The following is a 57,671-nucleotide window of genomic DNA, read 5'->3' as shown; positions in this document are numbered from 1 at the left end:
GCAAGCGGATGCGGCACTGGACCACCCATCAGGCCACCGCCGAGTTCAACCGCCCGGTCGAAGGGCAACTCGACGGCGACGCCGTGGGCGAGGTGCGGCGGATGCGCACCGACATCGACCCCGGGTCGCTGGTCGTCCGGGTCGCCAAGAACGACTGAGTCCGGCGTCCGGCTGCCCTTGCACCGCGGCGCTGCGGCCCGGTTCACGGCCTTCCTGCGCACCAAATCGAGTTTGAGCACCAACGTTGGTGCGGGACCTCGATCTTGGTGCGGGGGAAGCGCCGCGCCACTATCTGAATGAGCAGTCAGTTCGGGCATCTGGGCGCCACAATGAGCAGGTGACCCACCCCGCCTCCACCCCCGAGGCCGAGTCACCCCCGGTGCCGAAGGGTGTCATCGCCTCAATCATCCTGTTCGGAGCCGTGGGGCCGCTGGCCACCGACATGTACCTGCCGGCCTTCCCGATGGTGGTGCGCGACCTCGACACCACCCCTGGCCTGCTCAACCTCACCCTGACCACCTTCTTCGTGGGCATGGCCCTCGGCCAGTTGGTGGGTGGCCGGTTCTCCGACCAGGTGGGGCGCAAGCGTCCGCTCGTGGCCGGGACGATCGCCCTGATGGCCGCCTCGGCGCTGTGTGCGATGGCACCCACCATCGAGGTGATGATCATCGCGCGACTGCTGCAGGGCTTCAGCGGTGGTTGGACGATGGTGATCGGACGCGCGGTGCTGGTCGACCTGGCCCGTGGTGCGCAGCTGGTGCGGGTGATGAACACGGTGATGGCGGTCGGCGCGATCACCCCCCTGGTGGCCCCGCTGCTGGGAGCGGCGATCCTGCGGCTGGGCACCTGGCACCACTCGTTCTGGGCAATCGCCCTGGTCGCCGCGGTGCAGTTGCTGGCGGCGCTGTTCGTCGTCCCCGAGTCGCTGCCGCCCGAACGCCGCCACGCGGGTGGGTTGGTCGAGTTTGGACGAGCCGCCGGCCACATCCTGCGCAAGCGTGCCTACGTCGGCTTCATGATGATCAACGCCCTGCAGGGCATCGGCATCTTCGCCTACGTGTCGAGTTCGCCCTACCTGTTCCAGACCCTCAACGGACTGAGCCCCACCCAGTACTCGCTGGTGTTCGCCTTCAACTCCGGCGCGATCATGATCTCGTCCACGCTGTCGGCCCGCCTGGCCGGACGCGTGCCCACCCACCAGGTGTTGATGAGCGGGCTGCTGCTGGCCCTGGCCGGCGGCCTGTGGATGATGCTCGGGGTGGCGGCCTTCGACGCCCCACTGTGGTCGGTGTGGCCGGCGTGCTTCGCGCTGACCTTCTCGATCGGGCTGGTCGGTGGCAACTCAGGCGCGCTCGCCTCGGCCGAGGTGCCCGACCACGCCGGCACCGGTTCGGCATTGCTCGGCCTGGCCGGTTCGACCGCAGCCGCCATATCACCGGTGTTGATCACGCTGATGGGGGCAGCCTCGGCCTGGCCGCCGGCGATCCTTCTGACACTGGCACCGATCGGCGGGCTGGCGATGCTGGTGTTGGTGGCGATGCCCGCGCAGCGGGCCAAGGCCGCGACCGCCTGAGCGACTGGCCGTCAGCCGAGCTCGTCCCTCGTCGGGGAGTAGGCGCCCACGTGGCTGACGGTGATCGCCGAGGTCTTGATCGCCCGAGCCAGCGCCTCACGCACCTGGTCGACGCGTGCTCGTTCCAGCCGCTCGACCGCCTCACGCGAACCCAGCAACCCCTGGTCGAGCAGTGACGACACCATGCCGGCCATGAACGAGTCGCCGGCACCGACGGTGTCACCGACGTCGACCACGTTGGGCGCGAGGTCGACCAACTCGGGCCGGCCGGCCATCCGCGCGGACGCACCGTCGGCACCGCGAGTGACCACCACCAGCTTCGGACCGAGCGCGATCCACCCATCGAGGACCGCCTCGGCGCTGCGATCGGGGTAGAGCCAGGCCAGGTCTTCGTCCGAGGCCTTCACCAGGTCGCTGGCGGCGACGATCTGTTCGATCCGCTCACGCACCAAGTCGGCCGTGCCCATCAGCGCTGGGCGGGCATTGGGGTCGTAGCTGACCGAGGCCGTGCGACCCATCGTCCGCACCGCCTCGAGCACATCCGAACCTCCAGGTTCCAGCGTCGCGGCAAACGAGCCGGTGTGCAGGTGGCCCACCTCGCCGACCCCGTCGAGCGCAGGCACCCGCCACTCCAGGTCGAAGTCGTAGGTGGCCTTGCCCTCGGCGTCGATGTGGGCGTTGGCGACCGGGGTGTGGGCGGCGCCGTCGCTGCCCTCGACCAGGCGGACACCGGCGACCGTCGCCGTCTCGGCGATCCTGACGCCGCGTTCGTCATGGCCGATCCAGGTGGCCAGCCGGGTGTCGTGGTCGAGGCGGGCCAAACCACTGGCCACGTTGAGGATGCTGCCTCCGACATGCTCGGAAGGGGCATTTCCAGTGCGGTGCACGACGTCGATCAGGGCCTCGCCCAGGCAGAGCACGCTCGTCATGGCCACACGCTAGCGCGCAGGCCCCGCCACTCAGCGTCCGGGCAGCGCCAACTGGCCGCGAACCACGCGACCCAGGTGCACCGCGCCAGAGGTCTCGGCGGTGAACACCCGAGGCACTCCGGTGCGCTCGTGGTGCAGTTCGGCCCTGGCCGCCTCGAGCCGGGACGACAACTCATTCACCTCGTCGCGCAGCCGATCGTTCTCGGTCTCCATGGCCAGGATGCGGCGGATGCCGTTGAGGTTGATGCCCTCGACCTGCGACAGGTGCTGGACGAGCCGCAGCCGGGCCACGTCGTGCATCGAGTAGCGCCGGCCTCGTCCGCGTGCCCGCTTCGGCTCGACCAGACCCATCCGGTCGTAGCCGCGCAGGGTCTGCGGGTGCATGCCGGCCAGGTTGGCCGCGACCGAGATCGTGAAGATCGGTGCGTCGCGGTCGAGTACCTGCGGCAGGTGGGCGCTCATGTCAGCTCCCCAAACCCCTCTCAGTTCCCGTAGAGGGCCTGGCGCGGGTTGGGGGCGCCGGCCAGCCGCACGTACTCCTCGAGCGCGTGCTTGGCGTCGTCGGTCAGGTCTTCGGGCACCTGCACGTCGACGGTGACCAGCAGGTCGCCGTGGGTGCCGTTGGCTCGTCCGACACCCTTGCCGCGCACCCGGAAGGTGCGACCGTTCGGGGTGCCGGCGGGCAACTTGAGTTTCACTCGCGGACCGGTCAGCGTGGGCACCTCGATGGTGGCGCCCAAGGAGGCCTCGGCGAAGGTCACAGGCACGTCGAGGGTGAGGTTGTCGTCCTTGCGGCCGAACAGCTTGTGGGGACGCACGTGGACGACCACGTAGAGGTCGCCGGCCGCCCCGCCGTTCTCGCCGGCCGAGCCCTTGCCCTTGATCCTGATCCGCTGGCCGTCGGACACCCCGGCAGGCACACGAACCTGCATCGAGTGGGTCGAACGCCCGCGCCCGGAGCCGTGGCAGACCTGGCAGGGGTCGTCCACGACCAGCCCGCGACCCTTGCAGTCGCGGCAGGGTTCGGTGACCTGGAAGACGCCACCGGCGGTGGAGGCCTGCATGCCCGAGCCCTGGCAGGTGGTGCACACCTTGGGCACGGTGCCCGCCTTCGCGCCGGTGCCCCGGCAGGCCGAACACGCCGCGTCGGAGACCATCTGCACGGGCACGGTCACGCCCTCGACGGCGTCGGTGAAGTTGATCGTCACCTCGCCCTCGACATCGCTGCCGCGGCGCGGTCCGCCTCGTCCACCGGCACTGGGACGACGCCCCGCCGCTTGGCCGAACAGGTCACCGAACAGGTCGGAGAACCCACCGCCGGCCTGGCTGGCGTTGCGGAACAGGTCGTTGACGTTCGGGCCCGCCCCGCCGGCACCGCCGGTCGGGAACCGGAAGCCGCCACCGCCGAACAGCCGGCGCGCCTCGTCGTACTCCTTGCGCTTGGCCGGGTCACTGAGGATGGTGTTGGCCTCGGAGATCTCCTTGAACCGGTTCTCGGCAGCCTTGTCTCCGGGGTGCTGGTCAGGGTGGTTGTCACGCGCCAGCTTGCGGAAGGCCTTCTTGATCTCTTCGGGCTTGGCGTCCTTGGAGACGCCCAGCACCTTGTAGTAGTCCTTCTCGATCCAGTCCTTGGTGCTCATCGGGGCCTCCTCTCGACGTCAGGTGAGTTGGTCAGGGTCACTGCGGGTCGGCAACGGCCACACGGGCCGGACGAAGCACCTTGCCGTGCAGGGTGTAGCCGCGCTGCATGACCTCAGAACAGGTGGTCACCGAGACCGGCTCGGGCAGCGGCATGTGCATCAGCGCCTCGTGGAACTGCGGGTCGAACTCGTCGCCCTTGGCGCCGTAACCGACCAGACCGTACTTGCCCGCGAGCTTCTCGAGCTCACCGGCGACCATGGCGAAGCCTTCCTTGACCTCGTCGTGGGCGCGGGCGGCATCGATGCTGTCGAGCACCGGCAGCAGGTCGAGCACGACCTTCTCGACGCCGGACTGCTTGGCCAGCTCACGGTCGCGGTCGACGCGGCGCTTGTAGTTGGCGTACTCGGCGCCCAGACGCTGCAGGTCAGCGGTGCGCTCGGCGACCAGCGCCTCGAGTTCGGCGATCCGTGCGGCCTGGGGGTCACCCTCGGCCTGCTCGGCCTCGCCGCTGAGCTCCGGCTCGGTGGTCGCCCCGGCCTCGGGCCCCACGGTCGTCGGGTCGGCCACGATCGGCGCCTCGACGCCCTCGCCCACGGCTTCGCCCTCAGGCACGTACTGCCCTCCCGCGTACTGCTCTGACACGCTGCTCTCCTCGGTTGTCACGGTGCTTGCTTCGATTCTGCCCTGCTGGTGGTCGGCCCGGTTGGTTGGTCGGATCGGGACGGTCCCGACGAGGGGCGGTCGGGGGCGAGGCTGGACGCACCGACCCCGACCCCCGACCAGCGGGACTCACTCGTCCTTCTTGTCCTCGTCGACGATCTCGGCGTCGACCACGTCGTCGTCACCAGAGGTTGACGAGTCGGTGCCGGCATCGGTCGTGGTCTCGCCCTCGTCCGAGCTGGTGGCCTGGTTGGCCTGCTGCTCGGCCTGCGCGGCGGCGTAGACCGCCTGACCCATGGCCGAGGCCTTGGTGTTCAGGTCGTCCATCGCAGCCTTGACCTCGTCGTCGTTGTCGGTGCCCTTCAGGGCCTCCTTCAACTTCTCCAGCGACTCCTGCACCGGGGTCTTGACGTCCTCGGGCAGCTTGTCGGCGTGCTCGTCCAGCAACTTCTCGGTGCGGAACGCCAGGGCGTCGGCCTCGTTGCGCTGCTCGACGGCCTCGCGACGCTTGCGGTCGTCCTCGGCGTGGGCCTCGGCGTCCTTGACCATGCGGTCGATGTCGTCCTTGCCCAGGGCCGAGCCGCCGGTGACAGTCATCGACTGCTCCTTGCCGGTGGCCAGGTCCTTGGCGTGCACGTGGACGATGCCGTTGGCGTCGATGTCGAAGGTGACCTCGATCTGCGGCAGGCCACGCGGGGCCGGCATCAGGCCGGTGAGCTCGAAGTTGCCCAGCGACTTGTTGTCGCGGGCGAAGTCACGCTCACCCTGGTAGACCTGAATCATCACCGACGGCTGGTTGTCCTCGGCGGTGGTGAACACCTCGGAACGCTTGGTCGGGATGGTGGTGTTGCGCTCGATGATGCGGGTCATCACGCCGCCCTTGGTCTCGATGCCCAGGCTCAGCGGGGTGACGTCGAGCAGCAGCACGTCCTTGACCTCACCCTTGAGCACGCCGGCCTGCAGGCTGGCGCCCAGGGCGACGACCTCATCGGGGTTGACGCCCTTGTGGGCATCCTTGCCGGCCAGTTCCTTGACCAGGTCGACGACGGCGGGCATGCGGGTCGAGCCACCGACCAGGATCACCTGGTCGACCTTGTCGACGCTGGTCTTGGCGTCCGAGAGCACCGCGTTGAACGGCGCGCGGACGCGGTCGAGCAGGTCCTGGGTGAGGCGCTGGAACTCCGCACGGGTCAGCTTCTCGTCCAGGTGCAGCGGGCCCTCGGCACCGGCGGTGATGTAGGGCAGGTTGATCGAGGTGTCAGCAGCGCTGGAGAGCTCGATCTTGGCGCGCTCGGCAGCCTCCTGCAGACGCTGGCGGGCCATCTTGTCCTTGGACAGGTCGACGCCGTTCTTGTTCTTGAACTGGGTCACCAGCCAGTCGACGACACGCTGGTCCCAGTCGTCGCCGCCGAGGCGGTTGTCGCCCTTGGTGGCCTTCACCTCGAAGACGCCATCGGAGATCTCCAGCAGCGAGACGTCGAAGGTGCCGCCGCCGAGGTCGAAGACCAGGATGGTCTGCTCGGTGTCGCCCTTGTCGAGGCCGTAGGCCAGCGCAGCCGCGGTCGGCTCGTTGATGATCCGGTCGACGGTCAGGCCAGCGATCTCACCGGCCTCCTTGGTGGCCTGGCGCTCGGCGTCGGAGAAGTAGGCGGGAACCGTGATCACCGCGTTGGTGACCGGCTCACCGAGGTAGGCCTCGGCGTCGCGCTTCAGCTTCTGCAGCACGCGGGCGCTGATCTCCTGCGGGGTGTACTTCTTGCCGTCGATGTCGACGGACCAGTCCGTACCCATGTGGCGCTTGACCGAACGGATCGTCCGGTCGACGTTGGTGACGGCCTGACGCTTGGCGACCTCGCCGACCAGGACTTCGCCACCCTTGGCAAAGGCGACGACCGACGGAGTCGTGCGGGCGCCCTCAGCATTGGGAATGACGGTGGGTTCGCCGCCCTCGAGAACGGCGACGACGGAGTTGGTGGTGCCGAGGTCGATACCGACTGCACGAGCCATGTGTGTGATCCTCCACTGTGTGGGTTGAGTCTTACGGGCTCAACTCTAGCGATCGTGAGTTCGAGCGCAAGTCGAAGTTGAGTGCATCAGGCTCAACCATGGAAAGGTCAGGGTTGTTCCCGATTCGCCGTGGGTGATCGGTGCCACGCCCACCTGCCTTCCCCCGCTCTAGGGTCAGGTGACATGAGGTGGGCGGCATGAAGCGGCGGACGATCGCGGCGCTGACATTTGCGGTGGCGCTGTCGACGGTGGCCTCGTGCGCGAGCCCCACGACCGCTCCCCCACAGGGAACCGCATCGGGCACCGCAGCCACGTCCGCGGCACCGCGGACGAGCCTGCCGACCACCGCCACGCAGACCTCGCGCCCTGCCGCCACCTCGGCCCGTCCGACCTCGACGCCCACCCCGACCGCGTCCCTGCCCGAGGGCACCATCACCCTGGCCTTCGCCGGCGACGCCAACGCCTTCGAACTGGCCCGCGACTCCACCGAGCTCGGCCTGGGTGAAGCTGGGCAACTGCTGGCCAGTGCCGACTTCGCCATGGTCAACCTCGAGACCGCGCTGGCCGACGACGCCACCGGCCTGACCAAGCAGCCCAAGCTCTACACCTTCCTCACCGACTCCGAGTTCCCCCGCATGCTCCAGGCCGAGGGCGTCGACCTGGTCAGCCTGGCCAACAACCACGCCATGGACTTCGGCGTCACCGGCATGCAACGCACCCTGGCGATCCGTGAGGCCTCGAGCCTGCCGATGATCGGGGTGGGTGCCACCGAGGACGAGGCCTTCGCCCCCTTCACCACCGAGCTCAAGGGCCGCCGGCTCAGCGTCTTCGTCGGCAACGACATCCTCGAGTCGAACATGGACTGGCGCCCGCGAGGCGGCCGCCCCGGCGTCGCCATGATCAAGACCGACGCCGGACTCGACCGGCTGGTCACGGGGGTGGCCGACGCCCGCCGCGCCGATCCCGACCAGGTGATCGTGGTCTACGTGCACTGGGGCATCGACTACCAGGTCTGCACCTCGCCCAGGCAGCAGATGATCGCCAAGAGGCTGGCCGAGGCCGGCGCCACGATCGTGGTCGGCACCCACGCGCACCGCGTGCAGCGCACCACCAAGGTCGGCGACACGCTCGTCGCCTACGGCCTGGGCAACTTCAACTTCCACTCCACCCGGGTGCAGACCCGCGAGACCGGCGTGCTCACCGTCACCATCGACCCCAGTGGCGCCACCGACCACTCGTGGGCACCGGGAAGGATCGTCGACGGCCGCCCGCAGTTGCTGACCGGCGACGCCAAGGCAGCTGCGCTCGGCCGCTACCAGGGGTTGAGCTGCTGACCTGATGGGTTCGTGCCACGCGATTGGCCAAGGGGCCCACTTTCGCCCCCCGTGCGTACTTTCCGTGGCACGAAACCATCACCACCTCCGGAGCACGGGCGCGACTACGGTGGGGTGATGAGCAGCCACAGTCTCGTCCTGGTCGCCGCAGCCGGCGACTCCGCGATTGCCGCCTTCCGCCTCGAGGGTGAGCAGGCCACCCCACTGGCCACCACGACCGGGCTGCCCGGCACCGGGTGCTTCGCGGTCGACGCCGCCCGTGACCTCGTCCACGCCGGGGTCAAGGCGGACGACGAGGCCGGCACCGGCGCTGCCGTGGTCACCCTGCGACTCGACCGGGCGACCGGGGCACTGGAAGAACTCTCTCGCCGCGAGGTCGACGACTCGTTCGCCTACCTGCACCTGACCGCCGACGGCCGCTTCCTGCTGGGCGCCTCCTACGGCGGCAACACCGGTCTGGTCTGGCCGGTCGCCGATGACGGCAGCCTGGGCGAGGCGACCTCACGCATCGAGTACACCCACCTGCACTGCGTGGTCACCCATGGCGACTCGGCCTACTTCGTCGCCCTCGGCGATGACCTGGTCACCCAGTACCGGCTGGACGACGACGGCGTGCTCAGCCCGCTCGACCCGCCCACCGTCAGCGCGCCCCGGGGCTCTGGTCCACGGCACCTCGTCGTCGATCCCGATGGCGCCAACGCCTACCTGATGACCGAGTTCTCCGGCGAGGCGATCCGGTTCGACCGCGACCCGAGCACCGGCGTCCTCACCACTGCTGAGGCCCTGCCCGCCTACGACACCAGCAGGGGACTCGGCCACAGCGAGCTCGGCGCCGACCCACTGGCCAACCACTACATCTGGGGAGCCGACCTACACCTGGCAGGCGACCTGCTGATCTGCTCCGAACGCACCGAGTCGACCTTGACCACGATTCGTCTCGACCGCGAGGGGCACCTGGTCGAAGTGCTCGCCCACACCCCCACCGAGCAGCAGCCGCGAGGCTTCTTGGTCACCGGTGACCCGGCGCTCGTCCTCGCGGTTGGCGAGAAGTCCACCGACCTGGCCGTGCACCGGGTCGAGCCCGACGGCAGCCTGCCGGTGGTCGACCGCGTACCGACAGGAAAGGGCGCCAACTGGGTCCGCGTGGTCTGAGCACACGCCGACCCCCGGCAGTGCCATTCTCGCAGTCATGAGCAGGCACCATCTCCGCGCCCTCACCACGCTGGTCGCCCTGGCCTGCATGGTGTCGGGCTGCACCCTGCTACAGGGCCGAACGCAGCCGACCATCACGGTCACCACGACATCAACCGTGACCGCAACGCCTGCTCCCAAGCCCATGACACCCGTCCCCACCACGACCACCTCACCGACACCGACACCGTCGGTGCGCACTGCCACAGTCGAGATCGGCATCGGCGACCAGATCCTGGTCGAGGTCGGTGAGGCCAACGCCAGCACCGGCTACGGCTGGACGATCACCGGCCCACCCGACGAGCAGATCGCCACCGCCGTGCTCAAGGGCCGCCTGCGCGACCGCAACTGCCCACCCGGTGGCTGCTTCGAGGATGTCTCGGTGCAGATCACCGGAGCCCGCAGCGGCACCACGACGATGACCATCAGCTACACCAGCCGGTTCGAGCCCAAGCCGACCGACCCGCCTCCACTGGTGCTGACGATCACGGTGAACCCATGAGAATCGCCACCTGGGGCGCGGTCAACCTGGTGCCCGACTACCTCGACCAACTGGCCGCCCTGGCTGACGGCCGCCGACTCGACTCCAACGATCCCGAGGTCGTGCTGGTCTCGACGCTCGACCCGATGACCGGTGACGACATCGCCCAGTGGCCCTCGCTTCGCCATGTCGTGGTCTGCGGAACCTCGAAGGGACGACTCGACCTGGCCACGTTGGCCGAACGCGGCATCGAGGTGCACAACGTCACCCACTACGGCGACCACCCAGCCGCCGAGGTGGTGATGATGCAGTTGGTCGCCCTGGCTCGCGGTCTGGGTCAGTACCAGTGGCGTGAGCACCCCCACGAGTTGGCCGGCAAGCGCTGCACCATCGTCGGTCTGGGCGACCTGGGACGATCAGTGGCCGACCTCGCGCTGGCCTTTGGCATGCACGTCAGCCACATCAGCCGCCAGCCCCGCCCCGACCTCGAGGCGCGTGGGGTCGAGCACGGTGACCGAGACCGCCTGCTGCCGCTGGCCGAGGTGGTGGTGCTGACCGGACCCACCGATGTCGAGGTGCTCTCGGCAGCTGACTTCGAGGTGATCCCCGACGGCGCGGTCCTGGTGCAGGCCAGCGGTGGAGACGCCTTCGACCACCAGGGGTTCCTGAGCTGGATCGCCCGGCCGGGCAACCACGCCATCTTCGACCTGGGCACCGGCGAGCAGGTGTACGAACGCTACGCCCGCCTGCCGCGAGTCATCTTTCCCCGGGTCGTGGCTGGGCTCTCACGAGAGACCCTCGAGCGGTTGGGTCGAGCCGTGGTGGACATCGTCCTATCGCTCGGCTGAGCGAGGACTGGCGAGTTCAGCGAACAGCGCGGCGCGGCTGGTGGTGCGGCTTGCCGTGTCGGGCCCACCAGCGGCGACGCTTCGGCACCACGTCGTCCGGGTGGCGGCGCGCCGGGGTGGCAGGCGACTCGGGCTCACCGAGCACCTCGCGCGTCTCGACCGGCGACGCCATGCCCTTGGCCTGCGCCTCGAGGTCGGTGAGCGCGTCGGCGACCTCGCTGGTGCTCGGGCGGTCGTCGGGGTCCTTTGCGAGCATCCGGTCGATCAACTCGTCCAGTTCGGCGGGGAACTCGGGACGACGGTCGCGCAGTCGCGGCGGCACGTCCGAGGTGTGAGCGCGGGCGGTCTCGATCGGGTCGGGGTCGACGAACGGGGGCTTGCCGGTGGCCATGGTCATCAGCAGGCAGCCCAGCGAGTAGACGTCGCTGGGCGGGCCAACGTCGAGGCCACGAGCCTGCTCGGGCGACATGTAGGCGGCAGTGCCGACCGTGGTCGATGCGACGGTGAGGGTCTGCCAGACCGCCTCACCGAGCCGGGCGATGCCGAAGTCGACGATCTTGGTGATCGAGTCGTGCTTGACCACGTTGCCGGGCTTGATGTCTCGGTGGGTCAGGCCGATGGCGTGCGCGGCGCTGAGTCCGCGCGCGACCTGGGCCCCGATCCGGACGACGCGCTGCAGGTCGAACTGTCCGTACTGCTTGAGCAGGTCGGCGACCGACGGGCCGCTGAGAAGTTCCATGACCAGGTGGTGACGCTCGCCCTCGCTGCCGGCGTCGTACACGCTGACGATGTTGGGGTGGGCCAGCCCGGCGGTGGCGATGGCTTCACGACGGAAGCGCTCGACGATGGTGGGGTCGCCGATACGGGTGCCGTCGACGACCTTGACGGCGACCTCTCGTTCGAGCACCAGGTCGGTCGCTCGAAACACTTTGCCGCTGGCCCCGAGGCCAACCTCATGATCGAGCCGGTACCGGCCCTCGATCAGCGAGTCATTCACGTGTTCAATCATCTCAGACCATGATGAGACGAACATAAACGTCACCCCCCGACGGGGGAGCCGGCCAGGGACTCAACCTTTCGCGGGCCTCTGAGCGTCTTGGAGGTGTCGGGCGCAGGGGAGGAGGGCGCGATGGCATCGACGCACAGCCGCGACCGCGAGTTCACCGCCTTCGTGGAGCGCAGTGCGGGGGCGTTGCGGCGCTACTGCCTGTTGCTGACCGGGTCGCTGCCCGCTGCCGATGACCTGCTGCAGGACGCCCTGCTCCAGGTCTACCTGGCCCTGCCGCGGGTCGACGACCTCGACCTGCTCGAGCCCTACGCCCGGCGCACCATCACCCGCACCCACATCTCGCGCTGGCGACAGTGGGGACGACGCGAGTTCCCGACCGAGGTGGTGCGCGAGCCCGAACCGGTCGACGACACCACCGTCGAGGACCGGGACGAGATCTGGCGGCTGCTCCAGGCGCTCCCCCCTCGCCAGCGCACCGCGATCGTCCTGCGCTTCTACGAAGACCTGACCGAGTCCGACATCGCCGAGACCATGGGTTGCTCGATCGGCACGGTGAAGTCCCACCTGTCGCGCGGTCTGGCCCGGTTGCGCAGCGACCTGACCGCCGACGACTCCCACTCCCCTTCCCATCCACTCCCGGAAGGACAGCTGCGATGAATCGCGATCCGTTGACCGACCTGCTGCGAACCACGCTGAGCACGCACGCCGATCAGGTGCCCGCACCCGACACCGACGACGTCGTCGACGGTGTGCTCCCTCGAGGGCACCGAGTGCTCCACCGCCGCCGCGCGGCCGCGGGCGTGGGCGTCGGTGGCGTGGCGGTGGCGCTGGCCACCGCAGGATGGCTCACCACCCGGGGCGACGGCACTGGCCCGACACCGACCATCGCGCAGTCGCCCAGCACCTCTGCCACGTCGACGCCGACCGTCACGGAGCGGTCGCAGGCGCCCGCCCTGACCGAGCTCGAGCGCTGGGAGCTGGCCCAGAAGCTGCCGGTCGGCCGTCCGATCCACAGCGCGTGGCGCGCCGAACGCACCGCCGACTGGCGGGTGCGCGTGGTCCTGCCTTACTGGGACGACCCCGCGGGGTCGAGCGAGACTCCCACGCGCGATGCCGCAGGCAACATCTTGGTCACCCTGCCCAAGGGCACCGGGATGGTCACCCAGATCATTCCGACTGCCGCCGGCTACCTGGTCGCCTCCCAGTCGGACTCGTTCACCGGCGGTGACATGGACCCCGGAGCCACGCTCTACCTGGTCACCCGCACCAAGGCGATCCCACTGCTCACTGGCATCCACGGGCCGGTAGCGGTCAACCCGACGGGTGAACGTGTCGCTGCGGTGGTGATCGTGGACGAGCGCGCTCGCACCTTCGGCCTGGTGGAGCGCCAACTCGTCCCGCTGCAGACCCACGGGCCGGCGCCCACCCCGCAGGACGACGTCAGCCTGCTGCTGTGGAGCGACGAGGGTCAGTGGACCAACTCTGGCGACAATTGGACCTTCGTGCGGGGCCCGAATGGCGGCGAGACGATCGGCCGGAAGGTGATGAAGGCGGTGCAGGTGGCACCATCGATGGTCTACAGCGTGGACCGGCAGCCCGACGGGCGTCAGTGCATCGTGGTGCAGTCGGGGCCACACGATGCGACCACGCTCGGCTGTGGGCAGTACGTCAGCTTGCTCGCGCTCTCGAACGCTCAGGCCGTGGTCACCGTCACCGACGACTCCGATGTCGTCTCGACATACCTGGCCGACGGCTACTCGGCACTCGAATCGCTGACGGTGCCGGACGCCATCGACCCGGTCAGCCTGATCGAGGCCGTCGAAGAGATCGAGGTCAACGGGGCCGGCGACACGTACCACGTACTGGTTCCGATCCGGCACCCCGACGATCCCAGCCGCCAGGTCTTCGTACGCTGGGACCCCGTCGCAGGCACGGCCGAGCAGGCGCCACTGCCCGACGGAGTCGAGCAGATCGTGGGTTGAGGCCGCTCAGCGCGAACTGGCGTCGAGCCCAAGCGTCGACACCAACGTGTTGACGTTCGACTCGATGCCATCACGGATCAGTCGCAGCCGGTTCAGCCCTTCGATGCCCCGGTGCGAGGGTTCGTCCAGCGGCCAGCGCTCGACATCACAGCGTCGTCCTGGTGGAGCGTCGAAGCAGGTGGACGAGCCCAGCACCACGATGTGGGACGACGTGCGCACCACGTCGTCGGTCAGTCTGACCAAGTCGCAGCGCCCCAGGTCCATGCCCAACTCGGCCATCACCGCTCTCTCGCCCGCGCTGGGAGCCGGCAGGTCGGCACCCTCGGCGACCCCAGCGGTCGTCGCGCAGGAGCGCGCCAGCGGCCCGACCTTGAGGTCGAAGAAGGTCGCGGCGATCGCTGAGCTGAGCAGTCCGGGAGCGCCGATGAACATCACCGTCTCACCCGTGGCCGGCCAAGGGATCACCTTGCCGCTCACAGACTGCGTCCGCGCACCATCACCCTGACGGGTGGAGTGGGGACGCGACCGGTTCATCACCCCAGTGTGGAACGTGGGGCCTTCGAATGTGGCAGCGAGGCACAACCTTCAGGGAAGACGCCCTCGCCCGACCGGCTCGTCACTGCCCACCACGCGAGCGCGGCTGGCTACTGTGGGGGCACCCGCCACCGGAAGGCCCTCACCATGACGTCATTCGTCCGCGTTCTCCAGGACATCGGTCTGATGCTCGCCCGGATCGCCACCGGCACCATCCTGATGCTGCATGGCTGGCGGCGTTGGCAGGACGGCATCCCCCACCAGGTCACCGTGCTCAACGGCCATGGGGTGCCCTACCCCGAGATCTTCGGCTGGGGAACGGTGATCTTCGAGCTGCTCGGCGGCGCACTGCTCGTGTTCGGGCTCGCGACACCGGTGATCGGCCTGGTGCTGCTGGTGCAGCAAGTGATGTTGATGGTCTACTCCACCTGGCGCCACGGGTTCTACCTGACCGGTGGGGGCTACGAGTACAACCTGGCGCTCGCCTCGCTGGGCACGCTGTTCATGGTGCTCGGCTCGGGACGCGCCGGCGTCGACAGCTTGTTCCGCCGCAGTGAGCACGACCCCGAGCGTCGGGTGATCAGGGACGCCGACCCGGCCTGAGCGACGCCGGACTCCACACACAGCGTCCGCACAGGAAACACACAGTCACCGCTGCGGTTGGCGTGCCAGTGTGAGCACCATGAACTCCCCGCACGAGCAGTTGCGTCGTCCCGACGGGTCGCCGATCACGGTGCTGACCGTCGACGACGAACCCAGCCTGACCGAACTGCTGGGGCTGGCCATGCGCTACGAGGGCTGGGAGGTGGTCAGCGCCGGCAGCGGGCTGGCCGCGGTCAAGGCCGCCCGCGAACACCGTCCGGACGCGATCGTGCTCGACATGATGCTGCCCGACTTCGACGGCCTCGAGGTGATGCGCCGAATCCGCGCCGACCAACCCGAGGTGCCGGTGATCTTCCTCACCGCGAAGGACGCTGTGAGTGAGCGGATCGCAGGCCTGACCGCCGGCGGCGACGACTATGTCACCAAGCCGTTCAGCCTCGAGGAACTGATCGCCAGGTTGCGCGGTCTGCTGCGGCGCAGCGGTGCCACCCAGCCCCGCAGCGATTCCATGCTGGTGGTCGGTGACCTGGTGCTCGACGAGGACTCCCACGAGGTCACCCGCGCCGGTGAGCCGATCACGCTGACCGCCACCGAGTTCGAGTTGCTGCGCTACCTGATGCGCAACCCGCGGCGGGTGCTGTCGAAGGCACAGATCCTCGACCGGGTCTGGAACTACGACTTCGGCGGCCAGGCCAATGTCGTCGAGCTCTACATCTCCTACCTGCGCAAGAAGGTCGACCACGGCCGCGAGCCGATGATCCACACCATGCGCGGAGCCGGGTACGTCCTCAAGCCGGTGGCATGAGCACCCCAGTGGTCTCGCCGTTGGCCCGAGGCACCCTGGGACGACGCCTGGTGGTGCGGGTGGTGGCGATCATCGCGGCGGTCTGCCTGGTGATCGGGCTCGCCACCCTGGTCGCCACCAACCAGGTGTTGGTCAGCCAGCTCGACGCGCAGCTCGACATCGTCCAGGTCCGCGAGCCACGCAGCGACCCCGGACGCGACCGTGAGGGGCGACCACCCGGCCAGGACGAGGTCGGCAACCCGATCGGCACGCTCAAGCTCGAGGTGCGCAACGGCCGTCCAGTGGCCACGCTGCTGACCGAGGACGGGCTGACGACTCCACCGTCGTCGGTGGTGGACGACCTGCTCGCCGTGCCCCGCGACGGCAAGCCCCACTCCATCGTCCTGGACGGGCTGGGGCCCTACCGAGCCGTGGTGACCCAGCGGGGGCCGACGCTGCAGGTGACCGGGCTCCCGTTGGGGTCGGTCACCCACGTGCTGGGCCGGCTGGCCCTGGCCGAGCTCGCCCTGGTCGCTGCCGCCCTGCTCACAGCGGTGCTGGTCACCCGACGAGTCGTGGCCAGCAGCCTTCGTCCGCTCAACCGTGTGGCCGCGACCGCCCACGCCGTCTCGCGGCAGGATCTGGGTCGCGGCGAGGTGACCGTCGGAGCCAGGGTCGCTGACGAGGACGCCGACCCCACCACCGAGGTCGGCCAGGTTGGTCAAGCTCTCAACCACCTGATCGACAACGTCGAGCACGCACTCGCTGCCCGACAACGATCTGAGACCCGGGTACGCCAGTTCGTCGCCGACGCCTCGCACGAACTGCGCAACCCGCTCGCCTCGATCCGCGGCTACGCCGAACTGACCCAGCGCCAACGCGACCAATTGCCCACCCAGGCCGGTGTCGCGATCGACCGGATCGAGGCGGAGTCGGTGCGCATGAGCGACCTGGTCGACGACCTGTTGCTGCTGGCCCGGTTGGACGACGACCAGGGGGTGGCGGCCGAACCCGTCGACGTCGTCGAGTCGGTGCTGCAGGCAGTGCAGGACGCCCGCGTGGCAGGGCCCGGCCACCGCTGGCTGGTGCAGGTGCCCGACGAGCCGGCGATCGCCATGGCCGATCCGCGGCGACTGCCGCAGGTGGTGGGCAACCTGCTCTCCAACGCCCGCAAGCACACCCCCGAGGGCACGCGGGTGACCACCAGCGTGGGACGAGAAGCTGGCTACGTCGTGGTTGAGGTGGCCGACGACGGCCCCGGCATCCCCGACAAGGTCAGCGGGCAGGTCTTCGAGCGGTTCGCCCGCGCCGACAGTGCCCGAGCCCACAGCACCGAGTCATCGACCGGGCTCGGGCTGGCCATCGTCCACGCCGTGATGGAGGCCCACGGCGGTTGGGCACGCGTCGACTCCGCACCCGGGCGCACCCGCTTCACCGTGGGCTTCCCGGCCGTGGACGAACCCTGAGGCTCACGAACCGTCAGCAGCCGGCCGGTCAGCAGCTGGCGTTCATGTCCTGCCAGCACGAGGTGCGCCAGTAGATGGCGCTGCGGTACTTCGTGCCCGAGCGGACCGAGGGGAAGTAGTCGAAGACGTAGCCGTCGGGGTCGTAGCCGTTGGCTCCGTAGTCGGCGTTGGCCGACTTGATGTAGGCGTTGACCCTGGACGCGAAGCCGTCGGGCAGCTTGCCGTAGACATTGGTGATCTCGGCGGTCAGCGCTGCGGTGACCGAAGCCTTGGTGGCGCCCTCGACCGAGACGCTCATCAGGGCCAGCCCGTCCGCGTCTCCGCTGAACCGGGCCTTGCTGGTGATGCCGGCGGTGGTCTTCTCGCACTCGGTGATGGTGCGGCTTGTGCTGGTGCAGGTGTAGCCCGCAGCCTTCAGGGTGCTGGTCTGGGTCGCGGCGGGCACCTCGATCACCTTGGGGGTGCCGCTGGCGGCGAAGGTCGGCGCGAACATCACGATCGAACCGTCGCTGCGCCCGCGGTACTCGAAGCCTGCGACGCGTCCGTGCTCGTACTCACCGCCGGTGCCCTTGGCCATGGTCGCCTTGATCGTCGCGACGCTGCCCGGGTCGGCGAACTGCTTGATGATGAAGTCCGACAACGCCTTCGAGACCTCAGGCTTCGAGGTCGACTGCACGTGCAGCGACAGCCGTCCGAGGCTGCCGTCGGAGTTCGAACCGATGTAGACCATCATCGACGGGGCCTGGCCGAAGCGGGTGCACAGCTGGGAGTTGAAGTCCTGACCGGGCTCCTTGGTGCAGGTGAAACCCTGCTTTGACAGTTCGGCCATCACGGTCGCCTCGGTACCCGGGCCGGGGCCCCGGTCACCCGAGGTGGGGGCGCTGGTCTGGGTGGTCGGGCTCTCGGTGGTCGGGGCCGGACTGGTGGTCGTCTCGGTCGGATCCTGACTGGTCTCGGTGCCGCTCGATTGGGTGACCGGAGGGCTGGTCGGCGCCGGCGCCGTGGTGGTCGGCGCCTGCGTCGTCTGGGTGGTCGAGGGGTTGTTCCGGTTGTTGAGCGCCAGGAAGGCGACCGTGGCCACCAGTGCGAGGCCGACGACGCCGGCGATGATCGGCATCAGCCGGTTCTTGTTCTGCTGGGGTGCCTGCTGGCCGAACTGCTGCTGCCCGTACGGCTGCTGAGCTCCGTACTGCTGTCCTGGCTGCGGCTGGCCCGGCTGCGGCTGACCCGGTTGCTGGGGCTGGGCGTACTGCTGCTGACCGTACGGCTGCTGGCCCCCGTACTGCTGCTGACCCGGCTGGCCGTACCCCTGCTGGGGCTGGTCCTGAGCGTGCCGCGGCTGGTTGGGGTAGGGCGGGGTGGGCTGGGGCTGTGCCGACTGGCCCGGGCGGGCGTAGGGGTCCCAGCCACCCTGCTGGCCCTGATGACCCGGTTGATTGGGCTGACCGGGCTGACCGGGCTGGCCCTGCTGTCCGTTCCAGGGCTGCTGACCGCCCCCGTACTGGTCGTTGCTCATTGAACGAGGCTACCCCGCGGGCGGCGCAACTCAGCGCCCTGAGCCTTGCGGACCAACCTCAAGGAGGGGTTGAGCATCGGCTTTCGCTGGTCAACATGCGTGGCCCACACTGGTCCGGTGGCCCGCACCCCCCGTCTGCTCCCGCTGCTGTTCGCTCTCGTCCTCGCACTCGGACTGACCGGCCAGGCGCGACGCGCCTCAGCACAGACCGCGCAGGAGATCTTCATCCAGACGGTCGCCGCCGGTGCCCAGAAGGGGTGGGACGACTACCGCGTGCCCGCCTCGGTGACCATCGCCCAGGCCATCCTCGAGACCGGGTGGGGCAGCTCGGAGTTGTCGAGCAAGTACCACAACTACTTCGGCATCAAGTGCGGCACCGTGAAGTCGCCCTACCAGTCGGGCTGCGTCGACATGCTGACCACCGAGTACCGGTCTGACGGCACCAAGTACACCGTCGTCGACAGCTTTCGCACCTACGCCAACCCCGACATGTCGATGATCGACCACGGCCACTTCCTGACCGCCAATTCGCGCTACGCACCGGCGTTCGAGTTCGCCAGCGAACCGGTCAAGTTCGCCGACGCCATGCACCGGGCCGGCTACGCCACCGATCCGAACTACGCCCACTACCTGTACCGGTTGATGAGCAGCTACAACCTGTTCCGGTTCGACTTCGGCAAGACCCTGGGGTCGCCGACGGTTCCGTCCACCGTGGTCGCCACGGGCGACATCGTCCACCCCCAGCGGGTGTCGGTCACCGGGGTCAACGACACCAGCGATGCAGCGACCGTGGACGAGGCTCCCGCCGGGACCGCCTCGACGCCAGAGCCCTCCGGCGACGACGCACCGCCGGACGAGCCCAGTGCCGAGCCATCGGTGAACGAGTGGGACGAGCCCCCAGCCAGCACACCTGCCTCCAGCGAGAGTGCCACCAGCGAACCAACGAGCACCGCGCCGTCGCCGAGCGGCACCCTGCCCAGCACCGGCGCCTGAGTCAGCGGTGCTGGCTGTCGTCCAGCAGCCACGCAGCCTCGCGACGCATCAGGTCGCGCCGGCTCTCGGACTGGTACGACCGGGCGTCGTGCCCCAGGCCGTCATAGACCACGCGCCCCCGCACCCAGACGCACGGATGGAAGATCTCGAGGGTCTCGTGGTGCACCAGCGGGGTGGAGTCCTCGACGAGGTCCATGTTCGAGTAGCGCTCGTCGTAGACGATGACCAGACCCAGGTCGTCGACGATCGGATGGTGCTCGTGCTCGGGCACGGCCTCGAACACCGCGACGCTGCGCTCGGGGTGGCTCGACACCCCGCGCTCCCACCGCCCGCCGAGGATCTCGCGCCAGCGCGGCCAGTCGGTGAAGGTGGCAGCCGCCGAGTGCACGCCGAGCACCGGGCGCCCCGCGTCGACCCACTCCCCCAGCCGGGCGTAGGCCTCGTCCCACTCACCGGGGACGTCCACCGGGTTGCGCGGGTCTGCCCCGACGCCGGTGTTGACCACCACCAGGTCGACGTCGTCGAAGCGGAAGGTGTCTGGCGAGGTGGTCTCACGCACCTCGACGTCGTGACCGGCTTCGAGCAGTGTGTCGGCGATGCCTGCGGAGGTCTGTGGGAGGGGATGCCACGGGTCGGTGAAGCGCCCGGTTCCTGACAGGACGAGGATGCGAGCCATGCCTCACCCTAACCACTAGCCTGTGGGGCATGCTGCTCTCCGACCGAGACATTCGCGCCCAGGTGCACGCGGGACGGGTCGTGCTCGATCCGTGGGATCCCGCCATGGTGCAGCCCTCGAGCGTCGACGTGCGACTCGACCGGTTCTTCCGGATCTTCGAGAACCACCGCTACTCGGTGATCGATCCCTCGATCGACCAGCCGGAGTTGACCCGCCTGGTCGAACCCGAGGGGGACGAGCCGTTCGTGCTGCACCCCGGTGAGTTCGTGCTCGGGGCGACCCTCGAGAAGGTGAGCCTGCCCGACGACGTCGCCGCCAGGCTCGAGGGTAAGTCGTCGCTGGGGCGCCTCGGGCTGCTGACCCACTCCACGGCCGGATTCATCGACCCCGGCTTCATCGGCCACGTCACCCTCGAACTGTCGAACATGGCGACGCTGCCGATCCTGCTGTACCCCGGCATGAAGATCGGCCAGCTCTGCTTCTTCACCCTCAGCTCACCGGCCGAGCACCCGTACGGCTCGCAGGAGAACCTGTCGCGCTACCAGGGCCAGCGTGGCCCGACCGCCAGCCGTTCGTACCTGAACTTCCACCGCACCACGATCTGAGCAGGAGGCACCGATGACCGAACGCCCCACCCGCGAACAGTTGGCCCGCATGGTCGACCACACCCTGCTCAAGACCGACGCCACCCCTGCCCAGGTCGACGACCTGGTCACCGAGGCCCGAGAGCTCGGCACGTGGTCGGTGTGCGTCTCACCGACCATGCTCCCCATCCGGGCCGAGCGCGGATCGGTGCTGGTGGCGACGGTCTGCGGCTTCCCCTCGGGCAAGCACACCGCCGCGGTCAAGGCGGCTGAGGCTGCCGAGTCGGTGGCCAAGGGCGTCCACGAGGTCGACATGGTGATCGACATCGGCCTGCTCAAGGCTGGTCGTCCCGAGGCGGTGCGCGACGAGATCACCGCGGTCAGGAAGGCGGTCCCCGCGCCGACCGTGCTCAAGGTGATCATCGAGTCGGCCGCCCTGACCGACGACGAGATCGTCCAGGCCTGCGAAGCGGCCGAGGCCGCCGGCGCCGACTTCGTGAAGACCTCGACTGGGTTCCACCCGGCCGGTGGTGCCTCGGTGCATGCCGTGGAACTGATGGCCCGCACCGTTGGTGGACGACTCGGCGTCAAGGCCTCTGGCGGCATCCGCGACACCGAGACAGCGCTGGCGATGGTGGCCGCCGGGGCCACTCGGCTCGGACTGTCAGGCACGCGCGCGGTGCTCGAGGGCACCACCTCGTCCAACGGCTACTGAGGTGACCGGGTCGAACGCGCCGGGGTCGCCACTGGTCAGCGTGGTGGTGCCCTGCCACAACATTCGCGGTGAGTGGTTGCACGAGACCATTGCCAGCATCCGCGCCCAGACCCACCCCGCCATCGAGATCATCGTCGTGGACGACGCCTCGACCCGACCCGACACGCTCGAGGCACTCACTGCGCTCGAAGCGAGCTGCACGGTCATCCGCAGGGACCGCAACGGCGGTGTCGGGGCAGCGATCAACACCGGCGTGGCAGCAGCCAAGGGTGTGTACTTCACCACCCTGGGCGATGACCTGATCGACCCGCCCTACCTGGCAGAGGCAGCAGCAGTGCTGACCAACGACCCCACGATCGGGATGGTCCACTGCCGTGGTGACCTCTTCGGCACCCAGTCAGGACCGTGGAACCTGCCCGACTTCACCATCGAACGGCAACTCTTCGAGAACTGTGTCTTCGCGCCCTCGCTCTACCGCCGTGAGGACTGGGTCACCGTCGGTGGTCTGGACGAGCAGATCAAGGGCTTGGTCGACTACGACTTCATCATGAAGCTGCTGTCACTGGGTCGTGGGGTGCACCGACTCGACCACACCTGGTTCCACTACCGTCGCCCCGGCGACTCGACGATCGACTGGCTGCAGGAGGATCGGTCGAGGGAGGTTGCCTCGAGAGCCCGCATCTTCCGCAACAGCATCGACCTCTATGCCGACAACGCCGAACCATTCTGGGAACAGATCCTCGACATGATGCACGAACTCAGGCGTGTACGTGGCGAGCGCAACGACCTCTACCACCGCTACCGCCCACTGGAGCGTGTGCGCCAGTCGCGGGTGGGCGCCAGGGCATGGACCCGTGCACGGGTGCTGCGACGTTCACTGCGACGAGCTGGTCAGCTCGTGCGTCGCTGATCGATCGCCCTCGAGCGCGCGGCCGACTCAGCCTCCGGCGGGACGACGCAGCACGGTGAAGCTGCGGTCTCCGAACGAGACCACCTGTCCCTCGCGGCAGCGAGCCTGGATGCCTGGCAGACAGGGCTCGAGCTCACCCTTGGAGTTCACCAGGGCGGTGCCGTTGGTCGAACCACGGTCTGTGACGTGCACTCCGCGCTGGTCGACCCCGATGGCCAGGTGGGTCTTCGAGACCGCGTGGCCGTCCTCACCGATGTTGACCACGACGATCGCCGGGTTGGCCTGCTCGCCGGGGTTGCGTCCGACCAGCACGGTCGCCTCGACCGGCACCATCCGGCCGTCGTCGAAGCGGACGAACCATCCCTCGGTTCCCGGGCGGGCCTGGGTCTGGGCGGTGTTGGCCACCATCCGGGTGCCGCCATACTCGTCGTCGTCGGCCATCGACGGGCGAGGGCGAACGCTGGTCTCCTCGCTGACCGCAGCCGCCGGGGGCGGTGCCCAGCGGGCAGGGATCTCAGTGGCCGAGGACTGCGCGGCCGGCGGCTGCTGCGGCTGCACCGACGGGGTCTGGACGGGCGGCTGCGACGGGGCACCCCACTGACCGGGCCGCGGGTACTCCTGCGGGGACGTGNCGGCTGCGACGGGGCACCCCACTGACCGGGCCGCGGGTACTCCTGCGGGGACGTGTGGCGCTGGGGTGGCTGCTGCGGGGCTGGCTGGCGCTGGGGTGGCTGCTGCGGGGCTGGCTGGCGCTGGGGTGGCTGCTGCGGGGATCCCTGCTGCGCGGATGGGGGCTGTCCCCCTGGGACAGTCGGCGGACGCCACCCGGACTCCTGCGCCGGCGCCTGACCGCCATAGGTGCTCGCCTGCCAGGCCTGCTGGATCGCGTCGGGCTGGGTGGTCTCGGCGCTTCGTCCCCGATCGTCGAACGCAGCGGCGATCAGGTGCGGGGGCAGCGCGACCGTGGTCGACGGCGCCTTGCCGCGCAGCTGCGCGGCGCCCGGGGTGCGGCGGGTGACAGCGGCTCGAGAGCGAGCCCTGATCACCACCGACTTGGCGGCCAGGTCGTGCCACCCCTGTCGGCGTTCGTGGATCACCAGGAAGATCAGCAGCGCGATGCCGCCGACCACGGTGGCCATCACCGCACCGAAGACGAGTTGGCGCAGGAAGTAGCGCCACCACCCGATCGACTTGCCGTCGTGCAGGCCGACCAGTTGCAGCCCGGCCACCCGGAAGCCGACCCCTGCACCGCGGCTGGCGTACCCCCACCACAGCAGCAGCCCCCAGGCCAGCAGCAGCAGTGCGACCACCAGTTGGGCGACCAGCAACTGGGTGGCCTCCAAAGCACCGGTGAGCCAGTAGCTGGCCCCACCGAGCAGGGCCGGCACCGAGGCGTCGACCAACCAGCCGAGCAGACGTCGTCCCAGCGGGGCCACCTCGACCCCGGCCGGCATGTTGCGCGCCATCACACACCCTCCCCGGCCGGCGTTGCTACCGCCGCTGGCCGCACACTCAGTTGCCCAGTCTGCCTCATCGATACGTTCGGAACGACCGGGTCGACAGCCGTCCCTTGACCCACGTCCAGGGCGAGACCGACTTGCGCAGGCCCCGCTCGGCGGCATGGATCGTCGCCCAATAGTTGTCGGCGTGCTCCTCGCTGATCGACTCCGGGGCGAACACCACGTGGTCGGCGCGCTTGGCCAGACCGATCGGGTCGGCCTCCTCGATCATGCTCGGGAAGGCCAGCACCAGCGCCTCGGCCTGCTCAGACCGGGTGGCCGTCGGCGGTGAGGCGTGCTTGAGGTCACGAGCCTTGTCGACCAACTCAGACCACGCTCCGGCCACGCGGTTCGGAATCACCGGATCGTGGCGTCGTCCCTTCCGGCGACGTGCCTTGAGGCCGAGGATCAACACGATCGGGCCGAACAGGGCGATCGCCGGGATTCCGGTGAGCGCGGCGTAGGTGCCGATCTTCTTCCAGTCGATCGGCGGGTCCTCCGCCGGCTTCTCGCCCTCGTCGACCGGCAGGTTGGTGTCGGGCGGCGGCTGCACCGGCTTCTTGGGCAGCGGGGGCGGGTTGTCGACGTGCGGACGAGGCTTGGGCGGGTTCTCCTGCGAGGGCTTGACCAGCTCGTGGTCCTGGGGCGGCGTCGGGTTGAACATCACCCACCCCAGCTCGTCGAGGTACAACTCGGTCCAGGCGCCGACATCTCGTCCGCGCACCTCACCGGAGCCACCCTCGGGCACCCGGTAGCCGTAGACGACCCGGGCGGGGATGCCGATGTGGCGAGCCATCACGGCCATGGTGACCGCGTACTGCTCCTCGTCGCCGACCATCTCGGCGGGGTTCGCGACCAACCTGAGGATCCGGTCATAGGAGTGACCGGACAACGACTGCGTCTGCTGAGGGAGGCCGTGGCTGAAGTAGCCCAGCTGCAGCTGCTTCTCGATCTCGAGCGCGGCAGCGCCCCGGGTGGGGCTGCTGGACGACCAGCGCACCGCGAGTTCCTTGACAGTGTCGGGCACCGGCCCAAGCTGCGGCTGGGCGAACTGGCCGGCGCCGGCACGCGAGATCACCGAGTCATCGGGGCGCACCGGGACGATGGCCTCAATGGTGTAGCGGTCACCTGCGCTCAGCCCCGCCGTGGTCACCCCGGTACCGGTCACCCGGTTGTAGTAGAACGTGTCGGCCAGGCCCACCTCACCGGGGCCGTGGAAGCGGATCCTCTCGGTCTGCCCCAGCGTCGGCACCCAGACCGTCGACAGAGCTGCGATCTCGACCTCGACCTTCGCGTGGGTGCCCTGCACCGTGGTGGGGATGCGGGCGCCCACCCGACGGAACTGGCCCATCTGGGCGTCGGCGTCGGAGGCGTTGGTGACGTTGTAGGTGAGACCGTCGTAACTGTCCATGGTGGCCAGCCGCACGATCGAGTCGCTGGGCGCACCCGAGACCGAGAACATCACGTTGTTCTCGTTCATGGTCAGCACCCCGCGCATCGACTGCAGCGGAGACCCGTAACGGTGCACCTCCAGCGGCTGGGCAACCCGGTGGCGCAGCACGTGTCGGGGTTGGGTGCCCTCCAGCGCCGGCGCAGCCAGCCAGGTCGCTCCGCCGACCGCGGCCACGACGACCGCACCGATCGCAGCCTGCACCAGCCCGCTGCGACGACGCTGCTGGACGAGGGTCTCACGCAGGTGGCGCCGGCGGTGGGCCGTCCAGACCAGCACCAGTGCCACGGTGGCGATCGCCACGGGCACCGGCTGCACAGTCTCGGAGGTGCCCAGCAACCAGGCCAGGCCGATCGCCACCACCCCCGGGAGCCAGGCCAGCACCGGGCGCTTGCTGCGCAGCGAGATGGAGATGCCGGCCATCGCCGAGACCAGGGCGACGCCCATCGGCACCGTGAGCAGGTTCCAGGTCTCGCCGATCGGTGGGTCGAGGGTGAGCATCGCCTTGGGCGCGGTCACCGGTCCGGTGGCCAGTCCACGCAGGGTGCGCATGGTCGGCACCACCCCTGCGGTCAGCGAACTGGGCATGGCCAGCAGCCCACCGAAGGCGAACCAGGCGACCACCCCGGCACCGGCCAGGGCCGCGGTGTTGAGTCGTCGCCACCAGCCCAGCACCCCCAGGGCCAACCCGAGCACCGTGGCGCCCATGACGGTGATGATCGGCCACCCCGCACCGTAGGTGGGCAGGAAGGCGACGGTGAGCAGCCCGGCCAGGGCGAGCAGCGCTGTCAGATCGACCAGCAGCCAGCGCAGTCGGCCCATCCCCTGGCTGCGGCTGAACGGCACGCCACCCCGCCGTGGCGGTGAGGTCAGGCTGATCCGGCGCGGGGCCGGTGCGTCAGAGGTGGCAGCGCGGCGGGGACGGGTCTGGGTGGCGGTGTCGGCGCTCACTGCATCGCCCTCCGCATCGCACGCGGCAGGTCGTCCAACGTGGGCAGCCGCAGCAACGAGACGTTGGCGACGGTGCGCACCGACAGCGTCGCGTCGGCGTCGGCGATCATCGCGATCACCCGGGTGTCGACGTCGAAGCTCGAGACCGCGCGGCGCACCCGGTCGATGCCGGCGGCAGAGCCGGTGGCGAGCATGACGATCGAGGCGCCGGGCTCGCGGTGGATCACCGCCTGCACCAACTCGAAGACGCCGCCGCGCACGCCCAGCTCGACCCGGGACAGTTCGTCCAGGGTGCGCAGCGGGCTGACCGCGGGCAGCACCTCATCCAGGGTCATCAGTGCGAGCGGGTTCTCCTCACGCAGGCACTGCAGGGCGGCGGAGCCCAGGGCGCTGACCGCCAGTTCGAACTCGTCCCCGTCGAGGTAGGACGAGGTGGCGGTGTCGAGCGCGACCACCACCCTCGACTGTCGGGTCTCCTCGAACTGGCGCACCATCAACTGCCCGGTGCGGGCGCTGGAGCGCCAGTGGATGTGGCGCCGGTCGTCGCCGGGAGCGTACTCGCGCAGGGCGTGGAAACTCATGTCAGAGGCGGTCAGCTGGTTGCTGGCGTGCCCCTCGAGATCATGGACGAAGCCGGTCTGGCGCCCGGGCAGGTTGACCGTGCGCGGGTGGACGAACAGTTCGGTGACCTCGGTCCAGCGCGCTGACCGCCCCGCCAGCGCGAACGGGTCACCCTGCACCGACTGTGCCGGACCCAACGCGATGACGCCGCGCCGCTCGGTGGGGATGACGAACGACTCGGCGTGCGCCGCGTGACCGGCCAGCGACGGAATCGAGAAGCTGGCGGCCTGCGGCCCCACCGGCAGGTCGAGCCGCGACGGCAGGGTGCGGCGGGTGGCGGCATTGCGGACGAACAGCTGCCCCTCGGCTCGTTCGCCGGCGACCACGCGCGCCGAGGCCAGCCGCAGCAGCACCTCGAGCCTGGGTCGTCCGATGGTGAACAGCAGCGCCGCACCCACCAGCAGCAGGGCCATCACCGCGACGACCTTGAGCTCGAGCCAGCCCGCCCAGAACCCGACGGCGGCAGCGAGTGCCGCCACCAGCAGGGCGGTCCAGCCCGCGGGCGTCAGGCCGAGCACCTCACTGAGGCGTGAGAAGCCCTGCCTGAACTCGCGGGCGCTGGGGGGCGCCACCGGCGCAGGAGCGACCCAGCGCTCCTCGCGCTCCGGCGGTGCCGGCGCGATCAGGTCGGTCATGCAGACGCGCGCTCCGTGGGCGGGGCGACCTCACCGATCACCCTGGCCATCACGTCGACCTGGGTGGTGCCGTTGAACTCGCTCTCGGCGTCCAGGATGATCCGATGGCTCAGGCAGGGCACGGCGAGCATCTTCACGTCGTCGGGCACCACGAAGTGGCGTCCCTGGCTGGCCGCCCACACCCTGGAGGTGCGCACCAGCGCCAGCGCTCCACGGATCGACACACCCAGGCGCACGTCGTCGGTGGTGCGGGTCGCCTCGACGATCCGGGCGATGTAGTCCAGCACCGAAGGCTCGATGTGCACCGAGGCGGCCAACTGGCTCATCTCGGCCACGGCCTGGCCGGTGATCACCGCCGGCAGCGCCGCCGACCGCGGGCGGGTGCCACCGGAGTTGAGGATGCGCAGCGTGCCCTCACGGTCGGGATAGCCCAAGGTGGTCTTCATCAGGAAGCGGTCGAGCTGGGCCTCGGGCAGCCGGTAGGTGCCGGCCTGCTCGATCGGGTTCTGGGTGGCGATCACCATGAACGGGTTGCCCACGGTGTAGGTCTTGCCGTCGACGGTGACCCGGTTCTCCTCCATCACCTCGAGCAGCGCCGACTGGGTCTTGGGCGAGGCCCGGTTGATCTCGTCGGCGAGCACGACCGAGGCGAAGATCGGACCCTGGTGGAACTCGAACTGGCCGCTCTTCTGGTCGTAGATGGTCACGCCGGTGACGTCAGAGGGCAGCAGGTCGGGGGTGAACTGGATGCGGCTGGAGGTGCCCTCGACACTCTGGGCCAAAGCCCTGGCCAGCGTGGTCTTGCCGGTGCCGGGGTAGTCCTCGAGCAGCAGGTGGCCCTCGGCGACCATGCAGGTCACCGCCAGCCGGATCGCCTCGGTCTTGCCGATGATGACCCGCTCGACGTTGCGGACGACATTGGCGAAGGTGTCGGAGAACCAGTGCACCTGGTCAGGAGTGATGGCCATTTAGAGGTCCTTCTCGTACGTGCGAACAGAGATGGGTGCGGTCACGGAAGACTCCCGGACTGCTGCATGGTGGTCTGGCCGGCTGAGCACGAGATCGCCCAGCCGGTACCCGGAGTGCCCTTGGGATCGTCTGCAGGGGGCGCCTGGAGAGTCACTCGCTGCGTGCCCTGGGCTCCGCTGACAGAAACCCACTTGTTCTGCAGCAACTCGGCATATCCTCCGCTCACTTCGCAGGAGACATTGCTTCTGGGCCAGTACTGCAAGGTCAGTACGAGGTCTCGCCCCGAGTACTCCACCCACATCGGCGAGTAGAGCGTGCTGGTGCTGCTGGCCGTGACCCCAGCGCTGGTGGTCGACGTCAGGGTGACTGGGATCGGACCGCCTGGGGTGGCGATCTGAATCAGGTCACCATGGTCGGCCGTTCCGGACTGACCGCCGCCGCTCCAGCTCAGGGAGATGTCGGACAGTGGGTTGCCGTTGTTGTACTCCACGCCCGCATAGCTGTAGTCGGACTGGTGCATGATCGTGAACTGCGACACCGGCACGTCATTGCTCCCCGAAGTGCCCAGACGCTGGCTCCAGACGGGAGCATAGGGGTCGCCCTTGGGTCGCACCTTCGACGTGGCTCCCTCATCGGATGCCTTGTCGTCGGTGTAGAGAGTGATCCACGCGTGGTAGGCGTGCCCATTCGACAAGCCCGGGTAGATGTCTCCCACGTCCATGACCCTCGTCGGGAAGGTCTTGCCGGTGTCGGTGTCCTCGACGCGCACCTCGATCTTGGTGATGTCGCCACCGCCGGCGCCGGAGTCCGGGATGCTGACCAGACGGACGCCACCGTCAACCGGCTCGATCCGGGCCCCGACGGGCCTGTCCGGGCGGCCGTAGGCGACCACCTCGTCGCTGGCGGCGCTCGTGGGGCTCGCCTTGGGCCCACGGTTTCGCGCCACGACCGTGAACACGTAGCCCTTGCCGTTGACTGCGTCACCCCAGTCGAGCGTCTGGCGTTCCTTGCCGGGTGCCGCCTTGTTGTCGCTCATCACCAGCTTGCCGTTGGCATAGAGATCGAAGGTGAGGATCGGGTCGACCGAGAGCACGGGCAGGTCGACGTTGACCCTGATCCATCCGCCACTGGCGTCGCCTCGATCGACTCCGGTCACGGCAGTCGCGGTGGGCGGCGCTCCGGTCGGGTGTTCCGGCGCCGATTGACCCGAGATCGTCGACCAACCGGCCTTGTTGCGGGCCTCGATCTGGAACTGGTAAGTCGTGCCGTTGGTCAGGCCAGTCCAGACCAGACTGGTGGCTGTCTCGCTGCGCTTCTCACCGGTGACGGTGTTGGTGATCCGGTACTCGGTGATCGCCGAACCACGAGTCGTGGCGGCGGTCCACTTCAGGGTGAGTTGGGCGTCACCGAACTCAACGCTCGGCGCCTGCATCCTCTCGGGAACGACGTCGGGCACCATCACCGCCGAGGTACCCGACGTGGCCTCGCCGATCTCGTTGGTCTGGGTGACCGTGAAGGTGTAGTTGCGGTCGTTGGTCAGCCCGGTGATGGTGCAGGTGTTGGTGGCGCACTCCTGGGTCACCGAGGCGCCGTTGGGGGCCGACCCGCGGACGATCCGCTTGAGAACCGGCAGGCCGTTGGCGGCACCGTCGGTCCAGTGGATCTTCACGAAACCGTCGCCCACTTCGTCCTCGATCGGGACGCCGGGCTTGCCGGGTTCGGCGCGCACGGTGAGCCGGATGAAGCCGTCGGTGTGGCGCAAAGGGTCGCGAGTGGCATCGACCACGGTGTAGCGCACCGACATCTCACCCACGTAGCCCGGCGGCGGGGTGACCACCACCTGGTCACCATTGACCTGGGCGCTACCAGCCCCGACCGGGGCGGCCGAGACCAGGTGCAGGGAGGTGTCGGAGAGCAGGTTGGACTTGTCGTTGGCCAGCACCGACACGGTCCGTGGCTCGCCGGCATTGGCATCGTCGATCACGTCGTTGACGACGGTGACCTTGGGCCTGGTCGAGCCGACCACGTTGATGGTGAGTTCGGCAACGGCGGTGTTGTTGGCCGCATCGATCACGGTGCCGACCAGCTTGATCGAGGTGCCGGCCTTGGCGGTCTCGGCCGCGGAGGCGCTGATCATGGAACGTCCGTCGGCGACCCGCCAAGTGACACCGTCGGCCGACCCGGTCTGCTTCCAATTGTCGAAGCGGATGTCCTGGCCATTGGGGTCGCGGTAGTACTGGGCGAGGTCGATCCGCTTCTCCTCACCGGCACCGACCACGAGCACCGGGGGATCGCCGATCAGTTCCGGTGGCAGCTCGAGGGTCTGCGACTTCTTGCGCTGCTCCGGGCTGATGTTGGGGGCGGGCTTGACCGTCACCGGCACGCTGATCACCGAGCGCTTGGCGGTCTTGTCGCCAGCGGGCACCTCGTCGCGCACCTCGAACACCAGCGCGGCCGGGCCAGAGAACTCGATGTCGGGGGTCCAGTCCATCTTGTCGGGCGAGGCGATCATGCGTCCGTTGGTGATGAACACCTTGTCGGCGCTGGGCAGGGTGACGCTTCGACCGTTGGTGCCTGCCACGATCGAGTTCACCTCGATGATGGTGCGCTCACCCGCGGTGACGGTCATCTGCAGCTTGGGGTCCTTGAGCACCGGGACGACGTCGTTGGTGCCCGGCACCGTCGCGACGGCCGTGGCCGAGCCACCCTCGTCGTCGGTGATGGTGTAGCGCACCTGCTGGGCGTGGGGGGCGACCTTGACCCGGACCACCTGCTTGGCGTCGTCGACCGTGGCCACGCTGGTCGGGATGTCGGTGGGCAGGGTGATGGTCAGCGTCTTCGAGGCCTGGTCGGGGTCGAAGTCATTGGTGAGCACCGGCACGTCGACGTACTCCTTGCCTACCACCTCCTGCACGTTGACCAGGTCGTCGACGGCGACCGGGGGCAGGTTGGGGGCATCGGTGGCGACCCGGATCGTGATGTCGCCGTCGGCGTTGCCGTTGCGCGAGTCCCTGACGTAGTATTTGCCACCGGTGGCACCGACCTTGGTGGGTGCGGTGAAGGTGATCGCCGAGCCGTTGAGGATCGAGGTCTTGAACGGCAGGTCGATGGCGTCCTTGGCGACGAAGCCGAAGCTGTCACCGTCGATGTCGAAGTCGTTGGTCAGCAGCGGCAGGGTCACCTGACGACCCGGTCGGACGACGATCTCGTCCGGCACGGTGGTGGGCCCGGTGTTGGCACCGACCGGCGGGGCGACGCCCACACGCACCTCGCCGACGCCCACAGCACCGAGCGCGTCGACCACCTCGTAGCGGAAGCTGTCGGTGCCCTGGGAGTTGGGGAAGGCCTCGTAGCTCAGGTAGTGCTCGCCGACGGCGGTGATCCGGCCCAGGTGGGGGCCGCTGCTGATGCCCAGCAGGCGCACGGCGTCACCGTTGGGGTCGAGGTCGTTGAGCGGGATGACCACCCGGGTGGTGGTGCCCGACAGCACCCGGGCCTCGACCATGGGGGCCGCCGGTGCCTCGTTCTGGGCATCGGGCGAGATCACGGTGATGTTGACCGAGGCGGAGTCGGTACGACCGTCGGAGTCCTTGATCTGGTAGGTCAGTGCGATCCCTGCGGCGGTGGCGCCACTGGGCACCGCGACCCGGATCATGTCGCCGTCGATCCAGGCCCGTCCGGCGGGACCCTCGACGATCTTGTCGATGCTCAGCCGCAGGCCGAGCGGCGAGGAGTCGTTCTCGAGCACCGGGATGCTGACGGTGGTGCCCGCGCGGGCGCGGACGTCGTCCTTGGTGGCCTTGGGCGCCTGCGAACCGACCTGCTTGACCGGGATCACCACGATCGTGCCGGGGGTGGTGGACGAGCCGTCGCTGATCCAGTAGGTCAGGGTGAGCGGCTTGGTCGGGAACTGGTCTGCGCTGATGGTCAGCACGCGACGCTGCTCCATCACCACGCGCAGGTGCGGATCCTCCGAGACGCTCTGGATGACCAGCACATCACCGTCGGCGTCGGAGTCGTTGAGCAGCGGGTCGACCAGCACCGAACCACCGGGGGGCAGCAGGACGACGTCCCGCGCAGCCACGGGCCGGTTGTTCTCCTTGGCACCGGTGGTGACGTCGATGCGCACCAGGCCGGTGCTGACCGGGCCGTTGGCCACCTTGTAGGCGACGTAGTAGGTGCCGGGCCGCTTGGCGGTGAAGCTGAAGGTGCGTTCCTGGAAGTTGGGCTGGACCAGTGCGTCCTGGCTGCCGCCCTCGACGGTCACCTCGCGCAGGGTGAGGTTGAGCCCGACGTCGTTGGCCAGCGGGTCGACGTTCACCGGCCGGTCGACCGCGGTGGTGACGTGGTCGCCGTTGGCGATCGGGGCGACGATGCGTCCCTTGACCACCTCGACCAGCAGTTCGCCCTCGACGACCCGGCCAGACGGGTCGCCGTCGGAGACCTTGACCAGTACCTTCTTGAGTCCGGTGGTCTTGCCGACGTCCTGGAAGGTGATCTGGCCGTCGCTGGTGAAGGTGACCTCGTCGTCGCCGCCGTCGACATCCGCGTCAACCAGGATCAGGTCGTCGCCGTCGGGGTCACGCCAGTCGAGCAGCACCCGCTTGGTCAGCCGCTGGGTCTGGCCGAGGACGAGCTTCTCGTTCGGGCGGAAGTGCAGCGGCAACTGGTTCGAGACCGACTGGTCGTCCGGCAGTGGCTTGACCCGGGCGCGGGCGGTGGCGGTCTTGCCGCGACCGTCAGAGATCGAGTACGAGAACTCGACGGCGTCGGAGTGGCCCTCGGGCAGGGTGATCTGCAGCCCGGTGCCGCCGCGGATCAGGTCGAGGGTGACCCCCTTGACCTGGGGCGGCCCGAGGATGGTGAGGATGTCGCCGTCGGCGTCGGAGTCGTTGTCGAGCACCGGCAGCACCGTCGAGCGGCCCACCCGGGCGCTCAGGTTGAGGTCGTTCTTGGCGACCGGCGGGGTGTTGGCCTTGGAGCGGTCGGGGTTGACGACCTGCTGGGTCTCTTCGGCGTCGTTGTCGTCCTCGTCCTTGGCCGGGGTGACCCGCGACCAGTCCTTGATCAGCTTGAGGTCCTTGTCGACCAGCCAGATCCAGCCGTTGGACGCGTCGTTGATGACCACGGCGCGGCGGTTGTTGGTGAAGCGCAACTGCGAGGTCGAGGTGGCCTCGGGGATGCCGGTGATGAGGGCCTCGTCATCGCCTGCGCAGCGCTTCACGAACTGGGTGCCGAAGGCGCCGTAGGCGCAGTCGTCGACGATCAGTGGAGCGATCGGGTTCTCGTTGACAAGGCCCGACAGCGAGCGAGGGCCGTCCTTGGTGAGGGCGATGAGGCCGGCGCGGGTGGCGTAGATGGCCTGGGCGCCGTCGATGCCGGCGGCGGTGGCCGAGGGGGGCGCGAGCTGCGCGGTCGAACCGGCGTCGACCTCCCACACCTTGTCGCTGCCCTCGAACCAGATGCGCTGGGTGGTGCGGTCGAGGACGACGGCGCGCTCACCGACCGCCGACAACTGCACGTTGGCGTTGGGGTCGAGCTGCATCGGGATCGGGGTCTTCTGCTCGCCGCGCACCAGCACCGACTCGGCCAGGCTCAGGCCGATCACCTGGCCACTGGTGGTGACCACGCCGAGGCCGGCCTCGCCGACGTCCATGTTGGCCTTGGCCAGCTGGAAGTCGGTCTTGAGCATGGTGTCGACCGACCCGTGCCAGACGCGTCCGTTGTCGGGGTTGGTGACGGCCACGACATCGCCACCCATGCTCACGGTCGCGTTGGGCGGCAGGTTGACCGGGCTGCCCATCTGGTTGGTGGCCGGGTCGTACGAGGCCAGCTGGTTGGGGCTGGTCGACTTGACCACCACGGTTTTCTCGCGCTGCAACACCTCGTAGTTGGTTGCTCCGACCAGCGCGCCGTTGGCCATCTCGTCCGACTGCAGGTTGAGGTTGCCGACCAGCGAGGCGTCGGTCTTGACCACGAAGACCGCAGCCTCGTCGAGGTGCACGTCGTTGACCCGTAGGCCGGGCACCAGCACCGAGGCGATCAGCACGGCCAGCCCGACGACGACCACCAGCAGGGCGCCCCAGAACCGCCGCACGAACCTCGAGGTCAGGCGGCTCGCCTTGGTCGAGGTCGGCGCGATCCGGGAGGGGGCGCGGTCGGACATGGTCAGGTGGCCTCTTCAGTCATGGGGACAGGGTGTGGTCAGTTCTGCGGTGCTGCGACCTCGATGGTGACGCCGTCACCCAGGTCGAGCACGGCTCCGGCTTCGATCGTCACACTCTCACCGGGGCTGAGTCGAACCGGCTGCTCCCCCGGGTGCTGGACGATCGTCCCGTTGGTGGAGTGCAGGTCGGTGACGGTGAGGTTCCACTGGTCGGGGGCGACCTTGCAGTGGGTGCGGCTGATGTCGGAGCTGGGGCTGGGCACCTTGAGGGTGACCGCGCCGGCGTCCTGGCCGGTGGCCGAGGGGGCTCGTCCGATCAGGACCGGGCCGACCACGTCGACGACGTCGCCGCTGGAGGTGCGCAGCACCCCGAGGGCCGGCCGGTTGACCAGGCGCGGGTTGTGCGAGTCGACCGGGGCCGGGCACAGCCGGCAGCGCGGGCTGCCCGGAGGGTTGGCGTGGCCCTGGGCGCACATGGCGGCCAGGACGAGGCCCTCGTCGTCGGTGCGCTGGGCGGCCGAAGGCTTGTGGGTGGCGGCGATACCGGTCATGAAGATGGTGTTGCCGTCGTGCTCGGACTGGTCGGGCGCGGCGGCGCCGGGACGAGGTCCCCACGCCTGCTCGGCCGGGGGCTGGGCCGAGGGCTGCGACTGCGGCTGGCCCCACTGCGGCTGCTGTTGCTGGGGCGGCTGCTGTTGCTGGGGAGGCTGGCCCCACTGACCCGGCTGTTGCTGGGGAGGCTGACCCCACTGCTGCTGCGGTTGCTGCGGCGGCTGACCCCACTGCCCGGGTTGTGGCTGCTGTTGCTGAGGCTGGCCCCAGGGCTGCTGTTGCTGGGGTGGCTGGCCCCACTGACCCGGCTGTTGCTGAGGCTGCGGCTGGCCCCAGGGCTGCTGGGGCTGGGACTGACCCTGAGGGGTCCACCCGGGCGGGGGCTGCTGACCCCACGCACCTGCAGGCGGCGCGGCGGGCGGCTGCCCCCAGCCACCGGCAGGGCCGGCGGAAGGGGGCGGGAACGGGACCGGAGCCGCAGACGGCTGCGACGAGGCCGAGGGCAGCGGGCTGGCGGACGGCTGGGAGGCCGACGGCTGTGAGGCCGACAGGTGGGGCGCGGGTGGGAACTGCGGCTGCGGTTCGGGTTCCGGCTGGGTCTCGGGGTGTGGTTCTGGCTCGGGCTCCGGCTCCAGCTCCGGCGTGGCCGGCGGGAACTGCGGCTCCGACTGCGGGGCAGGCTCAGGTTCGGGCTGCGGCTCGGGCTCGGGCTCGACTGCTGGCTGATCCTCGACCGCGGGCTCCGCCGCTGCCTCAACCTCCGCCTCGGGCTCGACCGCCGGCTGGTCCTCGACCGCGGGCTCCGCCTCGGCCTCGGGTCGGTCATCGAAGTCGGAGTCAGGAGCAGAAACCGGGTCGTCGGCGTCCTCGCCACCCACCAGGACAGGGACGAAGGGTGCAGCGACCTCGTCCTGGTCAGACGCGACCGAGTCGACCTCTCCCCCGCCGGGCAGGACCGAGAGCTCGGTGGTCGTCGGGAAGTTCGGGGCGACGCTCTCGGTGGCGTCCAGGACGATCGCCGAAGCCTGGACCGCGCCGACCATCAGCGGGAGTTGGAGCTCCTGGTCCTGGTCGACCGGTTCCATGTCGATGCGCACCAGCTGGTGGGGCACGCCCGCCTCACGCCACGTGATGACGCCTTCACCAGTGTTGACCAGGGAGCCGTCGCGGGGGTCGATGACCTGCAGCGAACCGCGCACCAGGGAATGCATGCCGTCGTCGTCCCAGTGGAAGGCGGCGAAGTTGGGCATCCGGTCGAGCCGGTATTCCGCCAGGCGCTGCACCAGGTCGGAGATCGATGAGGCCGCGGCCACGTCGTCCCAGATGGAGTTGAGCAGGCTCGACATCCGCGCCGGCGCCGGCTGCATGATCACCAGCGAGCGCGGGCCAGCGAGCACGACCCAGCGTCCGGGGGTGTAGGTGGCGCGCCATGGGGCGGAAGGCTGGGCCATGTGGCTCTCCTTGCGGGCTGTGGGCATTCAGGGGCCATTCTCCCCCGAAAGGGGAGCAGTTCCCAACCGCCGATATCGTTCGCCCATGCTTGGTCTGCTGTCACCGCTGGAGCGGTTGTTGCTGGACGAAGCGGGACCGGTGGCCTCGGCGTTGGTGCTGGACGCCCCCGCGCTGGCCGCGCATCTGGCCGGCGAGGGTGCCTCAGTGGCCGCATTCTGTGACCTCGCCGACGACCAGGCTTCGTTGGCAACACCGGTGGAGGTCGTCGAGCCCGGTGCGTTCGGCGAGTTCGAGCGGGCGCTCGTCCGACTGCCGAAGTCGCTCGACGCACTGGACGAGTACGCAGGCTGGGCGGTGCAGGCGGGGGCCGAGCACCTGCTGGTCGGGGCGCGGGTCAAGGACCTCACCAGGCAGGCCACGACGGTGCTGGAGCGTCACTTCCGCACCGTGCGGGCCTCCCTCGGACGCGACAAGGCGCGCGTGTTGCACGCCAGCGACCCGATCGCCCACCCCGCCGGGTGGCGTCCCGGCTGGCCACGGACGAGGACGATCACCCTGCCAGACGGTGGTGACCTGGTGGTGACGCACCACGGGTCGACGTTCGCTTCAGGACGACTTGATGCTGCGACCCGGCTGTTGCTGGAGCAGTTGCCCGGGCTGCTCGAGGGCCGCTCCCCCAGCCGCGTGCTCGACTGGGGTTCGGGAGCCGGGATCCTGGCCACGTGGCTTGCCGGCCGGTTGCCGGACGCGGAGGTGATCGCCGTGGACTCGTCGTGGGCAGCGGCAGCATCGACGGCGGCGACCGCCTCGTCCGCTGGGGTGAGGGTCAGCACCCACTGGGTGGACGGGGTGCGCTGGCTCTCGGAGATGCCTGACTCCAGCCTCGACCTGGTCGTGAGCAACCCGCCGTTCCACCAAGGGGTGGCCAAGGATTCCGGGCCGACGCTGCAGATGTTCGCTGAGGGTGCGCGTGCACTGGCACCTGGTGGGCGGCTGGCGCTCGTCCACAACTCGCACCTGCCGTGGGCGCGAGTGCTGTGTGATCTGCGCGTCGGTCAGGTGAGCCGACTCGCGCAGGATCGTCAGTTCACGGTGACGTCGTTGACGCGTTGAGTCAGCGCACGTCGGCGACGTCGCGGCGCCCGTGCACCCAGAGCAGCAGCTCGGACGGCTTGCCGGTGAGCGTTCGTGTGATCGGACCGCGTCCGACGACGATGGTGCAACCGTCCGGGCGGACCAGGGTGAGTCTGGGGGTTCGGCGTCCCCGGAGGATCTTGGCCGCCGGGGCGAGACGATCCCACAGGCCGTCCTCGAGCTCGTCCGACGGCGCCGGGAGCTCGACGCGGTTGGGTCTGGCGACGTCCTGGGTGTGCACCCAGTACTCCCCCAGCGGATGGAGGGCGGTGCGTTCGAGGCTCATGGCTCGAGGCTGGCGCGGTCCATGGCGCAGTTCGTGGACGATGGCCTCGAAGCTCGTGCGGGCACGGACTCGGGCGGCCCGTCGGGCCGTGAGGGGCGCGAACCTGCGCACACCGATGCCGGGCCAGGCCAGCGGGTCGTGGGAGAGCTGCCAGACGTGGATGGCGAGTTCGTGGGCATCGAAGCCACCGCACAGGGTGGGGGCGTCGGGACCGACCTGTTCGAGCACGTCGCAGAGCTGGACAAGGGCGGCATCGCGCAGGCGGGCCGCCGGGCGAGGCCGGTTCAGCAGAGGTTCAAGACCGGGGAGCTGACGCAGCAGGCCCTTGGGCGTGGAGGCCGCCTCGCCTCCGCTCAGTTCCATGTGTGGGCCTCGGCACCGAACAGCTCAGGCGACTGGATGGGCACGACGCAGAAGGGGACGCCACCCGGGTCGGCCATGACGGCCCAGGTGTCGTGGTCGCTGATCACCCGGGCGCCGAGTGAGGTGACGCGGTCGATCTCTGCCCGGACGTCGTCGGTCTCGATGTCGAGGTGGAGCCGGGCCTGGTCGTCGTCGCCCAGCCGCTGCCCTTCGAGGACGACGGCGCCAAGCTTGCCCAGATGGGTGAAGGTCGGGTCGCTGCTGTCTGGTTCGGGCTCGAGGCCTTGAACGCCGGCCCAGAAGGTCATGGCGTGGTCATGGGTCGAGGTCGGATGGTCGACCAGCAGCAGTCCAATGCGGGAACGGTGCATGCCTGCAGTATCCGCCTGAGGTGGGGCCACCATGCGGCAAGCGGCGGCCGACGTCCGCTACCGTGCGCGTCTTCGGCGAGGGCCCGACCGGTCGCATCGGGCTTTCCGACCCGGGCGCGACCCGTCGTCCGCCGCCGACCCGGGGCTGAAGGCACGGCGGGCATGCTTCGCCGCCCTTCCCTGTTGGGGGTCGGGCGGCAGGCGAGGCGTGCTGTGCTGTGGTGCGTCACTTCGCTGGATCGGCGGCTGGGCGCCTTCGCCGCACGGTCAGAGCGCGGCGGGCACGTCACGGGGGCGACGGATCCAGGGGAACGGTTCCATCCGGGGTGACCAGGTACCTGTATCCCAGGGGTGACGTCCACAGGAAGTACCCCGGGGTCTGCTGTCTGACGCGCCACCCGGCGTGGGTCTTGGCTCGGTGCTCCTTGCGCGCCAGCGGACCGAGATTCGCCTCGTTCGTCTGCCCGGGCGCCCCACCGGGGTCGAACGGCACCGTGTGGTCGAGGTCCAGTCCGCGTGAGGACCGGGTCGAGAAGGGGAACACCGACACCGGACTCCTGAGCCTGACGGCCTCCTGCATCCGCTGCGGCACCTCGTAGGCGCTGGTCGCCGCCTGGCCACCCACCCTGAGCACGGGGGTGAGCCGCACGCGGGTGTGCCCGAGCAGCTCGGTGAGCATCGACCGAAGCATCGGACCGAGCTTCTCGACGCGGGCGACACCTTCGCTCGCCCCGAGGGTGCCATCGGCGGGCCGGCCATCGCGAGGACCGTCGGCGTCGATGCCGGCCGCGCACGGCGAACGTCCCATCAGGGTCTGCTCGGAAAGGTGCACGTAGACCACGGCCCGTGGCAGCAGCTTCTCGGGGTCGACGGTGACCTGGCCGCAGACGTGGCCGCGCTGCCCGGCGGCCGGGCAGGCGAGGTCGGTGCCGTCGGGCAGCTGCTGGTCGAGCAACGAGGCCTGAAGCAGCTGCAACGCGCGGGCGGGTGAGGCAAGCACACCCAAGGCCTTCGCCCGCCTGACCTGCCAGGCATCGGTGTCGCCACCCTGGCCCAGGACGCGGGCGAGCTGGTCGAGCTGGGCATCGAGGAAGTGACCATCGGCCTTGGCGAGGCTGCCGCTCACGTGGGCGACGAACTCGCCCTGGTCGACCCGGACATGGCGATCGGCCAGCGCCTGCTCGCTCGCGTCGAGGGTCGAGGCGCTGAGCAGCTGCATCACTGCAGCCTTGGCGTACTCGAGCAGCTTGGTGGGGGCGGTGTGCGTCGACATCGTGGCGAGTCGCGCCGACAACGCGAGGCAATCGGCAAAGGCGAGCTCGCGGGTGATCGAGGCCAGTTCCTGGACGAAGGGGACCTCCACTCGCAACTGGTCGAGCATCAGCCAGAACTCGGGCAGACGGTGGCGGACCGACAACGCGGAGTGCATGGTGGCGGTGGCCCACTCGTGGCGCGTGCCCAGCCGTGCGCCCATCTCGAGGCCGGCGAACTCGGCGACGTCGGGACAGCCCTCGCCTCCAAGACTGACGAGCCGCTCACCGTGGAGTGCCCACGGGGTCTCGTCGTCGACGACCGGGTAGAGGTCGGCGAACTCTGCGGCCAGCATGAACCGGTCGGCGTAGGCGCGATCAAGGACGCGCTGCCGCTCGCGCATCTGGTCGAGGACGGCACGCCGCCGCACGGCAAGGTCGAGCTGCGGGGCGTCCTCGGCGGCCTGGTTGGGCTGCGCAATCGCCATGATGCACCTCCTCGATCAATCGACTGTGTGCTTGATTCCTGACTCCATTCTGGCTGGTGGCACTGACATTTCGAGGAGCTCGTTCGAGCCTGTGGACAGGACTTCGAGCGGCCTGGAATTGTGGACTACGAGCCCTGCCCGCGAGTGGTTCAGGCGCGATTCGAGGCTCGCTGGCGCTCGCACCCGCGGTAGACACGAAGGACCTCCCCGAACACAGAGCCCGTGGTCTCGACACGCTCGCTCGTTCCTCGCGAGCTACTCGACCGGCGCTCACCACACCTAGGGTGGGACCGTGCGGTCATCCACCCTGTTGTGTCTGTTCGGACCCGGCGAGCTGCCGGTCGACCTCGCGGAAGCCATGGTCGACCTGGTCGATGCCGAGGTCGCCATGGTGCGCGGCACCTGGGGTTGGGCGCTGCGCGCCCGCACCGACGAGGTCGACGACGACCTGCGCAAGGCGTTCCTCAAGCTGGCCAAGAAGCACAGTGTCGACCACGCCGTGGTCACCGGGCCGCTGGCCACCCGCCCGCCGCAACTCATCGTCCTCGACGTCGACTCGACCCTGACCACCACCGAGGCGATCGACCTGCTGGCCGACGAGGCCGGCTCTGGTCCCGAGGTCGCCGAGGCCACCGAGAGGGCGATGCGCGGAGAACTCGACTTCCGCCAGGCGCTCGACGCCCGGGTTGCCACCCTCACCGGCCTCGACGGCGACGCGATCGAGCGCGCCCGGGCCCACGTCACCCTGCAGCCCGGCGCCGACGACCTCGCCCGCCGCGCCACCATCCTCGAGATCCCCATCGCGCTGGTCTCTGGCGGCTTCGTACAGTTCGTCCAGCCGCTCGCGGAGGCCCTCCCGGCCACCTTCTGGGCGGCCAACACCCTTGAGACCGACGCCGAGGGCAGGCTCACCGGACGAGTCCTCGACCCGATCGTCGACCGCACCGCCAAGGAACGGCTGATGCTCGAGTACGCCGCCCACCTGGGCATCGAACCTGCCCTCGTCCTCGCGGTCGGTGACGGCGCCAACGACCTCGACATGCTGGCCACCGCGGGCCTTGGGGTCGCCTACTGCGCCAAGCCGGTCACCGCGGCACAGGCCGACGTCGCCATCAGCTTTCCCCGCCTCGACGCCATCTGGGCCCTGGTCACCACGCCTGACGAACTCAGCCCCGGCGACGACGCCCACCACGACTGAGGAGGCCACATGACCGTGTTCACCGTCGAGGGTTTCGGCAACCACGACCACCACTGGTTCGTCGCCGACCACGGCGCCCAGGTGATGGCCTGGCAGCCCTTCGGCAACCACCAGCGTGTGCTCTGGAGCGCTCCTGACGACCTCTGGGAGGTCTCGCCCGACGACCCCGACGGTGGCGTGCTCCGCGGTGGCATCCCGACCTGCCTGCCCTGGTTCGGACGAGCCGACGAGCCGCTGCACGGCACCGCCCGCCGCCACACCTGGGAGCGCCTCGAGGCCGAACTGGTCGACATGGAACTTCACACCACGCACTGGCTGCTGCTCGACGGGCTCGAGGCCACCCAGCGCGTCACCATGACCGGCCACGATCTGCAGGTACGCGTGAGCATCACCAACACCGGTGACCAGCCGCGCCGGGTCGAGGCCGCCCACCACACCTACCTGGCCGTCGGCGGGGTCGACTCGTGCCGGATCAGCGGCTTGGGCGGCACACCGGTCTGGGACGCCGCCGCCGACACCGTCGGCACCCAGCCCGAGGGCGACCTGCTGATCGGGCCGAACACCGACCGGGTGCACGTCGCGGACGGTCCGCTGGAACTGGTCGACGACCCTTGGCAGCGCACCATCCGGATCGAGCGCGAGGGGTTCCCCCAGGTGGTGGTGTGGAACTCTCGTCCGGCTGTCGACGCGGGGTTGGGTGTCACCAATGACCGCTGGGACGAGTTCGTCTGCATCGAGTCGGCGATGGTGCGCGAGCACGCGCTCGACCTGGCCTCAGGTGCCACCCATGAACTGCTTACCAGGATCAGCCTGGTCTGACCCTGCCGCGCCCAGACGGGCTCGGCTTCGGTAGCGTTGCACCCACAGGGGTGTCCACCCGCGCGCACGCGCTTTCAAGGAGGAAATGGATGTCACGCATTGCCCACGAGGGCTTCCGTTCGAAGGTCATGTCGGCCGAGGAGGCCGCGTCCTTCGTCAAGGACGGGATGAGCGTCGGGTTCTCGGGCTTCACCGGCGCCGGCTACCCGAAGGCCGTCCCGGTGGCCATCGCGCACCAGGCCAAGGAGGCGCACGCCAAGGGTGAGCCGTTCAAGATCGGCGTCTGGACCGGCGCGTCGACCGCTCCCGAACTCGATGGTGCGCTGGCCGAGGCCGACGCGGTCGAGTGGCGGATGCCCTACCAGTCCGACCCGCAGATGCGCGCCAAGATCAACGACGGCTCGGCCTACTACTCCGACGTGCACCTGTCGCACGGCGCCACCTACGTCGCTCAGGGCTTCTTCGGCCCGCTGCACGTGGCCGTGATCGAGGTGACCGCGATCACCTCCGACGGCGAACTGGTGCCCTCGTCGTCCGTCGGCCTCAACCGCACCTACTTGGCCAAGGCCGAGAAGATCGTCCTCGAGGTCAACTCGTGGCAGTCCGAAGACCTGCTCGGCATGCACGACGTCTACTACGACATCGCCGTGCTCCCGCCGCACCGCAAGCCGATCCCGCTGACCAAGCCCAGCGACCGGATCGGTCAGACCACCCTCAAGGTTGACCTCGACAAGGTCGTCGCCGTGGTCGAGACCGACGCCAGCGACCGCAACACCCCGTTCAAGGCTCTGGACGAGGACTCCAAGGCCATCGCCGGCCACCTGCTCGACTTCTTCGACCACGAGGTCAAGCAGGGACGACTGCCCGAGAACCTGCTGCCGATGCAGTCGGGCGTGGGCAACATCGCCAACGCGGTGCTCGCCGGCCTGCTCGAGAGCAAGTACGAGAACCTGACCAGCTTCACCGAGGTGATCCAGGACGGCATGATCGACCTGCTCGACTCGGGCAAGGTCACCGTCGCCTCCGGCACCGCCTTCTCGCTGTCGCCTGATGCCGCACACAGGGTCAACGACAACGCCAAGAAGTACCGCGACCTGATCATCCTGCGCCCGCAGGACGTCTCGAACCACCCCGAGCTGATCCGTCGCCAGGGCGTCATCGCCTGCAACGGCATGATCGAGGCCGACATCTACGGCAACGTGAACTCCACTCACGTGATGGGCTCGCGGATGCAGAACGGCATCGGCGGTTCGGGTGACTTCACCCGCAACGGCTACCTGTCCGGCTTCGTCACCCCGTCGACGGCCAAGGGCGGCGCGATCAGCTGCATCGTCCCGATGGTCAACCACATCGACCACACCGAGCACGACACCGACTACCTGATCACCGAGCAGGGTCTGGCCGACCTGCGCGGACTGGCCCCGCGCCAGCGGGCCGAGGTGATCATCGAGAACTGCGCGCACCCTGATTACAAGGAGCAGCTGCGCGAGTACGTCAAGCTGGCCGAGAAGATGGCCAACGGACGCCACACCCCGCACGACCTGTCCAGCGCGTTCAGCTGGCACGTGCACTTCTTGGCCAACGGCACCATGAAGATGAACTGAGCACCGACAGCCAGCCTCTGACGAGGCACCGGTTGACGACTGAGGCCCACGCACCAGCGTGGGCCTCAGGTCATCTGGTGACGATCTCGGTGCCTACTCGGAGTAGCGCCAGACCACCGGCGGGTCGCCGAGGGAGTTCTGGTAGGTCAGCAGCATGGTGTCGTACGGAGTGTCGACGTAGCCACTGAAGTCGACCGACACGTAGCCCGTCACGCACTCGCCCACCGCCAGCGAGACAGTGTTGCTCTTGGGGTAGGCAGGCTGATGGCCACCCTCGGCAACGACATTGAGGTTCTGCCTGTCGGGCGACAGTTCCGAACGGAACGCCCCCACCCCGATCGGCAGCTTGCCGCTGGCCTTCGCCGAGTCTGGCAGCCCGGTGACACACAACCGCATGTTCCAGGCTTGCAGGAACTCGAACTCAACCGGAGCTTGGAAGTCAGCCGGCAACGGCAGCCGCTCGATGGTCAGGTACTTCAACGTCGCCTTGCCGTAGGCGCCCATCTCGATCACGCTCGGCTGGTTGGCCGGCGAGGATGACGACGCGCTCGAGGCGGCGGTGCTGGGTGCGGTGCTCGAGGCCGAGGTGCTCGGCGAGTTCGGCGCGCTGGTGGCGCTCGGCGTGGTCGACGGGGTGGACGAGTGGGTGGTCACCGGCAGGCTCGGCCCCGACGTCGGAGAGGTCGGCTCGACCTGCGAGGTGCTCGGCGTGACCGTCCCGGCAGGACCGCCGGCGTCGCGGTTGAGCAGCAGGTTGATGCCAGCTCCGACGGCGACCAGACCCAGGGCAGCGGCGACCGCAAGCGGCGCCAGCCAGCTGCGGCGGGCGCGCCGCACGGCCAGTTCGTCACGTTCGTCGAAGTCGCGGACGACGGTCTCGTCCTTGGTGGACGACCCGCCGGCCATGATCGCGGCGAACATCGCGTCGGGATCGGGGACGTCCCGCTCAGGGGGAAGGTGCAGGTTGTCGTTCATCGGTGTGCTCCCAGCAGGGTGGCGGCACGGGTGCCGGCCAAGGTGGTGCGTGCACGGAACAGACGCGACTTCACAGTGCCCTCGGCGACGCCCAGGGCCTTGGCCGCATCAGCCATGCTCAGCTCGGACCAGCAGACCAGCTCGATCACCTCGCGCTGCTCTGCAGGCAGGACGGCCAGCGCCTCACGGATCGCTACCATCGTGTCCTCCGCCGCCACCCACTCGTCGACGTTGTGGCCCTCGCCGCGATCGTGGAAGGCGATCACCTTGGTGCGAAGGTTGGCCTGGCGGCCGGTCGAGCGTTGCTGGGTCAAGCACTCCTGTCGCGCCATCGAGATCAGGATCGGGCGGGCCGTCTCTGCCTGGAGGGGATCGATGGTGCCTTCCTGGGCTCGGCGCCACAGGGCCATGAAGACCTGCTGGGTGGTGTCCTCAGCCGCCGACCAGTTGCCCAGGATCCTGAAGCAGTGGTTGTAGACGGCCTTGCGGTGACGGTCGAAGATGGCACGGAACGCGTCCTGGTCGGGATGCTCCACGAGCATCGACCAGTCCGCGACGTCGGAGTCGATGGTTGGCCAGGAAGCTATCGGTCCTCCTTCGTCCCGGGCGGTGAGGACCGCCTCCATCATCGCCGTCATGACCCGTGTATGCCACGAGACCCAGCATGGTTCCCGTCCAGTCTGGACCAGTTCGGGGCCATCGCTCGACTACAGTCACAGGGCAGACCAGACGGGCGAGCGAACGAGGAGCAGACGTGGGTCAGGCATCGATCACCAGGCAGTCCGCGGACCGATTGGCCGACCACTTGGTCGCCCTGCGGCGCGAACTGCACCAGATCCCCGAGGTGGGCCTCGACCTGCCCCAGACCCAGGCCCGTCTGCTCACCGAACTCGAAGGCCTGCCGCTCGAGATCAGCCTGGGCGAGTCGCTGACCAGCATCACCGCCGTGCTGCGTGGCGGTGCCGCACCCGACGACCTCGCCCAGCGCCCGGTCGTCCTGTTGCGCGGTGACATGGACGCACTGCCGGTCGACGAACAAACCGGGCTGGAGTTCGCCTCGTCCAACGGAGCCATGCACGCCTGCGGGCACGACCTGCACATGGCCGTGCTGGTCGGTGCGGTCAAGGTGCTGTGCGAACTCTCCGACGACCTGGCCGGCGACGTGGTGTTCATGTTCCAGCCCGGCGAGGAGGGCCGCAACGGTGCCTCGCACATGTTGCGCGAGGGCATTCTCGACGCGGCCGGCAAGCGGGTCGACGCCGCCTTCGCGCTGCACGTGTTCAGCGCCTTGGAACGGGCCGGCACCTTCGCCACCCGACCTGGGACGATCATGGCCTCGTCCGACCTGTTCCATGTCACGGTGACCGGACGCGGCGGTCACGGCTCGACCCCGCACCTGGCCCTGGACCCGGTGCCGGCGCTGGCCGAGATCGCCACCGCCTTCCACACCCTGGTCACCCGCAAGTTCTCGATCTTCAACCCGGTCGTGGTCACCGTCGGCCAGATCCATGCCGGCACAGCCGGCAACGTGATTCCCGAGAACGGCTTCCTCGAGGCGACGCTGCGCACCTTCGATCGCGACGTGCGCACCCGCCTGATCGCCGAACTCGAACGGGTGGCGGTTGGCATCGGTGAGGCCCACGGGGTCGAGATCACCACCAACCTCGAGGGCCTCTACCCGGTGACCGTCAACGACGACGATCAGTTCGCGTTCACCGCAGACACCATCCGCGAGCTGTTCGGGGACGACCGCTTCGTCGAGTGGGCGCAGCCCCTGGCCGGCGCCGAGGACTTCAGCCAGGTGCTGGAGGAGGTGCCGGGCTGCTACATCGGCCTCGGCGCGGTGCCCGACGACCTCGACCCTCAGACCGCACCGTTCAACCACTCCGCCTACGCGGTGTTCGACGACTCGGTGCTGGCTGATGGTGCCGCGCTGCTGGCCGAGTTGGCGGTACGCACCATCACCCGACTGAACAACCAGAAGGAGGGCTGAGGTGGCCGGCGCACGTCCCGGGCGCAGCCGGCTGAGCGGCCGTCGACCGACGCCCGGTCGTCCGAGGCGGATGAGCCCTCCCCCACCGGCACCACCGACCACCCACCTGCCCGCCCCCGAACGCCGGGCGCTGCGCGAGGTCGCCCGCACCGGCGAGGCCGAGGCTTCGGTGCCGTGGTCGCTGCGGGTGGCGGCTGCCTGGTCGTGGCGGCTGCTGCTGGTGGCTGCGGGCATCATCGGCATCGGCGCCGTGCTGATGCGGTTCTCGGAGGTGACGATCCCGCTGGCGATCGCGCTGCTCCTCACCGCCCTGTTGCGCCCGGTGATCACTCGGCTGCAGAAGTGGGGTCTGCCCCGCGGCCTCGCGGTTGCGGTCGGTGAACTCGGCGGCCTGCTGCTGGTGGGTGGAGTGATCACCCTGATCGGCTGGCAGATCGCGTCGAACTGGGACGACCTGGTGCGCCAGGCCAACGCCGGCTACCAGCGACTTCTCGGGTGGCTGAGTTCTGGCCCCCTGCACATCCCCACCGAGCAACTGACCACCTGGGGCACCCAGATCGCCGACTGGGCACGACGTTCCCCGTCGCTGCTGGCCGGCTATGCCGCCCGTGCGGGCACCAGCCTGGGTGCGTTCCTCGCCGGCATGGCGATCGCACTGTTCTCGCTGTTCTTCATGCTCTATGACGGACGCGCGATGACCCGGGCCGGGCTCGGCCTGCTCGACCCGGACGATCGTCCGCGCACCCTGCGCGCCCTGCACCGTGGCTGGGACTCACTCGAGGCCTACGTGCGGGCCACGATCGTGGTGGCGGCCGCAGACGCCCTGCCGCTGTTCCTGCTGGCGCTGATCCTGCGGGTGCCGATGGCCGCCGCCCTGGCCGCGCTGGTGTTCCTGGGTGCGTTCGTCCCGATCGTGGGCGCCTTCACCGCCGGATCGGTGGCGGTACTGGTGGCGCTGGTGACCGGAGGTTGGCTGAAGGCGCTGATCATGTTGATCGGCATCGTCGTCATCCAGCAGGTCGAGGGCCATGTGCTGCAGCCACTGCTGATGGGGCGCATGGTCGCCATCCACCCGCTGGGGGTGTTGATCGCGATCGCGCTCGGCATCACCTTGGGCGGCATCGTCGGTGCGTTGATCGCGGTGCCCGTGCTGGCCTTCGCGAAGGCCTTCGTCAACGGCTGGCGCCACCACCACGATGAGGGAGTCGACCCAGCCCACGCCGCGCCGTCGGCCTCCAGCCCCTGAGGACCGGCACGGGGAGCGACAGACCGTGGTCGCGCTAGTCTGGCCGGGTGACCGACCAGCACGACGACGACGCCACCGCTCCGCGTCCTCGTCGTGCCGACGAGGCGCCCATGTCCGAGACGCTGTCACCCCCGCAGCCTCCTGCACAGACCCCCGAGGGTGAGTTCGTCCCGCAGCAGTGGCCGATGCAGCCCGCCCCACCCCACTACGGGGCTGCACAGCAAGGTGCCCCCTACGGCTCACCTCCCTCACCGGACCAGCCAGCGGCGGCGCGTCCCAAGGAGATCCTGACCCTGCCGCCGCTGGACGAGTTGGAGCCCCAGCTGCCGATCAGCGAGGCGACCGGTCAACCACGGCGCGACACCACGATGTTGGTGGGCATGGGCCTGCTCTATGCCAGTGCGGTCGCGTCGGCTGTTGCGTACTGCATCGTGTGGTGGCGCTCGATCCACATGGAGACCTACTTCTCGGCCGCCCGGATGCTGAGGTTCACCCACGACCGGCCCGGCTCGTGGCAGTCGCTGATGTGGGCGGTGCTGGTGGCTCTGACCGCGCTGGTGATGGTGACCGCCCCGGCGGTGGCCGGGTTCCAGGCCTGGAACGGCTACCGCTGGAGCCGGATCGCTGCGATCGTCGCGGCGGTGCTGAGCTTCCTGGGGTTGCTGCTCAACCAAGTGGCCTGGGCTGCGATCCCCTTGGCGGTGCTCGGCGCTGTGGTGCTGTGGCTGCCGCAGGTGTCGCGCTACTTCGGCTACTGGGAGGCCTACCGGGCGCCGGTCCCCAAACATCCCCGCGACACCAGCAACGTCGTCTACGGACCACTGCCCCGCTACCGCTGACGCGTCACCGCGCACTCGGGCAGCAGGTCGTCCTCACTTGAGACGCCAGGCCGCGAACACCTTCTCGACGTCGGCTGACGGCGTCCACCGGTACCACTGCAGCGTGGTCGGGTCGCGCCAGAACAGCGGGGCATTCCTGCCACGAGCTCGGAGCACCTGCAACCGGTCGCCGCTGGGTTGGACGAGGCCCAGCACCACCTGCGGGTCGTCGCCGGGGCCAGCGGTGTCCTTGGAGGAGTGGGCGACCAGGTCGGCCACCACCAACCGGTGCTCGGCATCAGTGAGCAGCATGCCGCTGATGTGGCGCTCCTCGAAGGTGCCACCGGGCGGGGTGAAGTCGCAGAAGACCGTGCCAGTGGCGGTGGCGGGGCTCACCGGCATCAGTCCAACCTGGGGACCGAAACAGAACTTCGCCTCCTTGGCGCCACCGGGCGGCACGGAGCCAGCGTCGGCACGCTGGCGCCCCAACAGCCGGACGAAGGTGCGTATCAGGGTCGACTGCCCGGCGGCGCTGGGCTGCTCCGGCTCGTTGCCGGGGCAGTCCGCGCCCGCCGGCAGCCTGACTCGGCTGCCGTCGGCGTACTCGGCGACCAGGGCCTCGCCACGGGCGCAGCCTGTCGGGCTCTGGCTGGCGGCCACCAGGTCGTCCAAGCGGGTGGTGAGCGCATCCTGCGGGGCGAACCGGGACCCACCGCAGATCCACACCCGCACCGGGCCGTCGGGCAGCGGCTGACCGACCGGGAGCACCCGGGCCAGGCCCTGCTCGCACGGATGGGGCGATCCGGTCGACTCGTCCAGCACGGTGCGCAGCAACTGCAGGGTCGTCGGTGACGGCATCCAGCGGTACCAACGTTCCCCCACCCGCCAGGAGAACTCGCCGGTCGCGGTCTGGTGCAGGCGGAGCCGGTCACCGTCGACGGCCAGCAACTGCAGGTCGAGCCCACCCTGGGTGTGGTCCTCGGTGCCGGACTTGGTGTTGGCCTTCAGGTCGGCCAGCAGGGCCGTGAGCTGGGTCGAGCCGATGGTCGCGTCCGGGGTTGGCCCGACGCCATCGGTCCACCCGCAGATGACGGCACGGTCGACCTCGTCCACGCTGGGGGTCAGCAGCGACTCCCACGGGTCGCACGGGTAGTGGGGTACCGCGACCCGGGTGAAGCCGGCGCTGCGTTGCTGGGTGAACAGTGACAGGGTCAGCTCCTCGATCGAGCTGGCACCGCCGCGACCGCCGATGATGCCGCAGCCCGCGCGGCTGCCGACGATGGTCTGGGTGCTGCCATCGGCGTGAGCGAGCACGTAGACGTAACTCGGTGCGCCGACTCCCAGGCAGGGCATGTTCGACTTGGCCGGGGGAAGGGCGTTGAAGGTCGCCACCCAGCGGTCGAGCCCGGTGGTCAGTACCTCAGCCGGCGGATGCGTCGCCCCGTCGGCGGAGTCCTTGACCGGACACCACTGCAGGCTGACCACGTCGTCGGCGACCTCGACCGCATCGGATGGCCAGTCCGGTTCGCGCTCGGGGCAGCCCGGACGAGGCGTCGGGTCGACCTCGACCGGCCAGACCTCTGCCGGCAGTGGCTCGTCCTGACTGGGCCACAGCAGCAAGACTGCCCCAGCGACGACGGCGGTCAGGCAGACGATCCCGATGACCCACCCCACCCAGGGTCGCCAGGTCAGCATGGCGTCACTCGCCGGTGGTCGTCAGCCGGTCGAGGATCTTCTGCACCTGGGGCGTGGGGGTCCACTCGTAGGAGTCCTCGGCGCCGGGCAACTGCCAGTACAGGGTCTTGGCGTTGGCGTCGGCGTGGCGCACCCAGATGCGTTCGCCGTTGTCACGCAGCAGGGCCAAGGTGGCCCTCATGGCGGGGATCCGGGTCTGCCGACGGACCGAGTTCGCCCGCAGGTCGTCCATCACGAGCTTCTGCTCTGCTGGCGACAACAGCACTCCCGCGGTGTGGCGCTCGTCCTGCAGGCTCATGGTGAAGCGGCAGTGGCGCACCGTCGTGACGTCACCGAGCGCCATCGGCATCACGTTCTCGACCACGTCGAGGTCGCAGAGCTTGCCCATGTTCTGCAGGGGCTTGGCCAGCCCGGTCTCGGATCGCTGCTCGGCCAACATCCGGGGGAACTCCTGCATGGCCGAGACCTGCTGCATGCAGTCGGCCTTGGGAATCATCAGGCGGACGCGGCGGCCGTCGGGGTACTCGGCGATGAACGACTCGTCGCCCGGCTGGGCGATGCACGGCTCGATCGACCCGTGGGTGGTCTGGGCGAACTTCGCCGCACGCTCGCCCTCGAGCGGTTCCGGCGGCGCGTAGCGGTAGGTGGAACACATCCACACCTTGGTCGCCCCGAGCGGCAGCGGGTCTGTTCCGGAGGCTGACAACAACGTCGACATACAGGGATCGTTGACCTCCATGGGGACGCTGGGGGACGACGAGCTCGACGAAGGCGCAGGCGACGCGGCACGGGCGGCGGCCAGCACCTTCTGTGAGGTCTCGTTCGGCTTCCACACCTTCCAGGCGTTCGGGCCGTCGGCCATCAACCACTCAGCCTTCTCGCTGCTGAACTGCAGGACGAGCATCTCGCCGTTGTCCTGGTAGAGGTGCAGGGTGGGCCCGTCGAGGTTGGGTGAACCGAGGTAGCGCTCGAGGTTGTCACTGATGTCGCGCACCAGGGCTGCCACGGCGTCGGGAGCGATCAGCTTGGCGGTGTCGGGCCCGAAGGCGCAGAGCGCCGCCGAGGTCGTCTGATGGAGGCGGCCGGGGATGGTCGACTGGAAGGCCGCGCACGGGGTGAAAGACGCCTTGGTTGGTACGAATGCCTCTCCGCGCTGGCTCTGGTAGAGCTCGATCGTCTTCGAGCGCATGGTGTCGAAGCCGAGCCTGCCGCCAATCGTTCCGCAGCCGGCGGCCATGCCACCCACGGTGCGGGTGCTGCCGTCGGGGTAGGTCAGGACTGCGGCGCCGGGGGTCGAGTAGTTGGCCGGGCAGACCCGGTCGGCCGGGGCCGTCTGCAGCGCGTTGTAGGTGCTGATCCAGTCGTCGAGACGCTGGGTGAGCAGTTCGGGAGGCGTCCACTCGTTCATGAATGCACTGCCATCGGTCGCGGTGCACCAGCGCAGCGAGACCGCACCCGTCGGCAGGTCGCCCTCGAAGGGCTCGAGGTAGGCCTGTCCGTCGGCTGGGCAGCCGGAGTTCTGCACGGGGGCGTCGGGGTCGGACGAGGCAGCGCTCGTCCGTGGTGCTGGTAGGGCACTGCCACGGCCGGCCTCAGCGGGACCCACTGCAGGGCCGTTGGTCCCAAGTCCACCGAACTGGGTCATGGCAAGGGACACCGCGGCGATGACTGCGGCGGCCCCGCCGACGCCAGCGACGGCATTGCGCCGGCGCGACCGGGCAGACCACGTGTCGACGGCCTTGTCGGCCCACTCGCTGGTATCAGGATCGTCCGGCAGTGCCTGCTGGAGGCGGTCGCGGAAGTCGTTCATCGGTGCTCCTCAGTCCTTGCCCTGTGGGCGGTCGGTGGGGAGTGGGGGAAGCGCGGCGCGGTCGGCGTCGGCCAGGTGAGGAGAGTTGCGCAGGGCGATGATCGCCCGGTGGGCGTGCTGCTTGACCGCCCCGACCGAGATCCGCAGGGTCTCTGCGGTCTGCACCTCGGTGAGGTCGTCGAAGTAGCGCAGCACGATGACTGCCCGCTGCTGACGTGGTAGGTCGAGCAGCGCCCGGGCCAGGTCGCCGTCGGCATGCTGGTCGGCGGCACTCGTCCGCTCGGGCGTGGTCTCGCGCGGGGCCTCACGCCACGATCCGCGACGCCACCAGGCCAGGTGGGCGTGGTAGATCGAGGTGCGCACGTAGGCCTCGAACGAGTCCTCGTCGTTGTTGAGCCGGTCGAACTTCGTCCAGCAGCGAGACAACGCGTCCTGGACGAGGTCTTCGGCACGTTGCCGATCACCGGTGAGCAGCCAGGCCGACCGCCACAGCGCAGCACCCCGCAGCGAGACGAACTCCTCGAAGTTCGCCCAGACCCGCTGCTCGGGCTCGTGCACCATGGTGGCCATTGTCAACCCTCCTCACCACCCCAACGGGGGAGGCGGGCTCGTTTGGTTGACAGGGGCGGCGGGTTGGTGGCGGGCAGCTGCTCGCGGTCGGTGCCCCGGAGGTGGTTTGTGGCGTGAACCGCGCCTTCATTCGGTGATTTCACGCCACGAACCCGCTGGGCTGCGCCCACCTCAACCAACATGACTCGATCTGTGGCGTGAAACACGTGGTCAGCCGACGATTTCACGCCACGAATCGGTCGGAGCACCATCGCCTGGCCAAGCCCACCCCACCGGCGGGGGCCACCTCCGATCGGCGGATCACTCCGGGTAGTCACGGAGCGATCCGCCACTCGGGTGATTGGCCGCGATCCCAAGACGCCAGCAACCTCGTCCCACCGCGGACGACCCCAGTCTCAGCGAGCCCTGTTCACCCGTCCGATCAGGGTCTCGCCGTTGGCCAGCCGGGCCTCGTCGTCCGAGCCGGGCAGGTGCAGTCCGCGCAGCGATCGTCCCGCGGTCTCGTGGAAGAACACAACCGCGATCAGACCGATCAGACCCGCAGCCGCCAAGTAGATACCCGGCATGATCGTGATGTCGGTCTTGTTGATCAGCCACTGCACCATGAAGCCTGCGGTGCCGCCGAAGATCGCGGTGGCGATGTTGTAGCCGAGCGCGAAGCCCGAGTAGCGAACATTGGTCGGGAACAGCGCCGGCAGGGTCGCCGAGATGTTCGAGATCAGTGCCACCAACAGCAGTCCGAGAATGCCGATGCCGAGCATCTCGAGCACCGCACTCCCCTGCCCCATCAGCATCACCGCAGGAATCGACAGCACCGTGAAGCCGACCGCCGCAGCGATCAACACCGGACGACGCCCCACCCGGTCAGTGAGCGAGCCGATCGGGGCGATGATCGCCATCATGATCAGCTGGATCACCACGAGCATCCAGCCGGCCGAGACCTCGTCCTGGCCCAGCGAGTCCGACAGGTAGGTCGGCATGTAGGTGAGCACCAGGTAGAAGGCGACGTTGAGCATGATCACGAAGCCGGTGAGCTTGAGCAGTTGGGCGGTGTGGTTGCGCACCAGGTTGCCCAGCGCTGACAACGAACTCTCGGTCTCGCCGGCCTGCTCGATCTCGGTGAAGGTCTCGGACTCGGTCAGAGAGCGGCGCATCCAGATCGCCAGCAGGCCGAGCGGCAGGCAGATCAGGAAGGGCACCCGCCACCAGAACGAGTTCATCCCGTCCTCGCCGACGATCATGGTCAGCACGGTGCACAGCACGGCGGCGGCCGAGAACCCGGCCAGCGTCCCGAACTCCAGGAACGAGCCGTAGAAGCCGCGCCGGTCGTCCGGGGCGTGCTCCGACATGAACACCGCAGCCCCGGCGTACTCACCACCGGCCGAGAAACCCTGCACGATCCGCAGAAGGAAGAGCAGGATCGGCGCCCAGATGCCGATCTGCTGGGCGGTCGGCAGCAGTCCGATCGTCGCCGTGGCCACCGACACCAGGCCGATGGTGAGCACCAGCACGCGCTTTCGTCCGATCCGGTCACCCAGCGGACCGAGCACCATGCCGCCGATCGGGCGCATCAGGAACGAGATCGCGAAGCCGGCGAGCGCGAACAGTCGCTGCGAGCCCGGGTCGGACGAGAACGGCTCGAAGAAGTGGTAGCCGATGTAGAGCGTCAGGTAGCCGTAGATGCCGTAGTCGAACCACTCCAGGGCGTTGCCCATGGCCGACCCGGCAACCGCCTTGCGCATCCGGTGGCGCTGGTCGGGGCTGAGGTCGGCCTCGCGGGTGCGCGGCAGCGGGGCGGTCATCGGTGCGATGGTCATCGGGTGTCCTTCCCGGTCAGGAGGGGTTCCGCCACCGCCGCGTCGGCGAGGGCGTGGGCCAGCCCGAGGTAGGCGCGGGCGGCCGTGGCGAGGTCGTCGACGGCGACGGACTCGTCGGGTTGGTGGGCCTGGGTGGTGATCTCACCCGGCCCGAGGACGATCGTGGGCACGCCGTGGTGCTGGGCGAGGAACCCGCCCTCGCACGCTGCGGTCCAGCGCTGCAGTTCGGCGTCGGGACGACCGGCCGCGTGGACGGCGGTGATCGCTGCGCGGGGCAGCGGGTCGTCCTCGTCGCAGAGGAAGCCGGGCATGGCCATGTCGAGCCGGCCGGTGACCTCGATGCCGTCGCCGGTGATGCCCTCGGCGCGGATCGCCTCGAGCAGGTCTTCGAGCACCTGCTCGGGCTGCTCGTCGGGCATCAGCCGGCGGTCGACGTCGAGGGAGCAGTGGTCGGCGACGATCGAGGTGCCGTGGCCACCGACGATTCGTCCGACATTCCAGGTCGGGGTCCAGAAGTCGCCACCGGCGGCGTCAGCATGCTGGTCATGCTGGCGCTTGAGCAGGGCGACGATCTGGCTGGCGGCGATGATCGCGCTGGCCCCGTCGCTGGGACGACCGGCGTGCGCGGCTCGTCCGGTCACCTCGAGGTGCAGGTTGGCCGCCCCCCGGCAGCCGACGATCACGTCGAGGTCGGTGGGTTCGGCGACGATGCAGGCGAGCAGATCACGGGCTTCGGCATCGGCGAGGTGGTGCTGGACGCCGGTGGCCAAGTCCTCCTCGTCGACGGTGACCAGCAGTTCGACCGGGTGGGTGAAGTCGGGGTCACGGGCGAGGGTGTCCATGGTGGCCAGCACTGCGGCGATCCCGCCCTTCATGTCGGTCGAGCCTCGTCCGTACAGCCGACCGCCCTCGACCACGGGACCGAACGGGTCGCGCGTCCAGCCAGCACCGGCGGGGACGACGTCGCTGTGGCCGAGGAACACCAGCGCCGCACCTGGCCGGTCGGCGCCGGAGACGATGGTGAGGTTGTCGCGTCCGGCGACGACGGTCTGGCGGGTGACCTCGAAGCCGAGCGCGAGCGCCTCCTGCTCGAGTTGGTCGACCGCATCGGCCTCATGCGTGGGGTCGGGACGCAGGTCCGGGTTCTCGCTGCGCGCGGAGATCAGTCGCGAGGCGAGGTCGACGAGGCGTTCGGTGGACCAGTCAGCGAGCTCGGCAGAGCGAGTTCGTTGACCAGGTCCGCCGCTCACGACGCACCTCGACGGATCAGCTCGCGCGGTGCGCTGGTGAGCACCTCGGCACCGTCGGGGCCGACCCGCAGCGCCTCGGACAACTCACAGCCGTAGCCGTCCATCCACATGCCTGCGATGAAGTGGAAGCACATGTTGGTCTGCACCTCGGTGGTGTCCTCGCGGCGGATGCTGACGGTGCCCTCGCCCCAGTCGGGCGGGTAGCCGATGCCGATGGAGTAGCCCAGCCGGGAGTTCTTCGACAGTCCGTGGCGGGCCAGGAAGTCCCAGTAGACCCCGGCGACCTCACCGGCGGTGCGTCCGGGCTTGACCGCCTCGATCGCGAGCGTGAGGCCCTCGGCGGTGAGCGCGCCGAGTCGTTCCAGGTCGGACGAGACCTGCCCCACCGCGACCGATCGGGCCAGCGGGGCGTGGTAGCGCTGGTGCGCGCCGGCGATCTCGATCGAGACGGTCTCACCAGCGACCAGCGGGCGAGCCGACCAGGTCAGGTGCGGGGTGTCGGCGGCCTCGCCCACGGGCAGCAGCGGGACGATCGCTGGGTAGTCACCGTCGATGCCGTCGACGCCGGCGACCTGCGCGTGCTGGATGGCAGCGACCACCTCGTGCTGCGGCACACCGACCTCGATCGCGTCGATGCCGACGGCCATGGCGTTCGAGACGATCCGTCCGGCCTTGCGCATCAGGTCGACCTCGGCGTCGGACTTGACCAGCCGCAGCCAGTTCACGACACCGTGGCCCTCGACCAGGTTCCACTCGGGCAGACCGTCGCGCAGGGCGAGGTACGAGCGGACGCTGAAGAAGTGGGCGTCCCCCTCGATCGCGACCTGGCCGCCGGCGAACCGTTCGGCCCAGCCACGGGCACGCAGTTCGTCCGCTGCCCAGGTGCAGGGGTGGGTGTCACGGCGGTGGACGGTGGTCTCGGGGTAGCCGAGGATCTCGTCAGGGGCCAGCGCGGCGGTGCGGTGGGCGCCGTTGGCGTCCATCTCTCGCGAGACGAACAGGGTGGTGGCGTCGTCGGCGGCGATCAGCAGGAACTGCGGCATGTAGAACGACCAGGCGTTGTAGCCGGTCAGGTAGTACAGGTTGGCCGGGTCGGCGACCAGCAGGCCGGCGTAGCCCTTGGTGCGGGCGGCCTCGGCGGCACGCTGGCGGCGCTGGCGGTACTCAGCAGGATCGAACGTCATCGTGCCCCCATCCCGGTGTCGGCGCCTCGGCGGGGCGTGGCCGCGCCGTCGAGCCGCGAGTGCTGTGAG

At 69.3% G+C, this 57,671-nt stretch carries 48 protein-coding genes and 1 pseudogene (1 of these 49 only partly in view); 22 read left to right on the top strand and 27 right to left on the bottom strand.

What is annotated here, in order from left to right:
- Together IE660_RS09730 and IE660_RS09725 are read left to right on the top strand one after the other, a co-directional pair.
- A protein-coding gene (locus IE660_RS09730) for a diacylglycerol/lipid kinase family protein (protein ID WP_203568161.1) crosses the window boundary here: on the top strand, positions 1-158 show its 3' end. Its footprint begins 760 nt before the window's first position; only the last 158 of its 918 coding nucleotides appear in the window; the start codon falls outside the window, past its left edge; the stop codon is at positions 156-158.
- Between the two features lie 179 nt (positions 159-337).
- Positions 338-1,573 (top strand): multidrug effflux MFS transporter, encoded by a 1,236-nt coding sequence (locus tag IE660_RS09725; RefSeq protein WP_203568160.1) that lies wholly within the window; start codon positions 338-340, stop codon positions 1,571-1,573.
- Between the two features lie 11 nt (positions 1,574-1,584).
- Here the strand turns inward: IE660_RS09725 and IE660_RS09720 are convergent, their stop codons facing one another.
- The 5 genes from IE660_RS09720 to dnaK all read right to left on the bottom strand — a co-directional run bounded on the left by IE660_RS09720 (position 1,585) and on the right by dnaK (position 6,810).
- The gene (locus IE660_RS09720; protein ID WP_203568159.1) at positions 1,585-2,502 is read right to left on the bottom strand and encodes a carbohydrate kinase family protein; all 918 of its coding nucleotides are present in this window, start codon (positions 2,500-2,502) and stop codon (positions 1,585-1,587) included.
- A 30-nt stretch (positions 2,503-2,532) separates the two neighbouring features.
- Positions 2,533-2,964 carry a heat shock protein transcriptional repressor HspR gene (locus tag IE660_RS09715; RefSeq protein WP_203568158.1) on the bottom strand — a complete coding sequence of 144 codons (432 nt, stop codon included), beginning with the start codon at positions 2,962-2,964 and terminating at the stop codon, positions 2,533-2,535.
- Between the two features lie 20 nt (positions 2,965-2,984).
- Positions 2,985-4,142 (bottom strand): molecular chaperone DnaJ, encoded by a 1,158-nt coding sequence (dnaJ, locus tag IE660_RS09710; RefSeq protein WP_203568157.1) that lies wholly within the window; start codon positions 4,140-4,142, stop codon positions 2,985-2,987.
- A 37-nt stretch (positions 4,143-4,179) separates the two neighbouring features.
- Positions 4,180-4,785 (bottom strand): nucleotide exchange factor GrpE, encoded by a 606-nt coding sequence (locus IE660_RS15870; protein WP_407929011.1) that lies wholly within the window; start codon positions 4,783-4,785, stop codon positions 4,180-4,182.
- A gap of 147 nt (positions 4,786-4,932) precedes the next feature.
- Positions 4,933-6,810 carry a molecular chaperone DnaK gene (gene dnaK, locus IE660_RS09700; RefSeq protein WP_203568156.1) on the bottom strand — a complete coding sequence of 626 codons (1,878 nt, stop codon included), beginning with the start codon at positions 6,808-6,810 and terminating at the stop codon, positions 4,933-4,935.
- 197 nt (positions 6,811-7,007) lie between these two features.
- On the opposite strand from dnaK, the gene IE660_RS09695 reads away from it, so the two are divergent.
- The 4 genes from IE660_RS09695 to IE660_RS09680 all read left to right on the top strand — a co-directional run bounded on the left by IE660_RS09695 (position 7,008) and on the right by IE660_RS09680 (position 10,664).
- Entirely contained in the window at positions 7,008-8,144 is a 1,137-nt protein-coding gene (locus IE660_RS09695; protein ID WP_203568155.1) for a CapA family protein, read from the top strand.
- A gap of 117 nt (positions 8,145-8,261) precedes the next feature.
- Positions 8,262-9,296: a lactonase family protein gene (locus IE660_RS09690; RefSeq protein ID WP_203568154.1), complete on the top strand. Its 1,035-nt coding sequence runs from the start codon at positions 8,262-8,264 to the stop codon at positions 9,294-9,296.
- A gap of 37 nt (positions 9,297-9,333) precedes the next feature.
- A complete protein-coding gene (locus IE660_RS09685) occupies positions 9,334-9,837 on the top strand; it encodes a protease inhibitor I42 family protein (protein ID WP_203568153.1) in 504 nt (167 codons plus the stop codon).
- A complete protein-coding gene (locus IE660_RS09680) occupies positions 9,834-10,664 on the top strand; it encodes an NAD(P)-dependent oxidoreductase (RefSeq protein ID WP_203568152.1) in 831 nt (276 codons plus the stop codon). The genes IE660_RS09685 and IE660_RS09680 overlap by 4 nt, the downstream gene beginning before the upstream one ends.
- A gap of 16 nt (positions 10,665-10,680) precedes the next feature.
- Here the strand turns inward: IE660_RS09680 and IE660_RS09675 are convergent, their stop codons facing one another.
- Complete coding sequence (locus IE660_RS09675; protein WP_203568151.1) at positions 10,681-11,661, bottom strand: serine/threonine-protein kinase; 981 nt, start codon at positions 11,659-11,661, stop codon at positions 10,681-10,683.
- A 132-nt stretch (positions 11,662-11,793) separates the two neighbouring features.
- Here IE660_RS09675 and IE660_RS09670 point away from each other — a divergent pair, with 132 nt between their 5' ends.
- Positions 11,794-12,330, top strand: a complete 537-nt coding sequence (locus IE660_RS09670; RefSeq protein WP_203568150.1) for a SigE family RNA polymerase sigma factor — start codon at positions 11,794-11,796, stop codon at positions 12,328-12,330.
- Positions 12,327-13,655, top strand: coding sequence for a hypothetical protein (locus IE660_RS09665; protein WP_203568149.1), 1,329 nt, complete (start codon positions 12,327-12,329; stop codon positions 13,653-13,655). Before IE660_RS09670 ends, IE660_RS09665 begins: the two co-directional genes overlap by 4 nt.
- 6 nt (positions 13,656-13,661) lie before the next feature.
- On the opposite strand, the gene IE660_RS09660 is transcribed toward IE660_RS09665, so the two are convergent.
- Complete coding sequence (locus tag IE660_RS09660; RefSeq protein WP_203568148.1) at positions 13,662-14,132, bottom strand: hypothetical protein; 471 nt, start codon at positions 14,130-14,132, stop codon at positions 13,662-13,664.
- A 204-nt stretch (positions 14,133-14,336) separates the two neighbouring features.
- Here IE660_RS09660 and IE660_RS09655 point away from each other — a divergent pair, with 204 nt between their 5' ends.
- The 3 genes from IE660_RS09655 to IE660_RS09645 all read left to right on the top strand — a co-directional run bounded on the left by IE660_RS09655 (position 14,337) and on the right by IE660_RS09645 (position 17,042).
- Entirely contained in the window at positions 14,337-14,792 is a 456-nt protein-coding gene (locus IE660_RS09655; RefSeq protein ID WP_203568147.1) for a DoxX family protein, read from the top strand.
- 79 nt (positions 14,793-14,871) lie between these two features.
- A complete protein-coding gene (locus IE660_RS09650) occupies positions 14,872-15,597 on the top strand; it encodes a response regulator transcription factor (RefSeq protein WP_203568146.1) in 726 nt (241 codons plus the stop codon).
- The gene (locus IE660_RS09645) at positions 15,594-17,042 is read left to right on the top strand and encodes a sensor histidine kinase (protein ID WP_235997293.1); all 1,449 of its coding nucleotides are present in this window, start codon (positions 15,594-15,596) and stop codon (positions 17,040-17,042) included. The genes IE660_RS09650 and IE660_RS09645 overlap by 4 nt, the downstream gene beginning before the upstream one ends.
- Before the next feature lie 28 nt (positions 17,043-17,070).
- On the opposite strand, the gene IE660_RS09640 is transcribed toward IE660_RS09645, so the two are convergent.
- Positions 17,071-18,558: a hypothetical protein gene (locus IE660_RS09640; RefSeq protein WP_203568145.1), complete on the bottom strand. Its 1,488-nt coding sequence runs from the start codon at positions 18,556-18,558 to the stop codon at positions 17,071-17,073.
- Positions 18,559-18,675: 117 nt separating this feature from the next.
- Here IE660_RS09640 and IE660_RS09635 point away from each other — a divergent pair, with 117 nt between their 5' ends.
- The gene (locus tag IE660_RS09635) at positions 18,676-19,551 is read left to right on the top strand and encodes a glucosaminidase domain-containing protein (RefSeq protein ID WP_203568144.1); all 876 of its coding nucleotides are present in this window, start codon (positions 18,676-18,678) and stop codon (positions 19,549-19,551) included.
- A gap of 1 nt (position 19,552) precedes the next feature.
- On the opposite strand, the gene IE660_RS09630 is transcribed toward IE660_RS09635, so the two are convergent.
- A complete protein-coding gene (locus IE660_RS09630; RefSeq protein WP_203568143.1) occupies positions 19,553-20,227 on the bottom strand; it encodes a ThuA domain-containing protein in 675 nt (224 codons plus the stop codon).
- A 29-nt stretch (positions 20,228-20,256) separates the two neighbouring features.
- Between IE660_RS09630 and dcd the strand changes: the two genes are divergently transcribed.
- The 3 genes from dcd to IE660_RS09615 are packed head-to-tail and all read left to right on the top strand — an operon-like array spanning position 20,257 to position 22,436.
- Positions 20,257-20,832: a dCTP deaminase gene (gene dcd / locus IE660_RS09625; protein ID WP_203568142.1), complete on the top strand. Its 576-nt coding sequence runs from the start codon at positions 20,257-20,259 to the stop codon at positions 20,830-20,832.
- A 13-nt stretch (positions 20,833-20,845) separates the two neighbouring features.
- Positions 20,846-21,526, top strand: coding sequence for a deoxyribose-phosphate aldolase (gene deoC, locus IE660_RS09620; RefSeq protein WP_203568141.1), 681 nt, complete (start codon positions 20,846-20,848; stop codon positions 21,524-21,526).
- A 1-nt stretch (position 21,527) separates the two neighbouring features.
- Entirely contained in the window at positions 21,528-22,436 is a 909-nt protein-coding gene (locus tag IE660_RS09615; RefSeq protein WP_203568140.1) for a glycosyltransferase, read from the top strand.
- A 27-nt stretch (positions 22,437-22,463) separates the two neighbouring features.
- Here the strand turns inward: IE660_RS09615 and IE660_RS16410 are convergent, their stop codons facing one another.
- The 7 genes and pseudogenes from IE660_RS16410 to IE660_RS09585 form a co-directional block, all read right to left on the bottom strand.
- Complete coding sequence (locus IE660_RS16410) at positions 22,464-22,994, bottom strand: FHA domain-containing protein (protein WP_328701918.1); 531 nt, start codon at positions 22,992-22,994, stop codon at positions 22,464-22,466.
- Positions 22,995-23,500: 506 nt separating this feature from the next.
- Positions 23,501-23,890: pseudogene (locus tag IE660_RS16590) on the bottom strand (RDD family protein); the annotation flags it as partial.
- A gap of 76 nt (positions 23,891-23,966) precedes the next feature.
- Complete coding sequence (locus IE660_RS09605; RefSeq protein WP_203568138.1) at positions 23,967-26,336, bottom strand: transglutaminase family protein; 2,370 nt, start codon at positions 26,334-26,336, stop codon at positions 23,967-23,969.
- Positions 26,333-27,592, bottom strand: coding sequence for a DUF58 domain-containing protein (locus IE660_RS09600; RefSeq protein ID WP_203568137.1), 1,260 nt, complete (start codon positions 27,590-27,592; stop codon positions 26,333-26,335). Before IE660_RS09600 ends, IE660_RS09605 begins: the two co-directional genes overlap by 4 nt.
- Positions 27,589-28,560, bottom strand: a complete 972-nt coding sequence (locus tag IE660_RS09595) for an AAA family ATPase (RefSeq protein ID WP_203568136.1) — start codon at positions 28,558-28,560, stop codon at positions 27,589-27,591. Before IE660_RS09595 ends, IE660_RS09600 begins: the two co-directional genes overlap by 4 nt.
- A 41-nt stretch (positions 28,561-28,601) precedes the next feature.
- On the bottom strand, positions 28,602-34,727 hold the full coding sequence (locus tag IE660_RS09590; RefSeq protein ID WP_203568135.1) for an Ig-like domain-containing protein: 6,126 nt from the start codon (positions 34,725-34,727) through the stop codon (positions 28,602-28,604).
- A gap of 38 nt (positions 34,728-34,765) precedes the next feature.
- On the bottom strand, positions 34,766-36,730 hold the full coding sequence (locus tag IE660_RS09585; protein WP_203568134.1) for an FHA domain-containing protein: 1,965 nt from the start codon (positions 36,728-36,730) through the stop codon (positions 34,766-34,768).
- Between the two features lie 85 nt (positions 36,731-36,815).
- Here IE660_RS09585 and IE660_RS09580 point away from each other — a divergent pair, with 85 nt between their 5' ends.
- Positions 36,816-37,844, top strand: a complete 1,029-nt coding sequence (locus IE660_RS09580) for a class I SAM-dependent methyltransferase (RefSeq protein WP_203568133.1) — start codon at positions 36,816-36,818, stop codon at positions 37,842-37,844.
- Between the two features lies 1 nt (position 37,845).
- Here the strand turns inward: IE660_RS09580 and IE660_RS09575 are convergent, their stop codons facing one another.
- The 3 genes from IE660_RS09575 to IE660_RS09565 form a co-directional block, all read right to left on the bottom strand.
- Entirely contained in the window at positions 37,846-38,514 is a 669-nt protein-coding gene (locus tag IE660_RS09575) for a maleylpyruvate isomerase family mycothiol-dependent enzyme (protein ID WP_203568132.1), read from the bottom strand.
- Complete coding sequence (locus IE660_RS09570; RefSeq protein ID WP_203568131.1) at positions 38,505-38,885, bottom strand: VOC family protein; 381 nt, start codon at positions 38,883-38,885, stop codon at positions 38,505-38,507. The genes IE660_RS09575 and IE660_RS09570 overlap by 10 nt, the downstream gene beginning before the upstream one ends.
- A gap of 286 nt (positions 38,886-39,171) precedes the next feature.
- Entirely contained in the window at positions 39,172-40,623 is a 1,452-nt protein-coding gene (locus IE660_RS09565; protein ID WP_203568130.1) for a hypothetical protein, read from the bottom strand.
- Positions 40,624-40,915: 292 nt separating this feature from the next.
- On the opposite strand from IE660_RS09565, the gene serB reads away from it, so the two are divergent.
- From serB to IE660_RS09550, 3 genes are all read left to right on the top strand, one after another.
- Complete coding sequence (gene serB / locus IE660_RS09560; RefSeq protein WP_203568129.1) at positions 40,916-41,821, top strand: phosphoserine phosphatase SerB; 906 nt, start codon at positions 40,916-40,918, stop codon at positions 41,819-41,821.
- Positions 41,822-41,830: 9 nt separating this feature from the next.
- Complete coding sequence (locus tag IE660_RS09555) at positions 41,831-42,640, top strand: aldose epimerase family protein (protein WP_203568128.1); 810 nt, start codon at positions 41,831-41,833, stop codon at positions 42,638-42,640.
- A gap of 89 nt (positions 42,641-42,729) precedes the next feature.
- Complete coding sequence (locus tag IE660_RS09550) at positions 42,730-44,244, top strand: acetyl-CoA hydrolase/transferase family protein (protein ID WP_203568127.1); 1,515 nt, start codon at positions 42,730-42,732, stop codon at positions 44,242-44,244.
- Positions 44,245-44,337: 93 nt separating this feature from the next.
- Here IE660_RS09550 and IE660_RS09545 read toward each other — a convergent pair whose 3' ends face one another.
- A complete protein-coding gene (locus tag IE660_RS09545; protein WP_203568126.1) occupies positions 44,338-45,219 on the bottom strand; it encodes a hypothetical protein in 882 nt (293 codons plus the stop codon).
- Positions 45,216-45,857, bottom strand: a complete 642-nt coding sequence (locus IE660_RS09540) for an RNA polymerase sigma factor (protein WP_203568125.1) — start codon at positions 45,855-45,857, stop codon at positions 45,216-45,218. Before IE660_RS09540 ends, IE660_RS09545 begins: the two co-directional genes overlap by 4 nt.
- 116 nt (positions 45,858-45,973) lie before the next feature.
- Between IE660_RS09540 and IE660_RS09535 the strand changes: the two genes are divergently transcribed.
- Genes IE660_RS09535 through IE660_RS09525 form a run of 3 tightly spaced genes read left to right on the top strand, consistent with a single transcriptional unit; the run spans position 45,974 to position 49,297 of the window.
- Entirely contained in the window at positions 45,974-47,212 is a 1,239-nt protein-coding gene (locus tag IE660_RS09535) for a M20 metallopeptidase family protein (RefSeq protein WP_328701917.1), read from the top strand.
- Between the two features lies 1 nt (position 47,213).
- Entirely contained in the window at positions 47,214-48,458 is a 1,245-nt protein-coding gene (locus tag IE660_RS09530) for an AI-2E family transporter (RefSeq protein ID WP_203568123.1), read from the top strand.
- 47 nt (positions 48,459-48,505) lie between these two features.
- A complete protein-coding gene (locus tag IE660_RS09525; RefSeq protein ID WP_203568122.1) occupies positions 48,506-49,297 on the top strand; it encodes a hypothetical protein in 792 nt (263 codons plus the stop codon).
- A 33-nt stretch (positions 49,298-49,330) separates the two neighbouring features.
- On the opposite strand, the gene IE660_RS09520 is transcribed toward IE660_RS09525, so the two are convergent.
- From IE660_RS09520 to IE660_RS09495, 6 genes are all read right to left on the bottom strand, one after another.
- Positions 49,331-50,971: a hypothetical protein gene (locus IE660_RS09520; RefSeq protein ID WP_203568121.1), complete on the bottom strand. Its 1,641-nt coding sequence runs from the start codon at positions 50,969-50,971 to the stop codon at positions 49,331-49,333.
- Between the two features lie 4 nt (positions 50,972-50,975).
- Entirely contained in the window at positions 50,976-52,781 is a 1,806-nt protein-coding gene (locus IE660_RS09515) for a hypothetical protein (RefSeq protein ID WP_203568120.1), read from the bottom strand.
- A gap of 9 nt (positions 52,782-52,790) precedes the next feature.
- Positions 52,791-53,342 (bottom strand): SigE family RNA polymerase sigma factor, encoded by a 552-nt coding sequence (locus tag IE660_RS09510; RefSeq protein WP_203568119.1) that lies wholly within the window; start codon positions 53,340-53,342, stop codon positions 52,791-52,793.
- Between the two features lie 404 nt (positions 53,343-53,746).
- The gene (locus IE660_RS09505; RefSeq protein WP_203568118.1) at positions 53,747-55,168 is read right to left on the bottom strand and encodes an MFS transporter; all 1,422 of its coding nucleotides are present in this window, start codon (positions 55,166-55,168) and stop codon (positions 53,747-53,749) included.
- Positions 55,165-56,418: a M20 family metallopeptidase gene (locus IE660_RS09500; RefSeq protein WP_203568117.1), complete on the bottom strand. Its 1,254-nt coding sequence runs from the start codon at positions 56,416-56,418 to the stop codon at positions 55,165-55,167. The genes IE660_RS09505 and IE660_RS09500 overlap by 4 nt, the downstream gene beginning before the upstream one ends.
- Positions 56,415-57,602, bottom strand: coding sequence for a M24 family metallopeptidase (locus tag IE660_RS09495; RefSeq protein ID WP_203568116.1), 1,188 nt, complete (start codon positions 57,600-57,602; stop codon positions 56,415-56,417). The genes IE660_RS09500 and IE660_RS09495 overlap by 4 nt, the downstream gene beginning before the upstream one ends.
- Positions 57,603-57,671 lie beyond the last annotated feature (69 nt).

Source organism: Aestuariimicrobium ganziense, from assembly GCF_015352975.1.
GTDB lineage: Bacteria > Actinomycetota > Actinomycetes > Propionibacteriales > Propionibacteriaceae > Aestuariimicrobium > Aestuariimicrobium ganziense.
This window is presented reverse-complemented; position numbering and strand designations above follow the sequence as displayed.

What these genes read in the sequence shown, in the direction of transcription:
- IE660_RS09600 (WP_203568137.1), bottom strand. Translation starts at nt 27,592, where the DNA reads ATGACCGACCTGATCGCGCCGGCACCGCCGGAGCGCGAGGAGCGCTGG.
- IE660_RS09540 (WP_203568125.1), bottom strand. Translation starts at nt 45,857, where the DNA reads ATGACGGCGATGATGGAGGCGGTCCTCACCGCCCGGGACGAAGGAGGA.
- IE660_RS09580 (WP_203568133.1), top strand. Translation starts at nt 36,816, where the DNA reads ATGCTTGGTCTGCTGTCACCGCTGGAGCGGTTGTTGCTGGACGAAGCG.
- IE660_RS09570 (WP_203568131.1), bottom strand. Translation starts at nt 38,885, where the DNA reads ATGCACCGTTCCCGCATTGGACTGCTGCTGGTCGACCATCCGACCTCG.
- IE660_RS09680 (WP_203568152.1), top strand. Translation starts at nt 9,834, where the DNA reads ATGAGAATCGCCACCTGGGGCGCGGTCAACCTGGTGCCCGACTACCTC.
- IE660_RS09630 (WP_203568143.1), bottom strand. Translation starts at nt 20,227, where the DNA reads ATGGCTCGCATCCTCGTCCTGTCAGGAACCGGGCGCTTCACCGACCCG.
- IE660_RS09640 (WP_203568145.1), bottom strand. Translation starts at nt 18,558, where the DNA reads ATGAGCAACGACCAGTACGGGGGCGGTCAGCAGCCCTGGAACGGACAG.
- IE660_RS09595 (WP_203568136.1), bottom strand. Translation starts at nt 28,560, where the DNA reads ATGGCCATCACTCCTGACCAGGTGCACTGGTTCTCCGACACCTTCGCC.
- IE660_RS09645 (WP_235997293.1), top strand. Translation starts at nt 15,594, where the DNA reads ATGAGCACCCCAGTGGTCTCGCCGTTGGCCCGAGGCACCCTGGGACGA.
- IE660_RS09695 (WP_203568155.1), top strand. Translation starts at nt 7,008, where the DNA reads ATGAAGCGGCGGACGATCGCGGCGCTGACATTTGCGGTGGCGCTGTCG.
- IE660_RS09685 (WP_203568153.1), top strand. Translation starts at nt 9,334, where the DNA reads ATGAGCAGGCACCATCTCCGCGCCCTCACCACGCTGGTCGCCCTGGCC.
- IE660_RS09505 (WP_203568118.1), bottom strand. Translation starts at nt 55,168, where the DNA reads ATGACCATCGCACCGATGACCGCCCCGCTGCCGCGCACCCGCGAGGCC.
- IE660_RS09670 (WP_203568150.1), top strand. Translation starts at nt 11,794, where the DNA reads ATGGCATCGACGCACAGCCGCGACCGCGAGTTCACCGCCTTCGTGGAG.
- IE660_RS09575 (WP_203568132.1), bottom strand. Translation starts at nt 38,514, where the DNA reads ATGGAACTGAGCGGAGGCGAGGCGGCCTCCACGCCCAAGGGCCTGCTG.
- dcd (WP_203568142.1), top strand. Translation starts at nt 20,257, where the DNA reads ATGCTGCTCTCCGACCGAGACATTCGCGCCCAGGTGCACGCGGGACGG.
- IE660_RS09520 (WP_203568121.1), bottom strand. Translation starts at nt 50,971, where the DNA reads ATGCTGACCTGGCGACCCTGGGTGGGGTGGGTCATCGGGATCGTCTGC.
- IE660_RS09515 (WP_203568120.1), bottom strand. Translation starts at nt 52,781, where the DNA reads ATGAACGACTTCCGCGACCGCCTCCAGCAGGCACTGCCGGACGATCCT.
- IE660_RS09650 (WP_203568146.1), top strand. Translation starts at nt 14,872, where the DNA reads ATGAACTCCCCGCACGAGCAGTTGCGTCGTCCCGACGGGTCGCCGATC.
- IE660_RS09665 (WP_203568149.1), top strand. Translation starts at nt 12,327, where the DNA reads ATGAATCGCGATCCGTTGACCGACCTGCTGCGAACCACGCTGAGCACG.
- IE660_RS09690 (WP_203568154.1), top strand. Translation starts at nt 8,262, where the DNA reads ATGAGCAGCCACAGTCTCGTCCTGGTCGCCGCAGCCGGCGACTCCGCG.
- deoC (WP_203568141.1), top strand. Translation starts at nt 20,846, where the DNA reads ATGACCGAACGCCCCACCCGCGAACAGTTGGCCCGCATGGTCGACCAC.
- IE660_RS09565 (WP_203568130.1), bottom strand. Translation starts at nt 40,623, where the DNA reads ATGGCGATTGCGCAGCCCAACCAGGCCGCCGAGGACGCCCCGCAGCTC.
- dnaK (WP_203568156.1), bottom strand. Translation starts at nt 6,810, where the DNA reads ATGGCTCGTGCAGTCGGTATCGACCTCGGCACCACCAACTCCGTCGTC.
- IE660_RS09590 (WP_203568135.1), bottom strand. Translation starts at nt 34,727, where the DNA reads ATGTCCGACCGCGCCCCCTCCCGGATCGCGCCGACCTCGACCAAGGCG.
- IE660_RS09545 (WP_203568126.1), bottom strand. Translation starts at nt 45,219, where the DNA reads ATGAACGACAACCTGCACCTTCCCCCTGAGCGGGACGTCCCCGATCCC.
- dnaJ (WP_203568157.1), bottom strand. Translation starts at nt 4,142, where the DNA reads ATGAGCACCAAGGACTGGATCGAGAAGGACTACTACAAGGTGCTGGGC.
- IE660_RS09720 (WP_203568159.1), bottom strand. Translation starts at nt 2,502, where the DNA reads ATGACGAGCGTGCTCTGCCTGGGCGAGGCCCTGATCGACGTCGTGCAC.
- IE660_RS09655 (WP_203568147.1), top strand. Translation starts at nt 14,337, where the DNA reads ATGACGTCATTCGTCCGCGTTCTCCAGGACATCGGTCTGATGCTCGCC.
- IE660_RS09715 (WP_203568158.1), bottom strand. Translation starts at nt 2,964, where the DNA reads ATGAGCGCCCACCTGCCGCAGGTACTCGACCGCGACGCACCGATCTTC.
- IE660_RS09585 (WP_203568134.1), bottom strand. Translation starts at nt 36,730, where the DNA reads ATGGCCCAGCCTTCCGCCCCATGGCGCGCCACCTACACCCCCGGACGC.
- IE660_RS09550 (WP_203568127.1), top strand. Translation starts at nt 42,730, where the DNA reads ATGTCACGCATTGCCCACGAGGGCTTCCGTTCGAAGGTCATGTCGGCC.
- IE660_RS09510 (WP_203568119.1), bottom strand. Translation starts at nt 53,342, where the DNA reads ATGGTGCACGAGCCCGAGCAGCGGGTCTGGGCGAACTTCGAGGAGTTC.
- IE660_RS09495 (WP_203568116.1), bottom strand. Translation starts at nt 57,602, where the DNA reads ATGACGTTCGATCCTGCTGAGTACCGCCAGCGCCGCCAGCGTGCCGCC.
- IE660_RS09555 (WP_203568128.1), top strand. Translation starts at nt 41,831, where the DNA reads ATGACCGTGTTCACCGTCGAGGGTTTCGGCAACCACGACCACCACTGG.